General features: G+C 42.5%; 52 protein-coding genes (1 of these 52 running past the window's edge). 46 read left to right on the top strand and 6 right to left on the bottom strand.

Features of this window, described 5'->3' with window-relative positions; genetic code table 11:
* The 9 genes from KFE17_06490 to KFE17_06450 form a co-directional block, all read left to right on the top strand.
* A protein-coding gene (locus tag KFE17_06490) for an NAD(+) synthase (GenBank protein ID QUO33650.1) crosses the window boundary here: on the top strand, positions 1 to 925 show its end. Its footprint begins 992 nt before the window's first position; 925 of the gene's 1917 nt are visible here — the last part of the coding sequence; its start codon lies beyond the left edge, outside the window; the stop codon is at positions 923 to 925.
* Positions 926 to 958: 33 nt separating this feature from the next.
* The gene (locus tag KFE17_06485) at positions 959 to 1522 is read left to right on the top strand and encodes a LemA family protein (protein ID QUO33369.1); all 564 of its coding nucleotides are present in this window, start codon (positions 959 to 961) and stop codon (positions 1520 to 1522) included.
* Between the two features lie 10 nt (positions 1523 to 1532).
* Complete coding sequence (locus KFE17_06480) at positions 1533 to 3407, top strand: DUF2207 domain-containing protein (protein ID QUO33368.1); 1875 nt, start codon at positions 1533 to 1535, stop codon at positions 3405 to 3407.
* Positions 3408 to 3914: 507 nt separating this feature from the next.
* Entirely contained in the window at positions 3915 to 5852 is a 1938-nt protein-coding gene (locus KFE17_06475; GenBank protein QUO33367.1) for a hypothetical protein, read from the top strand.
* Positions 5852 to 6802, top strand: coding sequence for an ABC transporter permease (locus KFE17_06470; GenBank protein ID QUO33366.1), 951 nt, complete (start codon positions 5852 to 5854; stop codon positions 6800 to 6802). The genes KFE17_06475 and KFE17_06470 overlap by 1 nt, the downstream gene beginning before the upstream one ends.
* Positions 6802 to 7728 carry an ABC transporter permease gene (locus KFE17_06465; protein QUO33365.1) on the top strand — a complete coding sequence of 309 codons (927 nt, stop codon included), beginning with the start codon at positions 6802 to 6804 and terminating at the stop codon, positions 7726 to 7728. Before KFE17_06470 ends, KFE17_06465 begins: the two co-directional genes overlap by 1 nt.
* 14 nt (positions 7729 to 7742) lie before the next feature.
* On the top strand, positions 7743 to 8783 hold the full coding sequence (locus KFE17_06460; protein ID QUO33364.1) for an ABC transporter ATP-binding protein: 1041 nt from the start codon (positions 7743 to 7745) through the stop codon (positions 8781 to 8783).
* 5 nt (positions 8784 to 8788) lie between these two features.
* A complete protein-coding gene (locus KFE17_06455) occupies positions 8789 to 9718 on the top strand; it encodes an ATP-binding cassette domain-containing protein (GenBank protein QUO33363.1) in 930 nt (309 codons plus the stop codon).
* A gap of 51 nt (positions 9719 to 9769) precedes the next feature.
* Positions 9770 to 10189, top strand: coding sequence for a hypothetical protein (locus KFE17_06450; protein ID QUO33362.1), 420 nt, complete (start codon positions 9770 to 9772; stop codon positions 10187 to 10189).
* Between the two features lie 79 nt (positions 10190 to 10268).
* Here the strand turns inward: KFE17_06450 and KFE17_06445 are convergent, their stop codons facing one another.
* The gene (locus KFE17_06445; protein ID QUO33361.1) at positions 10269 to 10943 is read right to left on the bottom strand and encodes a S1 RNA-binding domain-containing protein; all 675 of its coding nucleotides are present in this window, start codon (positions 10941 to 10943) and stop codon (positions 10269 to 10271) included.
* Between the two features lie 159 nt (positions 10944 to 11102).
* Between KFE17_06445 and KFE17_06440 the strand changes: the two genes are divergently transcribed.
* Positions 11103 to 12752 carry a putative manganese-dependent inorganic diphosphatase gene (locus KFE17_06440; protein QUO33360.1) on the top strand — a complete coding sequence of 550 codons (1650 nt, stop codon included), beginning with the start codon at positions 11103 to 11105 and terminating at the stop codon, positions 12750 to 12752.
* A gap of 29 nt (positions 12753 to 12781) precedes the next feature.
* Entirely contained in the window at positions 12782 to 13393 is a 612-nt protein-coding gene (locus KFE17_06435) for a flavin reductase family protein (protein QUO33359.1), read from the top strand.
* Positions 13394 to 13485: 92 nt separating this feature from the next.
* Here KFE17_06435 and KFE17_06430 read toward each other — a convergent pair whose 3' ends face one another.
* On the bottom strand, positions 13486 to 14847 hold the full coding sequence (locus KFE17_06430; protein QUO33358.1) for an MATE family efflux transporter: 1362 nt from the start codon (positions 14845 to 14847) through the stop codon (positions 13486 to 13488).
* A gap of 274 nt (positions 14848 to 15121) precedes the next feature.
* On the opposite strand from KFE17_06430, the gene KFE17_06425 reads away from it, so the two are divergent.
* The 8 genes from KFE17_06425 to clpB all read left to right on the top strand — a co-directional run bounded on the left by KFE17_06425 (position 15122) and on the right by clpB (position 24572).
* A complete protein-coding gene (locus tag KFE17_06425) occupies positions 15122 to 15793 on the top strand; it encodes a polysaccharide deacetylase family protein (GenBank protein QUO33649.1) in 672 nt (223 codons plus the stop codon).
* A 28-nt stretch (positions 15794 to 15821) separates the two neighbouring features.
* Positions 15822 to 16547, top strand: coding sequence for a tRNA threonylcarbamoyladenosine dehydratase (locus KFE17_06420; GenBank protein QUO33357.1), 726 nt, complete (start codon positions 15822 to 15824; stop codon positions 16545 to 16547).
* A 2-nt stretch (positions 16548 to 16549) separates the two neighbouring features.
* Positions 16550 to 17896, top strand: coding sequence for a replication-associated recombination protein A (locus KFE17_06415; GenBank protein ID QUO33356.1), 1347 nt, complete (start codon positions 16550 to 16552; stop codon positions 17894 to 17896).
* A gap of 164 nt (positions 17897 to 18060) precedes the next feature.
* Positions 18061 to 18243 carry a hypothetical protein gene (locus tag KFE17_06410; GenBank protein ID QUO33752.1) on the top strand — a complete coding sequence of 61 codons (183 nt, stop codon included), beginning with the start codon at positions 18061 to 18063 and terminating at the stop codon, positions 18241 to 18243.
* Positions 18244 to 18256: 13 nt separating this feature from the next.
* Complete coding sequence (locus KFE17_06405; GenBank protein QUO33355.1) at positions 18257 to 18988, top strand: GntR family transcriptional regulator; 732 nt, start codon at positions 18257 to 18259, stop codon at positions 18986 to 18988.
* Between the two features lie 161 nt (positions 18989 to 19149).
* Positions 19150 to 20505, top strand: coding sequence for an MFS transporter (locus KFE17_06400; GenBank protein ID QUO33354.1), 1356 nt, complete (start codon positions 19150 to 19152; stop codon positions 20503 to 20505).
* A 17-nt stretch (positions 20506 to 20522) separates the two neighbouring features.
* The gene (locus KFE17_06395) at positions 20523 to 21293 is read left to right on the top strand and encodes an alpha/beta fold hydrolase (GenBank protein QUO33353.1); all 771 of its coding nucleotides are present in this window, start codon (positions 20523 to 20525) and stop codon (positions 21291 to 21293) included.
* Between the two features lie 681 nt (positions 21294 to 21974).
* On the top strand, positions 21975 to 24572 hold the full coding sequence (gene clpB, locus KFE17_06390) for an ATP-dependent chaperone ClpB (GenBank protein ID QUO33352.1): 2598 nt from the start codon (positions 21975 to 21977) through the stop codon (positions 24570 to 24572).
* Positions 24573 to 24677: 105 nt separating this feature from the next.
* Here clpB and KFE17_06385 read toward each other — a convergent pair whose 3' ends face one another.
* Complete coding sequence (locus tag KFE17_06385; protein ID QUO33351.1) at positions 24678 to 25550, bottom strand: DegV family protein; 873 nt, start codon at positions 25548 to 25550, stop codon at positions 24678 to 24680.
* A 164-nt stretch (positions 25551 to 25714) separates the two neighbouring features.
* Here KFE17_06385 and KFE17_06380 point away from each other — a divergent pair, with 164 nt between their 5' ends.
* Positions 25715 to 26314, top strand: coding sequence for a TetR/AcrR family transcriptional regulator (locus KFE17_06380; protein QUO33350.1), 600 nt, complete (start codon positions 25715 to 25717; stop codon positions 26312 to 26314).
* Position 26315: 1 nt separating this feature from the next.
* On the top strand, positions 26316 to 27557 hold the full coding sequence (locus KFE17_06375; protein ID QUO33349.1) for a DNA polymerase IV: 1242 nt from the start codon (positions 26316 to 26318) through the stop codon (positions 27555 to 27557).
* Here KFE17_06375 and KFE17_06370 read toward each other — a convergent pair.
* Positions 27554 to 28651 (bottom strand): aminotransferase class I/II-fold pyridoxal phosphate-dependent enzyme, encoded by a 1098-nt coding sequence (locus KFE17_06370; protein QUO33348.1) that lies wholly within the window; start codon positions 28649 to 28651, stop codon positions 27554 to 27556. The two genes, KFE17_06375 and KFE17_06370, sit on opposite strands and share 4 nt — an antisense overlap.
* Positions 28652 to 28852: 201 nt before the next feature.
* Between KFE17_06370 and KFE17_06365 the strand changes: the two genes are divergently transcribed.
* From KFE17_06365 to KFE17_06300, 14 genes are all read left to right on the top strand, one after another.
* Complete coding sequence (locus KFE17_06365; GenBank protein QUO33347.1) at positions 28853 to 30337, top strand: UDP-N-acetylmuramoyl-L-alanyl-D-glutamate--2,6-diaminopimelate ligase; 1485 nt, start codon at positions 28853 to 28855, stop codon at positions 30335 to 30337.
* Entirely contained in the window at positions 30319 to 32568 is a 2250-nt protein-coding gene (priA, locus tag KFE17_06360) for a primosomal protein N' (protein ID QUO33346.1), read from the top strand. Before KFE17_06365 ends, priA begins: the two co-directional genes overlap by 19 nt.
* Positions 32569 to 32636: 68 nt before the next feature.
* Positions 32637 to 33116: a peptide deformylase gene (gene def / locus KFE17_06355; GenBank protein QUO33345.1), complete on the top strand. Its 480-nt coding sequence runs from the start codon at positions 32637 to 32639 to the stop codon at positions 33114 to 33116.
* A 1-nt stretch (position 33117) separates the two neighbouring features.
* Complete coding sequence (gene fmt, locus KFE17_06350; GenBank protein QUO33344.1) at positions 33118 to 34062, top strand: methionyl-tRNA formyltransferase; 945 nt, start codon at positions 33118 to 33120, stop codon at positions 34060 to 34062.
* 11 nt (positions 34063 to 34073) lie between these two features.
* Positions 34074 to 34784 carry a zinc metallopeptidase gene (locus KFE17_06345; protein ID QUO33343.1) on the top strand — a complete coding sequence of 237 codons (711 nt, stop codon included), beginning with the start codon at positions 34074 to 34076 and terminating at the stop codon, positions 34782 to 34784.
* Positions 34777 to 36129 (top strand): 16S rRNA (cytosine(967)-C(5))-methyltransferase RsmB, encoded by a 1353-nt coding sequence (gene rsmB, locus KFE17_06340; protein ID QUO33342.1) that lies wholly within the window; start codon positions 34777 to 34779, stop codon positions 36127 to 36129. The genes KFE17_06345 and rsmB overlap by 8 nt, the downstream gene beginning before the upstream one ends.
* Before the next feature lie 3 nt (positions 36130 to 36132).
* Positions 36133 to 37167, top strand: a complete 1035-nt coding sequence (rlmN, locus tag KFE17_06335; protein QUO33341.1) for a 23S rRNA (adenine(2503)-C(2))-methyltransferase RlmN — start codon at positions 36133 to 36135, stop codon at positions 37165 to 37167.
* Between the two features lie 23 nt (positions 37168 to 37190).
* Entirely contained in the window at positions 37191 to 37937 is a 747-nt protein-coding gene (locus KFE17_06330; protein QUO33340.1) for a Stp1/IreP family PP2C-type Ser/Thr phosphatase, read from the top strand.
* Positions 37934 to 40114: a Stk1 family PASTA domain-containing Ser/Thr kinase gene (gene pknB / locus KFE17_06325; GenBank protein ID QUO33339.1), complete on the top strand. Its 2181-nt coding sequence runs from the start codon at positions 37934 to 37936 to the stop codon at positions 40112 to 40114. The genes KFE17_06330 and pknB overlap by 4 nt, the downstream gene beginning before the upstream one ends.
* A gap of 11 nt (positions 40115 to 40125) precedes the next feature.
* On the top strand, positions 40126 to 41004 hold the full coding sequence (gene rsgA, locus KFE17_06320; protein QUO33338.1) for a ribosome small subunit-dependent GTPase A: 879 nt from the start codon (positions 40126 to 40128) through the stop codon (positions 41002 to 41004).
* A gap of 2 nt (positions 41005 to 41006) precedes the next feature.
* Complete coding sequence (gene rpe / locus KFE17_06315; protein QUO33337.1) at positions 41007 to 41666, top strand: ribulose-phosphate 3-epimerase; 660 nt, start codon at positions 41007 to 41009, stop codon at positions 41664 to 41666.
* Positions 41659 to 42309, top strand: coding sequence for a thiamine diphosphokinase (locus KFE17_06310; GenBank protein ID QUO33336.1), 651 nt, complete (start codon positions 41659 to 41661; stop codon positions 42307 to 42309). The genes rpe and KFE17_06310 overlap by 8 nt, the downstream gene beginning before the upstream one ends.
* Before the next feature lie 1903 nt (positions 42310 to 44212).
* Positions 44213 to 44581, top strand: a complete 369-nt coding sequence (locus KFE17_06305; protein ID QUO33648.1) for a hypothetical protein — start codon at positions 44213 to 44215, stop codon at positions 44579 to 44581.
* 53 nt (positions 44582 to 44634) lie between these two features.
* The gene (locus KFE17_06300) at positions 44635 to 44991 is read left to right on the top strand and encodes a hypothetical protein (GenBank protein ID QUO33335.1); all 357 of its coding nucleotides are present in this window, start codon (positions 44635 to 44637) and stop codon (positions 44989 to 44991) included.
* Positions 44992 to 45104: 113 nt separating this feature from the next.
* Here KFE17_06300 and KFE17_06295 read toward each other — a convergent pair whose 3' ends face one another.
* Positions 45105 to 45911 carry a helix-turn-helix transcriptional regulator gene (locus tag KFE17_06295; protein QUO33334.1) on the bottom strand — a complete coding sequence of 269 codons (807 nt, stop codon included), beginning with the start codon at positions 45909 to 45911 and terminating at the stop codon, positions 45105 to 45107.
* Between the two features lie 482 nt (positions 45912 to 46393).
* Between KFE17_06295 and KFE17_06290 the strand changes: the two genes are divergently transcribed.
* From KFE17_06290 to lgt, 11 genes are all read left to right on the top strand, one after another.
* Complete coding sequence (locus KFE17_06290) at positions 46394 to 46582, top strand: hypothetical protein (protein ID QUO33333.1); 189 nt, start codon at positions 46394 to 46396, stop codon at positions 46580 to 46582.
* Positions 46579 to 46920, top strand: a complete 342-nt coding sequence (locus tag KFE17_06285) for a DeoR family transcriptional regulator (protein ID QUO33332.1) — start codon at positions 46579 to 46581, stop codon at positions 46918 to 46920. Before KFE17_06290 ends, KFE17_06285 begins: the two co-directional genes overlap by 4 nt.
* A complete protein-coding gene (locus KFE17_06280) occupies positions 46913 to 47209 on the top strand; it encodes a DUF3847 domain-containing protein (GenBank protein ID QUO33331.1) in 297 nt (98 codons plus the stop codon). Before KFE17_06285 ends, KFE17_06280 begins: the two co-directional genes overlap by 8 nt.
* Before the next feature lie 352 nt (positions 47210 to 47561).
* Positions 47562 to 47783: a hypothetical protein gene (locus KFE17_06275; GenBank protein QUO33330.1), complete on the top strand. Its 222-nt coding sequence runs from the start codon at positions 47562 to 47564 to the stop codon at positions 47781 to 47783.
* Positions 47784 to 47969: 186 nt separating this feature from the next.
* Positions 47970 to 49550, top strand: a complete 1581-nt coding sequence (locus tag KFE17_06270) for a MobA/MobL family protein (GenBank protein QUO33329.1) — start codon at positions 47970 to 47972, stop codon at positions 49548 to 49550.
* Between the two features lie 65 nt (positions 49551 to 49615).
* The gene (locus KFE17_06265; GenBank protein QUO33328.1) at positions 49616 to 50260 is read left to right on the top strand and encodes a DNA primase; all 645 of its coding nucleotides are present in this window, start codon (positions 49616 to 49618) and stop codon (positions 50258 to 50260) included.
* Positions 50229 to 51566, top strand: coding sequence for a virulence-associated protein E (locus KFE17_06260; protein ID QUO33647.1), 1338 nt, complete (start codon positions 50229 to 50231; stop codon positions 51564 to 51566). The genes KFE17_06265 and KFE17_06260 overlap by 32 nt, the downstream gene beginning before the upstream one ends.
* Before the next feature lie 241 nt (positions 51567 to 51807).
* On the top strand, positions 51808 to 52023 hold the full coding sequence (locus tag KFE17_06255) for a DNA-binding protein (protein QUO33327.1): 216 nt from the start codon (positions 51808 to 51810) through the stop codon (positions 52021 to 52023).
* A gap of 165 nt (positions 52024 to 52188) precedes the next feature.
* On the top strand, positions 52189 to 53376 hold the full coding sequence (locus tag KFE17_06250; protein QUO33326.1) for a site-specific integrase: 1188 nt from the start codon (positions 52189 to 52191) through the stop codon (positions 53374 to 53376).
* 94 nt (positions 53377 to 53470) lie between these two features.
* Positions 53471 to 54568 carry a redox-regulated ATPase YchF gene (gene ychF, locus KFE17_06245; protein QUO33325.1) on the top strand — a complete coding sequence of 366 codons (1098 nt, stop codon included), beginning with the start codon at positions 53471 to 53473 and terminating at the stop codon, positions 54566 to 54568.
* 58 nt (positions 54569 to 54626) lie between these two features.
* A complete protein-coding gene (gene lgt, locus KFE17_06240; protein QUO33324.1) occupies positions 54627 to 55568 on the top strand; it encodes a prolipoprotein diacylglyceryl transferase in 942 nt (313 codons plus the stop codon).
* Positions 55569 to 55762: 194 nt separating this feature from the next.
* Here lgt and KFE17_06235 read toward each other — a convergent pair whose 3' ends face one another.
* Entirely contained in the window at positions 55763 to 57439 is a 1677-nt protein-coding gene (locus tag KFE17_06235; protein QUO33323.1) for an IS1634 family transposase, read from the bottom strand.
* Positions 57440 to 57671: the final 232 nt, after the last annotated feature.

The following is a 57671-nucleotide window of genomic DNA, read 5'->3' as shown; positions in this document are numbered from 1 at the left end:
AATGGGATTAAAGAAACGATTGACGCATACCAATGCGAAGCACGCCGTCGTTGGAATTTCAGGAGGGCTGGATTCTACACTGGCGCTTCTTGTTACTGCAAAAGCATTTGATATGGCAGGATTGGAACGAAAAAATATCCGGGCAGTTACGATGCCATGCTTTGGAACGACAGATCGTACCTATACGAATGCGTGTCTGATGGCAGAAAAGCTTGGAACAACTTTGCAGGAGATTCCGATCAAAGAGGCTGTGAAACAGCATTTTCAGGATATTGGACATGATGAGACTGTTCATGATGTAACTTATGAGAATTCTCAGGCAAGAGAGCGCACGCAGATTCTGATGGATGTGGCAAATGAACTGGGAGGTCTTGTAATCGGAACGGGAGATATGTCAGAACTGGCGCTTGGATGGGCGACGTATAATGGGGATCATATGTCTATGTACGGAGTCAACGCAGGCGTTCCGAAGACACAGGTTCGTTATATTGTTCAATATTATGCTGAGCACTGCGAAGATCAGCAATTGAAGAAGGTATTGCTGGATGTGTTGGAGACACCGGTAAGTCCGGAACTGCTTCCTCCAAAAGAAGGAGAGATTGCACAGAAGACAGAAGATCTTGTCGGACCGTATGAACTTCATGATTTCTTTTTGTTTTATATGATGCGCTATGGATTTACGCCGAGCAAAATTTATCGTCTGGCTGTCCATGCGTTTGCCGGAGTGTATGAGCCGGAAGAAATTTATCGCTGGCTCTGTAAGTTTTACTGGAGATTTTTCTCTCAGCAATTTAAGCGTTCCTGTATGCCGGACGGACCGAAGGTAAATGAAGTAGGGCTTTCTCCGAGAGGAGATCTGAAGATGCCAAGCGATGCATGTGCAGCTCTTTGGGTGGAAGATCTGAAAAGAATTACTGTAGCATAGAAGCGTAAAAATGATCGGATGGGAGGAATGACTATGAAGGCGTTCATCATTGTGCTGCTGTTTATCGTTATGACAATTGTCATTATCGGTGCAGTTTTTGTAGGAATGTATAATCGGCTCGTAAAGGCAAGAATTAGCTGTGAGGAAGCATTTTCCACAATGGATGTTTATATGAAGAAGCGCTCGGACCTGATTCCGAACCTTGTGGAAGCAGTGAAAAGCTATACAGCTTATGAAGCAGGGACACTGGAAAAGGTGATTGCAGCAAGAAATGCAGGTGCATCGGCTCTGACGATGGGAGAGATGCGAAGAGAAGAACAGCAGATTTCCGGCGCACTTCATCAGATTTCTGCTCTGGCAGAAGGGTATCCGGATTTGAAAGCAAATGAAAATTATCGGGAACTGATGAGTCAGCTCAAAGCTTCCGAAGAAGATATTGCGCAGTCACGGAAATATTATAATGCTGTTGTGCGAGAATACAATGCGCTGACAATGACTGTTCCGACGAATCTCATTGCAGGGATGTTCGGTTTTGAAAAGCGGGAAATGTTTGAAGCGCATGAAGAAGAACAGGAAATGTCAGGTGTTGCTTTTTAGGAGAAAGCCTATGAAAAATAAAATCAAACAAGGGTTGCTGTGGCTGACAGCGTTTGTACTTCTTACAGCTTTAGGAGGAACAGAGGCAAACGCATCAGCCGGGTATGAGATTAAGAATTTTCTGATCGATGCCAATGTGAGGGAAGATGCGGTTGTTGAGGTAAAAGAAGAGATTTCTGTTCAATTTCATGAGCCGCGGCATGGAATTTATCGAGATATTCCACTGTCACTGAAAGTAAACCGGGAAGTAGATGGAAAGATGAAGAAGTTCTACTATCGGGTAAAAGTGGAAGAGATAAAGGTAAAGGGTGCGCCATACGAGGTAGAGAATGAAGATGGTGCGAAGAGAATTATTATCGGAGATGAAGATGAAACGATAATCGGTCCGGCTGAATACGAGATTACTTATGTGCTTGATATGGGTGATGACAGAATCAGCGAATATGATGAATTGTTTTATAATCTGATTGGAAATGGATGGGATACCGGAATCAATCATACAGAGTTTCATGTAACATTTGAAAAGGATGCAGATCTCTCCGGTGCAGAAATTTATGCCGGGGCATTTGAGAGCAGAGATACGGAACGCGCCTCCTGGGCGGTAAATGAAAACAGGATTGATGGAACTGTGGAAGAACTACAAGCCCATGAAAGTCTGACCGTATTTACAAGACTGCCGGAAGGCTATTTTGTAGGGGAAAGAAAGGAAAGCGTGATTCCGGCAGTAATAGCCTCCCTGCTCAGTATCGTGCTGATGTGTTTTACCGTATTTCGTTTTATAACAAAACGTGGCAGACAAAAAGTTGTAGAGACAATAGAATTCTATCCGCCGGAAGGAATGAGCAGTGCAGAGGTAGGTTATATTATTGACGGCAGTGCAGATGACAAAGATATTTTGTCGTTGATTTTCTGGTTGGCAGAGAAAGGGTATCTTACGATTGAAGAAATTCAAAATGGTAAGAAAGATCCGAAGATTGTTTTTCATAAAATGAAGGATCTGCCAATGGATACACCGGAGCATATCCGCGTGTTTTACAAAGGTCTGTTTGGAAAAAGTGCAACTGCCACAATGAAAGAGGCAGGAAAGCGTCTGGCGAAGCGCCTTCCGAGTGCGAAAGCAGCGCTGTCTTCTTATTTCTTTGGAGAACGCAAACTGGAAGATAAGAATGTTACCACTGTCAGTACTGTGTGCGGAATTGCGGCAGGAATCCTGCTTGCGTTTGGGGTTGGAGGTGCGGAAGCATTTCTTGGAATTGGGTCCAGTATTCGTATGGCAGCAATCCTGATCCTGGAAATTGTCTTTTTTCTTCTCCTGCTCCTGCGGCAGAGAAACAAAGCGTTTGTAAAACAGGGAGTTACAAAAATATGTGCAGCGATATGGGTTGTTCTTACAGTTATGTATGTGATTTATGAACTGTTTTACGGATTGTTCCCAGTATGTGCAGTGATTGTGCTTCTGGCAAATACGATCACAATGTTTCTGGCTTCCGCAACACTTTGTCCAACCGCTTACAAATTAGAAATGAGTGGGAGACTGCTTGGTCTGAGAACATTTATTGAAAAGGCAGAACTGGATCGTCTGGAACGTCTGGTGGAAGAAAATCCGTCCTATTTTTATCGGGTACTGCCTTTCGCATATGTGTTTGGTCTGACAGATACATGGGCGAAGAAGTTTGAAACATTGGCAGTTCCGGAACCGGAATGGTGGTATGGCGGTTATTATGATACCTATATGCCAATGTATATGGTACATTCCATGACAAGGTGTATGGATGATGCTATGGGCGAAGTTTATAAAAATATGAGTACGACTCAGGGAACGAGTTCTTCCGGAGGCGGATTCTCCGGCGGAGGATTCGGCGGAGGCGGAGGCGGTTCCTGGTAGAGTGAAAAAGAAGAATTTTCCTGATGGAGATTCTTCTTTTTTTTACCGACATCGTGAACATATAAGATAGATGTTTGGAAAAATGCAGGATTTGAATTAAAAAAATTCAAAAACAGATTATTGACAAATGGTTGTACAGAATGGAAAAAATAGACTAAAGTATAGAATGTATGTTCTGAATCTATACATTTTTTTTATATTTTATTCATGTTCGGATAAAAATATCAGAAAAAACAAAGAAAATAAAAGAAAATAGACAGAAAATAGTGCAAAATCAAAATAAGATACAAAAAAATATTGACGAGTTATGTGTAAAATGATAAACTAATAGCACTTACATTACGCGGAAAAATAAAAAAATGCACAATCTTATGAAAAACAGCCTTACAATGATTAAAGATTCATAATTGTTGCATAAAGATGCATTTTTCTTGTACTGTAGTCCAGATAAAAACTGTACTTTTTACAGATTTTATCACATACCTTAATAAAAAGGAGGAAGAGGTTATGAAAAAAAGAGCAAAATGGCTTGCAGTTGTACTTGCAGCTGCACTTGCAGTATCAGCTGTTGGCTGCGGAAGCGGTAAAAAAGGCGGATCTGACAAAGGAAAAGACGGAGCAGCAGAAGAGATCAAGGATCTTGTAACTTTTGAGGTTCCTAGCCGTGAGATGGAGAACGTATTCATTCTGAACACAGAGATGGCAAATGACTTGAACGTCCTTTGTAATACGAATGAAGGTCTTCTTGAAACAGATGAAAAAGGTAAGCTCATTGCCGGTATCGCAACAGAATGGGGCACAGAAGACGCAGGTCTTACATGGAAATTCAAATTAAGAGACGATGTGAAATGGGTAGACCAGCAGGGAAATGAGAAGGCTGACATGATCGCTGATGACTTTGTAACAGCGCTTGAGTGGATTCTGAACTCTCACAAGAACGATGCAGGTAACAACACATCCATGCCTACTGCAACAATCAAAGGTGCGAAAGAATACCGCGAATACACAGCAGGACTTTCAGCAGAAGAAGCATTGGCATTAGACAAAGAGAAATTCAAAGAGATGGTTGGAATTGAGACACCGGATGATTACACAGTTATTTACCACTGTGCAGCTCCGACACCATACTTTGATACACTTGCAGTGTCTGCATGTCTGTATCCGATTTCTCAGGCATTCTTTGATGAAATCGGTGTTGAGAATGTAAAATCAGCTGGAATCGACCAGTTATGGTACAATGGACCATACATCCTGACAGAGTTCATTCAGGGTAATACAAAGACTCTTACAAAGAACGAGAAATACTGGGATAAAGACTGTAAGCTCTTCGATACAGTTACAGTAAAATTAATCGAAGATACAACAGTTGGATTCTCTCTCTATGAGACAGGTGAGATTGATAATATCGACTTATCTGAAGCAAACTTAAGAACAATCTACGAAGATGAGAACAACAAGTACCATGATTATCTGACAGAGAAACTTCCAAAGAAATACTCTTACCAGATGAAGTTCAACTATGCTAAGAAGAACGAAGATGGAACAGACGATACAAACTGGAATACAGCAGTTGCAAACGAAGCATTCCGTAAGTCTATCTACTACGGACTTGACCTGACAAAGATTTATGAAAGATCAAATCTTGTAAATCCGCTTGTTTGTGAGAACACAGCATACACAATGAAAGGTCTTGTATACTTCTCTGACGGAACAGAATATACTAAGAAAGTTGAAGAACTGATCGGCCTTCCGGAATCTGACGGAAAGACAATGAGAAGACTTGACACAGAAAAAGGTCAGGAATTCAAGAAACAGGCAATGGAAGAGCTGAAAGCAAAAGGCGTTACATTCCCGGTTGAAATCGACTACTACATTCCGGCTGGATCTCAGGGATCTCTTGACGGTGCAACTGTACTGAAACAGATCTTCTCTGAATGTCTTGGTGATGACTATGTAAAACTGAATATCGGAACATATGTATCCAGCTCTACACAGGAAGTTACAAACCCACGTCTTCACTCAATCGTTATGAATGGTTGGGGAGCTGACTACGGTGATGTTCAGAACTTCTTAGGTCAGGAAACATATGGTGAAGAGTCAGCTTACTACTCAAACTACTACACATACATCAATGACGCTACAGATCCTGAACTGATCGCTACATGGAAAGAATTTACAAATCTTGTAAATGAAGCCAATGCTATCACAGATGACAATGATAAGAGATATGAAGCTTACGCAAAAGCAGAAGCTTATATGATCGAACATGCAATGACAATTCCATACAACCTGGAAATTTCATGGCAGTTATCTAAGATCAATGAGTACTCAAGATCCAATGCAATCTTTGGTATTCAAAACTACATGTACAAAAACTGGGAGACTTCTGCAGAAGCCTATACTACAGAAGACTACGAGAAATTCGCAGAGGAATTTAATAAATAATGTTTAAGTATACAATCAAGCGACTGTTACAATCTATTGTAACAGTCCTGATTGTTGTAACGATTGTTTTTCTCTTGATGCGTATGCTTCCAACTGATTACTTCTTTACAGAAGATCAGCAGATTAAGCTTACTCGTGAACAGAAAGATGAACAGTTACAGGCAGCAGGACTGTTAGATCCGATACCAGAGCAGCTGGCGCGTTATTATGGGCAGATTCTTCGTTTTGATTTTGGTGAATCAAGAAGAATTCAGAACGGTGTTCCGGTTGTAGATGTTATCGGGGAGAAATTTACAATTTCAATGAGACTTGGATGTATATCCCTTGTGATCTCACTTTTTGTAGGTGTTATCATTGGTATTATCCAGACACTGAATAAAGACAGATTTTTTGATCATGTTGGTACAGCATATACGGTATTTGTAAATGCGGTTCCGAGTCTTGTGTCGTATTCACTTGTGTTGGCATTCGGTTCAAAAGTACTGGGATATCCGTCTATCTATTCTACCCGTAATCCGGGTGAGACAAGCGTATTGCCGATTGTATGTCTTTCTCTGGCATCTATCGCAAGCTATGCACTTTGGACAAGACGTTACATGGTAGATGAATTAAATAAGGACTATATTAAGCTGGCAAGAGTAAAAGGTGTTTCTTCTGCCAATATTATGGTAAAGCATGTCTTTAAGAATGCATTTGTGCCGTTGGCACAGTATATTCCGGCATCTTTCCTTTATACGATCGGCGGATCACTTCTGGTAGAACGTTTCTTCTCTGTACCGGGTATGGGACCGCTTCTGACAGATGCGATTGTTCGTTATGACGTTAATGTTGTGCAGACACTTGTAATCCTCTATGCAGTACTTGGTACGCTTGGCGTATTTCTCGGTGATGTCCTTATGATGTTACTTGATCCGAGAATTAAACTTGTAGGAAAAGGAGGAACGCGATAATGAAAGAGAATGAAAAGAAAGATGATTTATTCCGGTTTGTAGAATACTCAGCAGAAGCAGCAGAGCGTACCGGATATTCTGACTATTCTTATTGGAAATCCGTGTTCCAGAACTTCCTCAAAAAGAAATCAGCGGTATTTATGGCTGTAGTCTTTTTTGCATTAGTTATTTTCTCGTTTGTAGCACTGCACATTGGAAAATATGAATATACTGCGCTGAAGGCAGATTCAGCTTTGGCATTCCAGACGCCGAACAGTGAATTCTGGTTTGGAACAGATAACCTGGGACGTGATTACTGGTGTCAGGTATGGTATGCGGCGCAGACATCTATTAAGCTGGCGCTGATCGTTGCACTTGGCGAATGTGTTGTTGGTGTTATTATTGGATGTCTTTGGGGATATATCCGTAAACTGGATCGTATCTTAACTGAGGTTTATAATATCATTAATAATGTTCCGGTTATCATCTATATGACATTGATCGCGCTGCTTGTAGGACAGTCTTTTACAATCATGTGTGTATCTCTGATTGGTTTTGGATGGCTCACGATGGCGAGAAATGTTCGAAACCTTGTTATTATGTATCGTGACAGAGAATACAATCTGGCATCACGATGTCTTGGAACACCGGTATGGAGAGTACTTACAAAGAACATCTTACCATATTTGATCAGTATCATTATTTTGAGACTGGCATTATCAATTCCGGCAACGATTGCTCTTGAGTCTACACTGTCCTATCTTGGACTTGGACTTGGAATTGACACACCGTCACTTGGTATTCTGCTTCGGAATGCCCGTAACTTCTTCCTGGAACGTCCGTATCTTCTGATTTTCCCGGCGGTAATCGTATCTATTATTACAGTTACGTTCTATCTTGTCGGAAATGCATTCTCTGATGCGGCTGATCCGAGAAACCATGTATAGATTGGAGGACCGCTATGACAAAAGAACCAATATTGTCTGCGAAAGATGTGGAAATCCAGTTTAGCCTGCGTGGCAAAAAGCTGACGGCAATTCGCAGATGTTCATTAGACCTCTATGAAGGGGAAACACTTGCGATCGTAGGAGAGTCAGGTTCAGGAAAATCTGTATTTACAAAATCATTCCTGGGAATGCTTGATTCCAACGGACGCATTACAAACGGATCCATCATGTATGAAGGAAAGGATCTGGCAACATATAAAAAAGAGAAAGACTGGAGAACAATCCGCGGAAAGAAAATTTCTATGGTAATGCAGGATCCGATGACTTCTCTGAATCCACTGAAAAAGGTGGGAAAACAGATTCAGGAAAGTATTGAACTGAATCAGGGAATCAAAGGTGCCGAAGCTAAGAGCAAAGCACTTGAGATGTTAAAAAAGGTAGGAATTCCGGATGCAGAAAGAAGATTTAATCAGTATCCGCATGAATTCTCAGGTGGTATGAGACAGCGTGTTGTAATTGCAATCGCAGTTGCATGTCATCCGGATATTCTGATCTGTGATGAGCCTACAACAGCGTTGGATGTAACGATTCAGGCGCAGATTTTGAACCTGATCCGCGAGCTTCAGGAAGAACTGAAGATGACGGTTATCTATATTACACATGACCTTGGAGTTGTAGCTAATGTAGCTGATCGAGTAGCTGTTATGTATGCAGGACAGATTGTGGAATATGGTACTGTAAATGATATTTTCTATGATGCTTGGCATCCGTATACATGGGCGCTTCTGTCTTCACTTCCGCAGTTAGGCGTGAAGGGAGAGCCGCTCCCGACAATTGAAGGAACACCGCCGAACCTCTTTAATGAGATTCATGGTGATGCTTTTGCACCGCGTAATAAGAAAGCGCTTGCAATCGACTTTGAAGAGGAACCGCCATTCTTTGAGGTTTCTCCTACACACAAAGCGAAGACATGGTATCTTGATCCTCGTGCACCGAAGATTGAGCAGCCGGAAGCAATTAAGCGTCTTCGTGCAACTATGGAAGAGAGAGGGTAAGGCTTATGGCAGAAAAAGAAAAACTAATAGAGTTGAAAGATCTGCAGATTACCTTCGGAAGTGGAAAGAAGAAGTTTGTTGCAGTTGATCATGTAAACTTTGATATTTATAAAGGAGAGACGTTCTCTCTTGTAGGTGAGTCGGGATCTGGTAAGACAACAATCGGACGTGCGATTACAAGAATTAATCCGGTATCAGCCGGAGAGATTCTTTTCAAAGGACAGCGCATCAGCGGAAAGATTTCCAAAGAACTGGACTTAGAAGTAATCAAGAAATGTCAGATGATTTTCCAGGATCCGCAGGCATCTTTGAATGAGCGTGCGAAGGTAGATTATATTATCTCAGAAGGATTAATCAATCATCATCTGTATAAAGATGAGCAGGATAGATATAATAAGGTGCAGGATGCGCTTAGGGAAGTTGGATTGCTTCCGGAATTTGCATCCCGGTTCCCACACGAATTCTCAGGTGGACAGAGACAGCGTATCGGTATTGCCAGAGCGCTGATCATGCAACCGGAATTCATCGTTGCGGATGAGCCGATTTCTGCGCTGGACGTATCCATCCGTGCACAGGTATTGAACTTGCTGAACGAATTAAAGAAAACAAAAGGGCTGACCTATCTGTTTATTGCACACGATTTGTCCGTAGTAAGATTTATTTCAGATCGTATCGCAGTAATTCATAAAGGAAGGATTGTGGAACTGGCAGAGGCAGAGGAACTCTTCCTGCATCCATTCCACCCATATACAAAAGCGCTTTTATCAGCAGTTCCGATTCCGGATCCGATATTGGAGAAGAAGAAAAAACTGCTCGTATATGATCCATCTATGCATGATTATAGTGTGGACGGACCAGTTTGGGAAGAGATTCTTCCGGGACATTTTGTTTACGCAAATCAGAAGGAACTGGAAGAATATCGAAAAGAAATTTAAAAATAAGCCAGCCTGTCAAAGGCTGGCTTATGATATATAGAAGGAAACAAGATGATTAAAAAAATTCGTACCATATTTCAAAAGTATATGATCCGCCCAATGATATATCAGAGTGTTACAAAGATTGCTGTCGCACTTGTACTTTGCCTTTTGTGGGATAGATTCTTGAATCAAGAGCATTATCAATCAATCGTAGAAAGTGCGTTCTTTGTGGCGGGGTGTGTATTTGTATTGCTGGCCTGGATCCAGTATTTGCGTATGGATGGGGTTAGATTCCATCATCTGATGGAAGAGAGACAGGAGCATAAGAAACGAGCGCATGTGACAAAGGATATTGTGGATTTTGTCGATGAGAAGATTATTTCCTTTGGAGAATTGGCAGATGAAGAACAGATCGTGTGCAGATTTCTCGGAGATTTAATTTGTGCAGTAATTTTTTTTGTACCGTCTTTTATTGCGCTTGCCCTGTAAGCAGATCACATATTGCAATAAAAAGAGGTCGTGAGAAAAGCGTTTAGAACAGTAGCTTTCTCGCGACCTTTTTGAATCATTATGACAGTTTTATGTTCTTAAATAAATCTCCAAGTGTTGTTCCAATCTCTTCTGATTTTGGAAGTTCTACATGGATTTCTTCTTCTTCCTGTGCTTCTTCGATCAGCGCTTTCATACTGAGACTGATCTTGCCGTCTTTGATTCCGATGACTTTTACATCAACTTCATCGCCCACGTTAAGAACAGCAGACGGAGTCTTGATACGCTTATCGCTGATCTGGGAAATGTGTACCAATCCGGAGAGATCATCGCCGATGCTGACGAAAGCTCCGTAAGTCTGAAGTGATTCAACAGTTCCTTTTAAAACAGCGCCAACTTTAATGTTGGAAATCTTTTCTTCACGTTCTTTTTTTGCTTTCTCCTTCAAAAGCTCTCTGGCAGAAAGAACAAGACGGTTTTCCGCCTGGTCAACGTCAATTACCTGTACTTCAATATCTTTTAATAAATAAGTTTCCAGATCTTCAATGTAAGATAAAGAAAGCTTAGAAGCAGGAATGAATCCGCGGAGCCCTTCTACCATTGCGATAGCGCCGCCGTTAACAATTCCTTCGATTTTAACAGGAAGTACAGTCTTCTCTTCAAGGTATTTCTGAACACGATTCCATGGATTCGCATCGTCAAAGTGGTCTTCATAGTCTGCCATAGTTTCTGTTGTTAATAACTCTTCATTCATCCAATTCACCCTCATTTCGCTTTTATAAACACTGCTTACGCAATGTCTTCTTTCCTATTATATCATGTTTTGAAAAAGATTCAAAAGATTTTCAAAATAAGGTTGACGAAAGAAGAAAAACGTGGCACGCTAGACATATCACTCAGGGGGTGAAGAACTATGGAGATGAATAAAACAGGAAAAGTATATGTTGTAGGGCATAAGAATCCGGACACAGATTCTATCTGTTCTGCAATTGCATATGCGAATTTGAAGAGAATTCTGACAGGGGAAGAATATATTGCAAAGCGTGCAGGTGAGATTTCGGAAGAGACTTCTTATGTGCTGAAGAAGTTCCAGGTGGAAGCTCCGCCGCTTTTGACAAATGTAAATCTTCAGGTCAAAGATATGGACATTCACAGAGTGCAGGGAGTGCCGGGAAATCTTTCTATCAAAGAAGTGTGGAAGATGATGAAAGAAGACAATATGAAGTCGATGCCGATCACGAGAGATGAGCATCTGGAGGGTATGATTACCATCGGTGATATTGCAACATCTTATATGGATGTGTATGATAACCGAATCCTGGCGAATGCCCGTACGCAGTACCGCAATATTAATCATACATTGGACGGTGAAATGATTACAGGGAATGAGCATGGATATTTTGTAAAGGGGAAAGTTGTCATTGCAGCAGCCAGTCCGGATCTTATGGAAGACTTCATTGAGAAAGATGATCTCGTTATCGTGGGGAATCGTTATGAGACACAGCTTTGTGCCATTGAAATGGACGCAAGCTGTCTTGTTGTGACACAGGGATCAAAAGTATCAAAGACGATTCGTAAGATGGCAGAGGAGCGGGAAATCGTAATTATCAGCACTCCTCACGATACATTTACAGCAGCCCGTCTGATTAATCAGAGTATTCCGGTAAAGTATTTTATGACGAAAGACAATATTGTGGGATTTCGAACAAATGAGATGCTGGATGAAGTAAAAGAAGTGATGACAAAGAAAAAGTACAGAGATTTCCCGGTGACGGATAAGAAGGGACGCTTTGTAGGATTTATTTCCAGACGCAGGTTAATGACAGCCCGCAAGAAACGGGTAATTCTTGTGGATCATAATGAGAAGACACAGGCAGTGGACGGGATTGAAGAAGCAGATATCCTTGAAATCATTGATCATCACAGACTTGGCAATCTGGAAACGATCGGTCCGGTATTTTTCCGAAACCAGCCGGTAGGATGTACAGCTACAATCATTTATCAAATGTATCAGGAGAATGGCGTTGAAATTGATCCTACGACGGCAGCGCTGCTTTGTTCGGCGATTATTTCCGATACACTTATGTTCCGCTCTCCGACATGTACGCCGCTTGATAAGATGACAGCAGAGCTGCTTGCTCGAATTGCGGATATTAATATTGAAGAACACGCGATGAATATGTTTGATGCGGGAAGCAATCTGAAGGGCAAGACGGCAGAAGAAATCTGCTTTATGGACTTTAAGCAATTTGCAGTAAATCAAATGACCTTTGGTGTGGGACAGATTAACTCTATGAATCAGGAAGAACTGGATGCGATTAAAGAGAAAGTATCCGGTTGTCTGGAAGCTTTGCGCGAGAAACATGGATTAGATATGATTTATTTTATGTTGACGAATATTATAGAAGAGTCAACAGAGCTTCTTTGCTGTGGACATGGCGCGAAAGCAATTGTAATCGGTGCATTTGATCTTTCGGAGGACGAAGAGAAAGCCCTTTTGAAAGGAGTTGTTTCACGAAAGAAACAGCTTGTTCCGGCGCTGATGAGCCAGATACAGCAATAGCGTAGAATTTGATAACAGGAGAAATGAGAATGAAGAAACAGACATGGCGTCCCGGCAATATGTTGTATCCGCTTCCGGCGGTAATGGTAAGTGTTGGGGATCAAAATGGAAATACCAATATCATTACAGTGGCATGGACCGGAACAATTTGTTCTGATCCGGCGATGCTGTATATCTCTGTGAGACCGGAACGATATTCTTATCATATGATTCGGGAGAGCGGAGAATTTGTAGTAAATCTTACAACAGAGCAGTTGGCGAAGGCAACAGATTATTGTGGTGTGCGGTCTGGAAGAGATGTGGATAAGTGGAAAGAAACACACCTGACAAAGGGAAAAGCGAATGAGCTTGTATTTGCGCCTATTATAGAGGAGTGTCCGGTAAATATTGAATGTAAGGTAACGGAAGTGAAAGAGCTTGGCACACATCATATGTTTCTTGCTGAAGTAGTATCTGTTCAGGTTAGTGAGGAATATATGAATGAGAAAGGAAAATTCTGTCTGAATGATACCGGATTGATGGCGTATTCTCATGGAGAGTATCTGTCTCTTGGGAAGAAGATTGGAACTTTTGGTTACAGTGTAAAAAAGCCGGTAAAAAAACGTACACAGAAAAAGAAAAAAAATAATAGAGTTTTATAAGAAAAACCAGATAACGTCTGTCATACCGCATTATGACAGCGCTATCTGGTTTTATTTTTCAAAACTATTGAATTTTGCAGAAGCTTAGAGTTTTATTCCATTAGTGGTTTTACTGTATGTATATAAATCTTTCTTAATAAGATTGTACATAGAATCACGGAAATGATTTCTGCCAGAGGGAATGCCCACCAAACCATTTGTAAACCAAAAAGTTTACCGAAAATATATGCAGCGGGAAGGATGATGAAGAGCTGTCTGGCAGCAGACACAATGAGGCTGTAGACACCGTTGCCAAGCGCCTGGTAGACCGAACTGCAGATAATGGAGTAACCGGCAAATAAGAAGCTGAGACTGATGATCCGAAGCGCCGGAACACCGATTTCCATCATATGATCTGAAGCATCGAACATTGCCATGAAGGTTGCCGGGATTGTCTGGAAAAGAACGAATCCAACGAGCATAATGCCGGTTGCGATGTAGATGCTTAGCCGGATGACATGAGTGATTCTTTTAGGTTCCTTTGCGCCGTAGTTGTAAGCGATAATCGGGATCAGACCATTATTTAGCCCGAAGATTGGCATGAATACGAAACTTTGCAATTTAAAGTAAACGCCAAATACGGCTGCTGCGGTAGAAGAAAACATTAAAAGAATGTTGTTCATTCCGAACGTCATAAAAGATCCAATGGATTGCATAATAATAGAAGGCACACCGATTTCATAGATTGCTTTAATTGTCTTTCCACATGGGCGGAAATGCCGCATATTAATATTGATTTCCGTGTTTTTCTTACAATTCAGATAAAGTGACAACGAAACAGCAACGATTTGCCCGATAACAGTAGCAATGGCAGCTCCGGCTACTTCCAGACGTGGAAGTCCGAAAAGTCCGAAGATAAGGATTGGATCTAAAATGATGTTAATGATAGCTCCAAGTCCCTGCGTAACCATATTGTAGAATGTTTTGCCGGTAGACTGCATGAGGCGTTCGCCGGCAATCTGCATGAAAATCGCAATTGCAAAAAATGTTACAATCTGCATATATTGAGTGCCGTAGCGGATGATTTCAGGATCGGATGTCTGGGCACGGAAGAACGTGCCTGCTCCGGAAACACCGATGACTGTGAATACCAGTCCACTGATGATAGAAATAAAAATTCCATTTCTGGCAACGTCATTGGCGTTGTCATAGCGATGCTCACCAAGATATCTGGACAGCAGTGCATTGATTCCGACACCGGTTCCGACAGCGATGGCAATCATCAGGTTCTGGACCGGAAAGGCAAGCGATACTGCTGTAAGAGCAGCTTCGTTTAATTTTGCAACGAAAATACTGTCCACAACATTATACAATGCCTGAACGAGCATAGATAAAATCATTGGAAGAGACATGGTGATCAATAGCTTTGGGATTGGCATCACGCCCATTTTGTTTTGTTGTTTTTGTTCTGACATGATTTTCCTCCTTTCAAAATACCAATTTATTATGATAACATAATTATAAGAAAATAAGCAACTACTTTAAATGGATTTTTGTATTGTATTATGAAGAATTTGCGTTTAGAAGTTTGTGGAACATTTCATAAAGAAGAAAGAGGGTACATAGCATATAGAGATGTAGCATTCGGAGCAGTATATAATGAAAGAAAAGAAAAATGTGTACGTCAAAAGAAAGATATTAATAGTAGGAAAATTAGTTTTCCTTTTGCTTTGTATCCTCCTTCCGCATATGGAGCAGAAGGAAGCAGCGACAGCGGAGAAGGAGGAAGTAAAAATGGTCTCAGCCTGCCTTGAATGGGATCTGATGAAAACAGAAAAGGTGGATGGGAATGAAATTTCGGAAGAAAAGCCGAGAATCGCAATTACGTTTGATGACGGTCCCCATCCAAGATATACAGAACAGCTCCTTGATGGGCTGAAAGAGCGAGATGTGAAAGCTGCATTTTTTCTGATTGGGAAAAATGCAGCAGCTTATCCGGAACTTGTGAAAAGAGAATATGAGGAAGGACATCTGATTGGAAATCATACATTTCATCATGTGGATCTTGAAAAAATCCCGGAAGAGACTGCTATGAAGGAAATTGCTATGACGAATGAAGCGATTTCAAGTGTGACAGGAGAGATTCCACAGTTCATCCGTCCTCCGTTTGGAATTCGAAAAAAAGATCTGGAAGAAAAACTGAATGAGATTCCTGTTTTATGGAATATTGATCCGTTGGACTGGAATACAGAAAATGTAGATGAAATTGTTAATAAAGTAGTGACGAAGGCAAAAGATGGTGCTATCATTTTATTACATGATTGCTATCAGAGTTCTGTGGAAGCTGCGTTTCAGATCATCGATCATTTGCAGGAAGAGGGATTTGAATTTGTGCTTCCGGACCAATTCATTTTTGAATAGCAAAATAGAAAGATAAATGGAGAGACATATGATAAATGAATTTTCCAGAGCAGAATTGTTGCTCGGACAAGAAGGAATGAGACGCCTGAAAGAAGCAGCAGTAATCGTATTTGGTGTTGGAGGGGTAGGAGCTCATTGTATTGAAGCTTTGGCAAGAGGTGGAGTCGGAACGCTGATCCTTGTAGATAATGACAGGGTTTCGTTGACGAATATTAATCGCCAGTCTATTGCGTATCACAGTACCATCGGAAAATATAAGACAGAAGTCATGCGAGAAAGAATTAAAGATATTTCTCCGGAAACGGAAGTGTTTACACATGAACTGTTTGTGCTTCCGGAAAATCTGGAACAGGTATTTGACCGACCGGTCGATTATATCATTGATGCGATTGATACAGTTACGGCAAAGCTGGCGCTGGCAGAATTTGCACAAGCTCGTAACATTAAGATCATCAGCAGTATGGGAACCGGGAATAAACTGCATCCGGAACTTTTTGAAATTGCTGATATCAGTAAGACGAGTGTCTGTCCTCTCTGCAAAGTAATGAGGAGAGAACTAAAAGCCAGAGGAATCCGGCATTTGCAAGTTGTATATTCAAAAGAAGCGCCAATCAACATACAGGGTAAGAGCACCGGCGAACATACCGGAATGAGAAGGGCTTTGCCGGGGAGTGTTTCATTTGTGCCGCCAGTCGCAGGACTCCTTCTGGCAGGAGAGGTGATTCGACGGCTGGCAGGAATAGAAGAGGGATAAAGATGGATTTATTTGATTATGTAAGAGAAAATACAAAGGAAAAGGAATCGCCGCTTGCATCGCGGCTTCGTCCGACAACACTTGAAGAAGTAGTAGGACAACAACATATTATCGGGAAGGGAAAACTGCTTTATCGGGCAATTAAGGCAGATAAACTGAGCTCTATTATTTTCTACGGTCCTCCGGGGACAGGAAAGACAACCCTTGCAAAAGTAATTGCCAATACGACAAGTGCAGAATTTAAACAGATTAATGCAACTGTGGCAGGAAAGAAAGATATGGAGGAGGTCGTAAAAGCAGCGCAGAATATTCGGGGAATGTATCAGCGCAAGACCATTCTGTTTGTAGATGAGATTCATCGTTTTAATAAAGGGCAGCAGGATTATTTACTCCCGTTTGTAGAAGATGGAACGATTATTTTGATTGGTGCAACGACGGAGAATCCTTATTTTGAAGTAAACAGCGCGTTAATCTCCCGGTCAAACATTTTCGAACTTCACGCACTTTCAGCAGAAGATATTAAAAAGCTGATCCATCGTGCTGTATATGACAAAGAAAAAGGCATGGGAAGTTACCGCGCGGAGATTGATGAAGAGGCAGAAGAATTTCTGGCAGATATTGTAGGTGGGGATGCCCGTATGGCTTTAAACGCAGTCGAGCTTGCGGTACTGACAACAGACCGCAGCAGCGATGATAAGATTCATATTACATTAGAAGTCTTATCCGAGTGTGTTCAGAGAAGAGTTGTGCGTTACGACAAAAATGGAGATAACCATTATGATACGGTATCTGCATTTATCAAAAGTATGAGAGGATCTGATCCGGATGCAGCTGTGTTCTATCTGGCGAAGATGCTTTATGCAGGCGAAGATGTGAAGTTTATAGCGAGAAGAATCATGATCTGTGCATCGGAAGATGTGGGAAATGCAGATCCAATGGCGCTGACAGTGGCAGTATCAGCGGCACAGGCGGTAGAGCGGATCGGAATGCCGGAGTCGCAGATTATCTTATCTCAGGCGGCGAGTTATGTGGCATGTGCTCCAAAAAGCAATGCAGCGGTAAATGCCATTGCGGCGGCAATGGATTGTGTAAAACAGCATAAAACAACTGTTCCGGCGCATTTGCAGGATGCACACTATCGGGGACATGAGAATCTGGGGCATGGAATCGGTTACAAATATGCACATGATTATCCGAATCACTATGTCGAACAGCAGTATCTGCCGGATGAAGTGAAGGGCGAACGGTTTTATATTCTGGGCGAACTTGGATATGAGAAAGTGATTCGTGAGAGATTTCGGCAGATTGGTGTCAGAGGGTATCAGGAGGAAGAAAAAGGTAATGAATGACATTCCATTGATTTGATGTGGAAGATGCACTGTTAGAGCTGTTCAATAAGATCTTAGAGTATAATTATCATTGGCAAAAATAAAGGGAAGAGATCGAAACCTCTTCTCAATCATACAGATTTATCTTATTGTTTAATTGACGAGAAAAAACATAAGGAGTCTGTATGATGAATTCAATGATAAAGGAAAACGGTGTAACATTCAAGCAGTTGGAGAAAAATATTTATGCGTGGGTTTGCCAGATCGGCAGGGAGTTCACAAAAGAGTTCCTGGAACGGTATGACTGGATGCTGCAGGGGGACGGCGAGCCGGAGCCGTCAAGAATGTATGTGAAAACAACTAATTAAAAGAGGAATGTATATGGAAAATAATCGTTCAAGTAATAATTTGCCTCGATATATTGAGGTTTATAATAAGATTTTGAAGAACATTAAGGAAGGTTTATATGATGAAGACCATAAACTCCCGAATGAAAATGTTTTGGCGGAACAGATGGGGGTGAGCCGCATGACGCTAAGGCAATCGCTTCTTTTACTTCAGGAGGATGGTGTTATTGAATCAAAAAAAGGAGTTGGGAACTTTATACGTAAGCAAGCTGTAGTTTCGGTAACAGGCTTAGAGCAGATGGGGAATGTCTTAGAAAAGTGTGGTGTGCAGAACGTTGATAAAATTATATGTAACCCACAATTAGGTATGTCGAATTATTATAGTGATAGCGTTTTTGAACGGAAAATAATGGTTGTATGCGGCAGTAACTTATTTTTCTTCTCAAATGAAAAATGTTGCGCACATTGCTTTTCTGTAATACCGATGGATTTGGAGTTTATCTCTGAATATGATTTGATAGATTCAGAGCAAGCGGTAAAATTGATTACGCATGATATATATAATTATGCAAAAGCAATAAAATTCGAAATTAAAATAATGGAAGATGAGGAAAACTTAATTGATAATGGATTCGATATGGAATCAAAATTATTTGTATTAGTTATCGAAAAAATGTTGGATTGCAAAGGACGGGTGATCTGCTTAAACAAATATCATATTCCGATTGAAAATGTGAATATCAAAATCAATGCTTTGAAAAAATAGTTCTTTATAAGAATCTGTTGCAAACACTATGTAAAATAGTGCAAATGCAACAGATTTATTTTTTTTAAACAGATTTTTTTGTTATATTGACATAAATGCTTTGACAGTATACAATAACATGTATAATATATACAACAACATATACAAGAAAGGAAAAGAAAATGAAAAAGTATGAAGAAAATGTTGTAAAAGCAATGCCGATGTATATGATGATTTTCATCACATCTGCATCTATCCTAGGAGCATTCAATATTATTTCGCCGCAATTAATGGTAGACTTTAATCTTGAATATTCTGTTGTTTCAATGTTGGCGATGATTGGTCTGTTAGTTATGGGAATAGCTTCTGTAATTTATTCTACCCTATCAGATAATATCAGTATCAGGAAGCTAACTTTGACAGGAATCTTGTTGTTTAATGTGGGAGCTGTTTTGGCAATCGTAGGATCTTATGTTCATTTTTATGTATTTGTAGCTGCTGTGGCTGTAATGGTATGCGGTGGAACATGTGGTTCAGGCTTAATGATCGTGACAGCAACTAAATATCTGTCAGAAGAAAAACATTCAAAATATTATGGCTACAATACGGCGTGTGTTGGAATTTCAGGGGCTGTAGGTATCCTTGCCGGAGGATTTATCTCGACATATATTGGATGGAGAGTGATATTTGCGCTTCCATTTTTATCGTTATTAACAATTCCGTATATAAAGAAATATGTGCCGGATGAGAATGGAAAGTCAGATGAAAAATTAGACATTGTGGGATTGGCATTATTAGGACTGTTCACATTATTTATTTCACTGTTTTTCTCAATCAGTAGCATTGTGATATTAATCATTGCGGCAGCGTTATTGGTATTATTTTTTGTTTACATATCAAAGAATGAGAAAGCTTTTATCAGTATCAACTTTTTTAAAAATAAAAAATTTGTAGTTCTTAATCTGTTGGCATTAGTAGTATTTGGCCTGCAATCTGCATTTGGCTTTGTTTTTCCATTTATGGCACAGGGAATGTATGAAATGGAATTAGCAAAAGTATCGCTTTTAATGTTTCCGACATTCATTGCATCGGTATTGGTAGGGGCCAATAGCGGTAAAATTGTTGAAAAATTAGGAAGCTTTAAAACCTTATCACTTTCAATAACTTGTGCAATTTGTTCATCTGTTATTGCCGCACTGTTAGTAGACAAAGGAGTATTTATGATTGGACTTTCTGCAGTATTATACACAGCTTCATTTGCCTTTACATATGCTCCGTTTATGAAATTGGTAACCGGCACATTAGAAATGAATCAGTTGGGCGTTGGAATTGGCTTTTTTAACCTGATGACCGGAATCGGACCATCGCTATTTATTGCAATCACAGGAAAAATGATGAGTATGCCTTCTTTTACGAAAAATCTTGGATTGGTTGCAAAAGAAGGTGCACTTTACAGTAATATTTTCTTAGTATATGCTGTCCTGCTGATCATATCGATTCTGATTTTGACTTTAAATAAAAAATCATACAAAAAATAGAAAAGGAGAAAATGAATATGAAAGAAAAAGTATTTACATTTGTCAATGAAGGAAGAGAAATTAATGGAGTTATTACTTTGCCGGAAGAAGAAGGAAACTATCCTTTAGTTGTAATGAATCATGGATTTGCCGGAAGCAAAGAAGAAGGAATTGGATTTGTGTCAATTTCAAGAGCGTTGGCAGAACATGGAATTGCAGCAGTACGTTTTGATTTTTCGGGATGCGGAGCATCGGTTGTACCGTTCTCAGAATTCAGCTTGACTCATAACATTTCTGATTCTAATGCTGTGCTAAACTATGTGCTTTCTACAGAGTCTATTGATAAAGAACGATTAGGAATTTTAGGGTACAGTATGGGTGGAAGACTTGCGATTATGGTTACAGATAAGGAATGTAACCCATATAAAGCTATGGCATTGATTGCTCCGGGGGCACAGGAAGCAATGGATTTTGCAGAAATTATGGGCAGCAGAAAGGAAGGTGATAAGATCATCGTAGAATTCTTTGGACAAAAACTAGAACTTGGACAGGAATTTTTAGAAGATGTACGTTCTTCCAATGAGATTATGAAGAATGCTACAAAAAAAGTGGACTCTATTGTATTCTCAGGCACGAACGATGTACTTGTAACTCCGGAAACATGCAAAAGTATATCTGCAAAATTGGAATCTGAATTATTTACATTAGAAGGTGCAGATCATGGTTATGGATTCTTTGAGAATCAGAATATGGATTATGTTAATAAGATTGTAGATGAAACAATTGCATTTTTTGCTGAAAAACTTTAAGACAAATCATAGTGGTAAAAAGTCTATAAATGCTTAACATTGTTTTAGCTTCTCGATAAACTTTTCTGATGCTTTGGAAAATACCTGATATTTTTTCAAAATGCTATGCATGCCCGCTTCTTGCTTTGGAGAAAGCGGGCATGCATAGACTACTTTTTCTTGATATATTGATGATTTTATCTAATCCAACAGCGTATCCCAGCCCTTCTTCAACCATTAAGGACGCATTAAATAAAAGATTGTATGTTGCGACAATGAGAATTCTTTTTGAATCCATGTAGTCAAAACAGTCTGGCTATCCTTTTGAGTGGATATGATCAAAGGCTGTGTCCATAAATCTTCTGGCTCGATAATGGGTTTTTAAGCTAGAGAACAATCTTGTTTTATTAGAACACTCCAAAGATCTTTGCAGGGAAGCACGATGGAATGATATTTTGCATGATCTATATTTCCGAATACAATTCCAAAATCAATCAATCCCTTATCCAACTGTTCTGTTTTCCTAATTCTTCTTTTAGAATAAATATCTTCTGCTTTAAGTTAATGACATTGCGTAAAATCAAGGCTTCACAAATTCTTTACAAAAAATTAGCACTCAATGCTTGACATTGCTAATAACAAGTGTTATATTTCGAGTAGAACAAGAAAACAAGTAAGTTCTGACAGAAGGAGGGACTGATTATGAATATTAATAAATTTACTCAGAATTCACTTCAAGCTGTACAAGGATGCGAGAAGGTTGCATATGAATACGGCAATCAGGAAGTGGAGCAAGAGCATCTGCTCTATTCGTTAGTAACACAGGAAGATGGACTGATTCCCAAATTAATCGAGAAAATGGGGATTCAGGAGTCACTATTTTGTAATCGAGTTGAGGAAGGTCTGCGAAAGCGCACAAAAGTGCAGGGAGGACAGATTTTTATTGGACAGGATTTGAATAAAGCTCTGATTCATGCAGAAGACGAAGCAAAACAGATGGGGGATGAATATGTATCTGTAGAACATCTGTTTTTATCACTGCTGAAATATCCGAACCGGGAATTAAAAGCAATTTTCCGAGAGTTTGGAATTACGAGGGAGACATTTCTTCAAGCGCTTTCAACTGTGCGGGGAAATCAAAAAGTGACGAGCGACAATCCGGAGGCAACCTATGATTCGCTTGCAAAATATGGTACGGATCTTGTGGAACGTGCCAGAGAACAGAAGCTGGATCCGGTAATCGGACGTGACGCAGAGATCCGCAATGTGATCCGGATTCTTTCCCGGAAGACAAAGAACAATCCGGTGCTTATCGGAGAACCCGGCGTTGGTAAGACGGCAGCAGTAGAGGGACTGGCACAAAGAATTGTGAGAGGTGATGTGCCGGAAGGGCTGAAAGATAAAAAGGTATTTGCGCTTGATATGGGAGCGCTTGTGGCAGGAGCAAAGTATCGCGGAGAATTTGAGGAGCGTCTGAAAGCGGTTCTGGAAGAGGTAAAGAACAGTAACGGCAATATCATACTTTTCATCGATGAGCTTCATACGATTGTAGGAGCAGGTAAGACGGAAGGTGCGATGGATGCGGGAAATATGCTGAAGCCGATGCTTGCCAGAGGAGAATTACATTGTATTGGTGCAACGACACTGGACGAGTATCGAAAGTATATTGAGAAAGATGCCGCGCTGGAGAGAAGATTTCAGCCGGTTATGGTAGATGAGCCAAGTGTGGAAGATGCTATTTCGATTTTGCGTGGGTTGAAGGAACGCTATGAAGTATTCCATGGAGTGAAGATTACAGACGGTGCACTCGTGGCAGCAGCAACTTTGTCGAACCGTTATATTTCCGATCGTTTTCTGCCGGACAAGGCAATCGATCTTGTGGATGAGGCATGTGCTCTTATTAAGACAGAGCTGGATTCTATGCCGACAGAGCTGGATGAGCAGCGAAGGAGAATTATGCAGCTTGAGATTGAAGAGGCAGCATTGAAGAAGGAAGAAGACCGTCTGAGTCGGGAGCGGCTGGAACATCTGCAGCAGGAACTGGCAGAGATGCGGGAGGATTTTGCGAAAAAGAAAGCACAGTGGGATAATGAGAAGACCAGTGTTGAGCGTGTCCAGAAAATCCGTGAAGAAATTGAGCAGGTAAATAATGAGATTCAGAAAGCCCAGAGATCTTATGATCTGGAGAAGGCAGCAGAACTTCAATATGGAAAGCTTCCACAGCTGCAGAAACAGCTTGAGGAAGAAGAGCAGCGAATGAAAGAGAAAGATCTGTCGCTGGTGCATGAAAGCGTAACTGATGAGGAAATTGCAAGAATCATTTCCAGATGGACAGGGATTCCGGTTGCGAAACTAAACGAGAGCGAGCGGAGTAAGACACTTCATCTGGATCAGGAGCTCCATAAACGTGTCATTGGACAGGAGGAAGGAGTGACCAAAGTAACTGAGGCCATCATCCGTTCAAAGGCAGGTATTAAAGATCCGACAAAACCAATTGGTTCGTTCTTATTCTTAGGACCAACGGGCGTAGGAAAGACAGAACTTGCAAAGGCGCTCGCAGAAAGTCTTTTTGATGATGAGAGCAGTATGGTGCGTATTGACATGAGCGAGTATATGGAGAAATACTCTGTTTCCCGTCTGATCGGAGCGCCTCCGGGATATGTAGGATATGATGAAGGCGGACAGCTGACAGAAGCAGTCCGGAGAAAACCGTATTCGGTTGTATTGTTTGATGAGGTGGAGAAAGCGCATCCGGATGTATTTAACGTACTGCTTCAAGTGTTGGATGACGGACGGATTACAGATTCACAGGGACGTACAGTTGACTTTAAAAATACAATCCTGATTATGACATCAAATATTGGTTCTTCTTATCTGCTGGAAGGAATTGAGGAGAATGGAGAGATCAAAGAAGAAAGTCAGGAACTTGTGATGCATGAGCTGCGAGCTCATTTCCGACCGGAATTTCTGAACCGTATGGACGAGATTATCATGTTCAAGCCTCTGAGCAAACATAATATTGAATCAATTATTGATCTTCTTGTAGAGGATTTGAATCATCGTCTGGAAGATAAGGAACTTCGGATTGAATTGACACCGGAGGCGAAAGCTTTTGTGGCAGATGGGGGATATGAACCAATGTACGGTGCAAGACCGTTGAAACGTTTCCTGCAAAAACATGTGGAGACATTGGCAGCAAAACTGATTTTGGAAGGAAATGTGGGACGTCAGGATACAATCCTTCTCGATGTAGTTGACGGCGCTTTGCAGGCAAGAGTGAAAGAAGGACTGCGCCGGTAAAAGCGGAAGCGAATAAAGAAGTAAAGAAACAAAAAAATTAAAGAAATAAAAAAGCAAAAGGGAAGAAACAGGCATGATTTGTCTGCGCTTCCCTTTTGTGATAGTTTATGGTTTTACCGGCTTCATACAGGTAACGCCAACGGTACCCGGACCTGTATGGCAGGCAATGCTCAGAGGGAGAACGAAATTCTCCACATGCTTTTCCGGGAAAGCATCCTGTACGATCTGATTCCAGATAGCGCCTTTTTCCGGTGAACCGGAGTAAGCTGTCTGGATGAGAACATCCTCTTCCTGAAATTCTTCGGTAAGATCGCTTCGAATGGCTTCCAACATGGTGTGATAAGCCTTTTTCTGACCGCGAACTTTCCGGAAAGCATCGAGACGCTCGCCTTTAATCTGAAGTACCGGAAGGATGTTTAATGCGCTTCCAAGTGCAGCGGCTGCAGGAGTAATCCGCCCGCCCTTTTTCAGATAGGAAAGAGTTTCTACCGTGAGATAGATATTAGCGTCAAGAGCTGTTTCTTCCAGGCGATTTTTGATCTGCTCTGCGGTGTAACCGGCATCGCGAAGTGTGAGTGCGTCCAGCACAGATTGCCGCTGCGTGGCGGAAATCCGCTTATTATCTACGACAAAAACTTTTTCTTCATAGTCTTTGGCAAGCATCTGCGCGGTGGCACAGGAACCGCTTAGACCGCTGGACATAGGAATGTAAACGATCGTGTCGTGTGATGATAATGCATGATCCCAGAGTTCTGTAAGATCCGCAGGGGAAGGCTGAGAAGTAGAAACAGCTTTTCCGGCATCCTGTGCTTCATAGAAAGCTTCCTGAGATAATGTTTTCCCTTCTAAAAAAAGTTCGTCCTGAATAAAAAATGGCATCGGAAGCAGGAAAATTCCAAGCTGTGCCGCTTCTGCCTGTGTGATGCCGCTGTTTGTATCGGTAATGATTGCGATTCTGGATAATTCTGTCTGATTCATAAAACACTCCTGGTAATAAAATAAGAAAGCTCTTATTTTGATAAAATGAAATTAGAACAGTGTTACAAATTGAGATTATACTCTACACGGTCATTGATTGTCAACAGAAATCCATGTATAATAACATCAGAAATTATGGGAACGATAGTGGAGGAGATGGTTAAGTGGCAAGAGGAACTTACAAATGCGCAAAAGAAACAAAAAAACGTCTTCTTGAGACTGTGATTGAACTCGTAAAAGAAAAAGGATATGCAAATGTATCAGTAAGAGATATTTGCAGAGCAGCAGAAGTATCCAGCGGCTCATTCTATCATCATTATCCATCAAAGGAGGCGCTTGTTCTGGATGCATATTATCATATTGATCAATATGTAACGAAAGAATTTATAGAAAAGTGTGAGAAACAGCCTCCGAGAGACAGTATCCGCAGTTTGCTTGGATTATATTTGAAGTTGATTGATGAAGAAATCGGGCTTCTTGTGAAAGAGTATTATCGGGTTATGCTGGAAGGAATGAATATTTCTGCATTGGACCCGCATCGTCCTTATTATCAGGCGCTTTGTGCGCAGGCAGAGAGAGGGATTCAGGACGGAAGTTTTCGCGGAGAGTGCGAGGCGAAAGAGATTGCAGAATATTTTATGCGTTTTTTGCGGTCGGAGATTTTTGATTGGGCAATTCACGGAGGGGAATATAATCTGGTGGCACAGTTTGTTAAGGATTATGAATGGGCGCTTCGGGGAATTGCGGCAAGTGAGGAGAGATAGTATGCCCGGAATTATTTTTCATATTGATGTTAATTCAGCATATTTGAGCTGGACAGCGGTAGAGCAGATAAAGCAGGGAGCAGAATGTGATATCCGCACAGTTCCGTCTATCATTGGAGGAGATCAGAAGTCCAGACACGGTGTTGTACTGGCAAAATCCATTCCGGCGAAGCGCTATGGAATCCATACGGGTGAGCCGGTTGTGAATGCACTTCGTAAATGTCCGCAGCTATTAATGTTTCCGCCGGATCATAAGATGTATGCGGTTTACAGTAAAGCGCTTATGGAGTTTTTAAAAAGTTATACACCGGATCTGGAGCAGGTAAGCGTAGATGAATGTTATCTTGATTTTACCGGGATCGCACATCGCTTCCAGTCGCCGGTGGCAGCGGCAATTGAGATTAAGGATCGTATTTATGAACAGTTTGGCTTCACTGTGAATATAGGAATTTCATCGGTAAAGCTTTTGGCAAAAATGGCGTCTGATTTTCAGAAACCGAACCGGGTACACACATTATTTCCGGAAGAAATAAAAGAAAAAATGTGGCCGCTTCCAATCCGGGAATTATACATGGCGGGGAAATCCAGTGTGGATGTGCTTGAAAAACTGGAGATTCGCACGATTGGAGAATTGGCGCAGGCAGATCCGGAGCTGCTTCAGATTCATTTGAAGAGTCATGGAAAACTTTTATGGGAGTTTGCGAATGGCATTGATCTGACTCCGGTGCAGACGAAGCGGGTGGAAGCAAAAGGAATTGGAAATTCGACAACGCTTTCGAAAGATATTATAGAAGGGGAAGAGGCAAGAAAAATATTGCTTTCGTTATCAGAAAGTGTCGGAAATCGTTTGCGCCAGGCAAAACAAAAAGCAGGAATGATAAGTGTTGAAATAAAATACTATGATTTTAGAAGTGTTTCTCATCAAAAACAGCTTTCAAGAGAAACAAATGCAGATACAGTAATTTATCAGGCAGCCTGTGAGCTTTTTGAAGAACTCTGGAGCAAAGAACCGATCCGTCTTCTCGGTGTACGGACTTCAAAGCTGGTAGATGAAGGAGAACCGGAGCAGCTTTCGATTTTCGATATTCAGTATGATAAACCAAAAGATGAGAAACACAAAAAGCTCGACAAAGCGCTGGATGAAATCCGGAAACGCTTTGGCGAGCAGGCGGTCATGCGCGGAACTTTTCTGGATTCAGAACTCAAAAAATCAAACTCCGGACAAAAGCGATCTGAGGATTAGGAGAAGGTTTCCCGGAAAAATTGAATCAACAGATCATTTTGTTCCGGCATCTGCAGACAGAAACGAATATGATTGTGGGAGAGCCCCGGAAAGGAACTGCAGTTTCGGAGCATCATATTACGGTGGATCGCCATTTCAAAGGTATCTTCTGAAGAAATAGAAGGATCCAGAATGCGCAGTAATACAAAATTAGATGACATTGGATATACATGAAGCCTGTGAATCTCTTTCAGAAGATGCAGAACACGTCTGCGTTCATTTGCAATGAATGTCTGTGTCTGTTTGATAAATGTCCGGTCTTCAAATAATGCACTGCCGCATACGGCAGCAATAGAGTGCACATTCCATGGATTGAGAGACTGGCAGATATATGTCAGCAGTTCTTCGTTGGAAGTTACACCATATCCGAGACGAAGACCTGGCGCAGAGAAAAACTTGGAGACACCTCTGATTACAAATAAGTTTACAAACTCGTTAGTCAACTGTATTGCATTGACTTCTTCTTCGTTTTCGGTAAATTCTATATATGTTTCATCAACCAGCACCATGATATTGTGACGCTGGCAATGAGCAAGTATGCTGCGAAGCTGATCCTGTGTCCATAGAGTTCCGGTAGGATTGTTTGGATTACATAAAATGAGGAGATCGTAGTCTTCCGTCAGCGCACGAATCAATGCGGAAGGATTGGGGCGAAAATCATCTTCCTGGGATAAATAGAAAGAATGAATTTCTCCATGATGAAGCCGTATCTCACGTTCGTATTCAGAATATGTCGGTTGAATCAACAGTGCCTTTTTTGGATGGATGCCCTGAATTAAGAGTGAAATTAATTCAGTTGCACCGCTTCCGATCAGAAGGTGTTCAGGAACGGTATGACAGTATGAGGCGATAGCATGTTTGAGTGTGGTATAGTTTCGGTCAGGATAACTGCAGACACAGGTAATATGCTGTGCCACGGCTGCCTGAAATGCCTCAGAAAGACCGAGAGGATTTACATTGGAGCTGTAATTAATGATATCATTCTGGGAAATATGATAATAGGCAGCAATTGTTTCCAGGTCACTTCCGTGAAATTGGGGCTGATTTGACTGCATGGAAATTCCTCCTTTGATAAATAATTAAAATAGTTTTTCTTTATATTATAATATGTTTTTTCAGAAGGGGAAAGGGTGGAATTTATTTGACGCGGCATATAAATCAGTGGTATCTTAATAGAGTGCAGAAAGGTCTTTGCTCCGCTTGCGGATTCGAGAATTTCTGTATATAAAATTTGAGGAAAAAGAGGCTGATCGTATATGAAATTAAGCAGATTATTAGAGCGTATAGAATACTCTGTCGTGCAGGGAAGCGACAGCATTGAAATTACTGAGTTGACAAATGATTCGAGAAAGGTCGTGCCGGGATCTGTCTTTGTCTGTATCAGCGGCGCAGTTGTGGATGGCCATGATTTTATTCCGGAGGTAACAGAAAAAGGGGCGATAGCTCTGATTGTAGAGAAGGATGTGACTGCTCCGCCGGAAGTAACGGTTATTCGGGTAGATGATACGAGATATGCACTGGCGCTGGCATCGGCAGCTTACTTTGGATATCCGGCAGAACAGCTGCGCGTCATTGGAATTACCGGAACAAAGGGAAAGACAACGACAACGTATATGGTGAAATCTATTTTGGAGCAAGTTGGCCATAAAGTGGGGCTGATCGGAACGATTGAGGCGATTATCGGAGATAAAGTGATTCCGGCAAAGAATACAACACCGGAATCTTTTACGATTCATCAGTACTTTCGGGAAATGGTTGAAGCAGGATGCGACAGCGTTGTGATGGAAGTATCTTCACAGGGGCTGATGCTCCACCGTACCGCCGGAATTCTATTTGAGATCGGTATTTTTACAAATCTTGGGGAAGATCACATTGGACCGAATGAACATAAAGATTTTGAGGACTATAAAAGATGTAAAGGGCTTTTATTCAAGCAGTGCAGACTGGGAATTGCTAATGCGGATGATCCGTATTTTAAAGATGTTTTCCGGGATGCCACATGCAAGATTGAAACCTTTGGATTTAGCGAAGAGGCAGATCTTCGGGCAGAACAGACAAAATTGGTTCATAAGCCGGGGTATCTCGGAATTGCCTATCATGCAGCGGGAACGATGGATTTTGATGTGGAGATTGATATTCCGGGGAAATTCAATGTGTACAATTCTTTAACAGCGATCGCTGTCTGCAGACATTTTAATGTACCGACACATGTAATCCAGAAAGCGCTGAAGTATGCCAAAGTAAAAGGACGCACAGAGATGGTCAAAGTATCAGATGAATTTACACTGATGCTTGATTATGCGCACAATGCCATGAGTCTTGAGAGCCTTTTGATGACATTGAAGGAATATAATCCGAAACGTCTTGTCTGCGTATTTGGATGCGGTGGAAACCGTTCTAAGACGCGGCGCTATGAAATGGGAGAGGTATCCGGCCGACTTGCAGATCTGACGATTATCACATCAGATAATCCGAGATTTGAAGAGCCGCAGGCGATTATTGATGATATTAAAATCGGAATTGAAAAAACAGATGGAATTTATGTGGAAATTTGTGACCGGAAAGAAGCGATCCGCTATGCGATCCGCCACGGACAGCCGGGAGATATTATTATTCTGGCAGGAAAAGGACATGAAGATTATCAGGAAATCCGAGGAGTAAAATATCCAATGGATGAAAGAGTTCTGATCGCTGAGATTTTAAAAGAAGAGGAGAGTGATTCATGTACGCCCGAATTATAGTGGACATTACGCATGAAAAGCTGGATAGAGTATTTGAATACAGCATCCCTTCCGATTTGGAAGGGATGCTTAAAGTCGGTACAGAGGTTCTTGTGCCTTTTGGGCGGGGTAACAAGGAGACGAGAGGATATATCGTTGGATTTTCAAAGATTTGTGAATTTGATCCGGAGAAGGTAAAATCAATATCCGGAATTTGTGAAGACGGCATAGATATTACTGCGCGTCTGGTGGCGCTTGCGGCCTGGATGAAAGAGCATTACGGAGGGACGATGATTCAGGCGCTGAAGACGGTGCTTCCGATTAAAAAGAAAGAACGTGTGAAAGAAAAACGCTATGTCAGGAGAACGGTTTCAAAAGAAGAAGGAGAAAGGTATCTGGAGCAGTTTTTGGGGCAGCATCAGCAGGCAAGAGCAAGGCTGATGGCGGCGTTTCTGGATGATGAAGTTATTGCGTATGAATTACTGAAGCGTAAGCTGAATATTACAAAGACGGTAGTTGATGCGCTAAAGGAGAGAGGACTTCTGACGATTGAGACAGAACAGGAATTTCGTAATCCAATCCGGGCAACAGCGCAGGAACAAAATACAGTCCCATTGATTTATACGGAAGAACAACAAAATGCAATTCATTGTTTTTGCAGGGATTATGAAGCGGGAATTAAGGGAACTTATCTGGTACATGGGGTTACCGGAAGCGGAAAGACGGAAGTCTATATTGAGATGATCCGGAAAGTTGTAGAAGACGGAAAACAAGCTATTGTGCTGATTCCGGAGATTGCTTTGACCTATCAGACAGTTATGCGGTTTTATCGGAAGTTTGGAGAGAGAGTATCCATTCTGAATTCCAGGATGTCGGCAGGAGAGCGGTTTGACCAAATGGAACGCGCCAAAAAAGGAGAACTGGATGTGATGATCGGACCGCGGTCAGCGCTGTTTACGCCCTTTCCGGCATTGGGACTGATCGTGATCGATGAGGAGCATGAAGGAACTTATAAGAGTGAACAAACGCCGCGTTACCACGCAAGAGAAACTGCGGAAGCGCGGGCTGCGCTTGAGGGAGCAAGTGTTGTGCTTGGCTCTGCCACCCCATCGCTGGAATCTTATTACCGGGCAGAAAAGGGAGAATATAAGCTCCTGACGTTGCAGAACAGAGCAACCAGGCAGAAGCTTCCGGAGACGGAAATTGTAGATCTCAGAGAGGAACTCAGAAAAGGGAACAGGTCAATTTTAAGTGAGCGCCTGCATGAATTAATGGAGGACAGGCTTCGCAGAAGAGAGCAGAGTATACTTTTCTTAAATCGGAGAGGATATGCGGGCTTCCTGGCTTGCAGGTCCTGTGGATATGTAGTAAAATGTCCTCACTGTGATATTTCGCTTTCTTCACACAGAAATGGAAAGTTGGTCTGCCATTATTGTGGTTATGAAACACAGATGATCCATGCCTGCCCGGAATGTGGCTCAGTGCATATTGGCGCTTTTCGGGCAGGGACGCAGCAGATTGAGGAACTTGTGAAGCGGGAATTTCCCGAAGCGCGCGTGCTGCGGATGGATATGGATACAACAAAAACAAAGGATGGGCATGAAAAGATTTTATCTGCGTTTGCCAATGAGGAGGCAGATATTCTGATCGGTACTCAGATGATCGTAAAAGGGCATGATTTTCCGAAAGTAACGCTTGTGGGAATTCTGGCGGCAGATATGTCGCTTTACACCGATGATTACCGCGCAGGAGAGCGCACCTTTCAGCTTCTTGTGCAGGCAGCAGGCCGGGCAGGCCGGGGAGAACTGGCAGGAAGTGTTGTGATTCAGACATATAGTCCGGAGCATTACAGTATTGTAGATGCAGCAAAGCAGGATTATGAACAATTTTATAAGGAAGAGATGAAATATCGGAGTTTGATGGGGTATCCGCCGGCAGAGCAGTTGATGGCAGTATTGCTGTCATCGGAAGATGAATTGCTTCTGGAACGGGGATGCCGTTATTTGAAAGAGTATATGCAGATGCTTTTGAAAAAGCAAAAGAAAGAAGAGATACGCATGGAGATCATTGGGCCGGCCAGTCCTTATGTCGGTAAGGTAAATGATGTGTATCGGCGGATCATTTATGTGAAAAGTGAGACGGAAGGCGCGCTGATTGAAGTAAAAGATCAGGCAGAAGCATATATTGAGATCAATGAAGGTTACCGAAAAATACGGATTCAGTTTGATCTGAATCCAATGGGAGTTTTTTAACTGCTGACAGCAGAGGTATGTTTGTAATATCAATAGTCATAAAAACAACAGACAGGGAGGAATTGGATATGGCAATTAGAAAAATCCGTGAAATCGGAGATGAAGTATTAACAAAAGTTTGTAAACCGGTAGACAAGATGACGCTGCGCACAAAGATTCTGATCGATGATATGTTAGATACGATGTATGAGGCATATGGTGTAGGTCTTGCAGCGCCTCAGGTTGGTATTTTAAAACGACTTGTTGTTATTGATGTCGGAGAAGGCCCGATTGTCCTTGTGAATCCGGAGATCATTGAAACATCCGGAGAGCAGACAGGAGAGGAAGGCTGTTTAAGTGTTCCGGGGAAATCAGGAACAGTCACTCGTCCAAATGTAGTTAAGATCCGGGCGCTTGACCAGGATATGAAACCATTTGAGATGGAAGGAGAAGGTCTGCTTGCAAGAGCTTTCTGCCATGAGATTGAACATCTGGATGGAATTCTTTATGTAGCACATGTGGAAGGGGAGCTTCACGATGTGGAAGCGCCGGAACCGGAGGAAGAATAAAATGAGAGTAATATTTATGGGAACACCGGAGTTCTCTGTTGGAACACTGGAAGCGCTTGTAGCGGCAGGGCATGAAGTGGTGTTGGCGGTCACACAGCCGGACAAACCAAAGGGACGAGGAAAAGAAATGCAGTTTACTCCGGTAAAGATTGCAGCAGAGAAACATGGGATTCCGGTTTATCAGCCGAAGAGAATCCGCAATGCAGAATGTATTGAAGAACTGAAGAAATACGAAGCAGATATTATGGTTGTAATTGCATTTGGCCAGATTCTTCCGAAAGAGATACTGGAACTGACGCCATATGGCTGCGTGAATGTGCATGCTTCTCTTCTTCCGAAGTATCGCGGTGCGGCTCCGATCCAGTGGGCGGTTATTAATGGCGAGACAGTCAGCGGAGTTACAACGATGCAGATGGATGAAGGGCTGGATACAGGAGATATGCTGCTGAAAACAGAGGTTGCGCTGGAACCGAAAGAAACAGGAGAGAGTCTTCATGACAAGCTGGCGGCAGCGGGAGCAGCACTCTGTGTTGAGACGTTAAAGGGACTTGAGGAGCATACAATTGTTCCGGAGAAACAGGGAGATTCTCCAACGGCATATGCGAAGATGCTGGATAAGAAAATGGGAGAAATTGACTGGACACAGGATGCCAAAGCAATTGAACAGCTGATCCGCGGGCTCAATTCCTGGCCAAGTGCTTATACACAATGGGATGGAAAGGTTATGAAAATCTGGGCGGCAGATGTGACAGACACAGCGTCCGGGAAAGCACCGGGCACTGTAGTAAAAGTTACAAAAGAAGGATTTGAAGTGCAGACAGGAAAGGGAAGCCTTCTGATTCAGGAACTTCAGATCCCGGGAAAGAAACGTATGGACAGCGCTTCGTTTATGCGGGGATACCAAATTGCAGAAGGAATGATGCTTGGGGGAGCACATTGTAATTAGGAGGGAACAGTATGTTTTATTATCCAATGTATTTTGATCCAACGTATATTTTAGTTTTCATCGGTGTAGTGCTCAGTCTTCTTGCATCGGCGAAAGTAAAATCGACTTATGCGAAGTATTCGTATATTCAGAACCGGGCAGGGCTGACCGGGCGTGAGGCAGCAGAGCGTATACTTAGACAGGCAGGTATTTATGATGTTCGGGTAGAACATGTTTCGGGACAGCTGACAGACCATTATGATCCAAGAAGAAAAGTGCTTCGACTTTCGGATGCGACTTATGGATCAACCTCTGTGGCAGCAGTAGGAGTTGCCGCACATGAGTGTGGTCATGCACTTCAACATGCCGGCAGCTATGCACCGCTTACGATTCGCGGGGCGCTTGTTCCGGTGGCAAACTTTGGTTCTGCAATTGCGTGGCCGTTAATCGTAATGGGCCTATTTATTAGAGGAGAAAGTGCTTCCTGGCTGATCAATATCGGGATTCTTGCGTTTTCTATGGCAGTGCTTTTTCAGATTATAACACTTCCGGTAGAGTTCAATGCATCCGGTCGCGCAATCCGGATTTTAGGTTCTACGGGAATGCTTGCGGAAGATGAACTAGGAGCTGCAAAGAAAGTACTTGGAGCGGCAGCCCTTACTTATGTGGCTGGAGCGGCAGGAGCTATTTTGCAGCTTCTCAGAATTCTGCTCCTGACAGGAGGAAGAAGGGACAATGACTAAAGAAATCAATGAGAGAGAACTTGTGCTGGAAATTCTTCTTGAAATTATGCGGGACCATGTAAAAAGTCATGTGGCGCTTCAGAATACGCTTGGGAAATACCAGTACCTGGAGAAACGGGAGCGTGCATTTATTACAAGAGTGACAGAGGGAACGCTCGAACATATGATAGAGATTGATTATATTCTGAATCAGTTTTCCAGTGTAAAAGTAAACAAAATGAAACCGGTCATCCGGATGATTTTAAGAAGCGCTGTATATCAGATGTGTTATATGGACAGCGTTCCGGATTCTGCAGTCTGCAATGAGGCGGTAAAACTTGCTGTAAAGAAAGGCTTCCGGAATCTGAAAGGTTTCGTCAATGGTGTATTAAGAACTGTGGGACGGAATAAAGATCAGGTAAAATGGCCGGATGAGAAAGATGCAGTGACTTATCTTTCTGTCCGCTATTCCATTCCGGAGTGGATGACAGAACAATTCCTGAAACAGTATGGACGTGAAATCACAGAAAAGATATTTGGAGATTTTCAGAAAGAAAAACCGCTGACAATCCGGTGTAATCTTCAGAAGCAGACACCTGAGAAACTTGCAGAGCTGCTTCAGGAAGAAGGCGTGAATGTGAAACCACATCCATATCTGCCTTATGCATATTGGATTAGCGGATTTGACTATCTCGGAAGCCTTAAGAGCTTTCAGGATGGTGCATTTCAAGTTCAGGATCTGAGTTCCATGCTTGTGACAGAGATTGCAGCACCGAAAAAGGGAGACCATGTAATCGATGTGTGTGCGGCGCCGGGAGGAAAAGCGCTTCACATGGCAGAAAAACTGGAAGGGACAGGACTTGTGGAAGCAAGAGATCTGACCGCTTATAAAACAGAACTGATTGAAGAAAATGTAATGCGTCTTGGCTTTGAAAACGTAACTGTTTCCTGCCAGGATGCAACTGTGCCGGTTTTGGAATCGGAAGGAAGAGCAGATATTGTAATTGCAGATCTTCCATGTTCCGGACTTGGCGTGCTTGGAAAAAAGACAGATTTAAAATACAATATTACACAGGAAATGCAAAAAGAGCTTGTAAAGCTGCAAAGAGAGATTTTGACAGTAGTCCGGACATATGTAAAACCGGGAGGGAAATTAATCTACAGCACTTGTACGCTGAACAGAGAAGAAAATGAAGAGAATGTAAGCTGGTTTCTGGAAGCTGCGCCGGAATTTCTTCCGGTTTCACTTTCAGAGGCAGTTTGTGACAGCTTAAAATCAGCAGTTGAAGGAAATATGCTGAAGCTTCTGCCGGGCATACATAAAAGTGATGGATTTTTTATTTCAGCATTTCAAAAAAAGGAGTAGAACATGGAACAAAAGGATATCAGGTCATTCACACTTGCAGAATTAAAAAAAGAAATGGAATTCATTGGAGAAAAAGCATTTCGGAGTAAGCAGATCTATGAGTGGCTGCATGTGAAACTGGCAGATTCCTTTGAGGAGATGACGAACCTGTCAAAGCCGTTAAGAGAAAAACTTTCTCATTCCTATGTAATTCCAAAGGTTGAGTTAGAGGAACGGCAGATTTCAAAATTGGATGGAACGAATAAATTTTTGTTTTGTCTTTCTGATGGAAATATGGTTGAAAGTGTTCTGATGCGCTATAAGCATGGCAATTCTGTATGCATTTCTTCCCAGGTAGGCTGCCGGATGGGATGTCGGTTCTGTGCGTCTACAATCGGAGGACTTGTGAGAAATCTTGCGCCTTCTGAAATGCTCGGACAGATTTATGCGATTCAGCGTCTGACAGGAGAGCGAGTATCGAATGTGGTTGTTATGGGAACCGGAGAACCACTTGATAATTACGAAAATATGGTTAAATTTATACATATGTTAAGTGATGAGAATGGTCTTCACATCAGCCAGAGAAATATTACGCTGTCTACATGCGGGATCGTACCGAATATGAAACGGCTTGCAAAAGAAAATCTGCAGATTACGCTGGCGCTGTCCTTGCACGGGGCTACGCAGGAGAAACGCAGGAAATTGATGCCGGTGGCGAATAAATATGAGCTTTCAGAAGTGATGGAGGCCTGTGATGAATATTTCGAGAACACAGGCCGGAGGATGACGTTTGAATACAGTCTTGTGCACGGAGTAAACGATACAGAAGAAGATGCCAAAGAATTAATCGCGCTTCTTGGACATCGAAACTGTCATTTGAATCTGATTCCGGTCAATCCGATCAAGGAACGGGATTATGTTCGGCCGACAAGGGAAAGTGCGCTGAATTTTAAAAATAGGCTTGAAAAAGAAAAATTAAATGTTACTATAAGAAGAGAAATGGGTTCTGATATTGATGGAGCCTGTGGACAGTTAAGAAGACGTTACACGAAGGATTAGCATAGATTCGGGAGGATTCATTAATGAAAGCATTTTCAATGACAGATGTCGGAAAAAAGCGGGAAGTGAATCAGGATTATGTATATGTGTCTACCACGCCGGTTGGAAATATTCCGAACCTGTTCGTTGTGGCAGACGGAATGGGCGGTCATAAGGCCGGAGATTTTGCATCCAGATATACAGTAGAGACACTGAAGCAGGAGATTGAAAACAGCAAAGAGGATGGACCGGAGGCAGTTATGCGAAAGGCAATCCAGACAGTGAACCATAAGCTGATGGAAGCAGCGGCAAAAGACGTGAAGCTGGAGGGAATGGGTACAACGCTTGTGGCAGCTACTGTAATCGAGCATACACTGTATTTTGCCAATATTGGTGACAGTCGGCTGTATTTGATCAATCAGGAAATTAAGCAGCTGTCAAGAGATCATTCTCTTGTGGAAGAAATGGTGCGTCTTGGCGGGATTAAGCCGGAAGAAGCAAGATTTCACAGGGATAAGAACATTATTACGAGAGCAATTGGGGGAAAGGAAGAAGTTGAAATCGACTTCTTTGAATATCATTTGAAAAAGGATGACGTTATATTGATGTGTACAGACGGGCTCAGCAATATGGTGGAAAATGATGAATTGTTCCGCATCGTACAGTCTCGCAGAGATGTTGTAGATGCGGTAGAGAAATTAATAGCACGTGCGAACGATAATGGGGGAAAGGACAACATCGGGGTCGTTGTTGTTGAACCGTTTGCAGGTGGGGCAGAGGTGAGTTTATGATTAAAGAAGGTGTTGTATTAGCGAAACGCTACGTTGTACTCGACAGGATCGGCGCGGGCGGTATGGCTGATGTCTACAGAGGAAAAGATGAAAAGCTGAACCGTTATGTGGCGATTAAAGTGCTGAAGAGACAGTTCCGCGAGGACGATACATTTGTAAAGAAATTTCAAACAGAAGCACAGTCCGCAGCTGGATTGATGCACCCGAATGTTGTGAATGTATATGATGTTGGCGTTGACAGAGGTTTATACTTCATTGTCATGGAATTGGTAGAAGGAATTACGCTGAAGGATTACATTGAGAAGAAAGGGCGGCTTTCTGCAAAAGAAGTTATCAGCATTGCGATTCAGATCTGTGCAGGAATTGACGCGGCACATCAGAATCAGATTATCCACAGAGATATTAAGCCGCAGAATGTCATTATTTCCAAAGAAGGAAAAGTAAAAGTAACTGATTTTGGTATTGCTAAGGCAGCTACTTCTCAGACGGTGAGTACGAATATTTTAGGTTCCGTTCACTATACGTCTCCGGAACAGGCCAGAGGCGGTATCAGTGACGCTAAAAGCGACATTTATTCCCTTGGAATCACACTTTATGAGATGGTAACAGGACAGGTGCCGTTTGATGGAGATTCGGCAGTTGCAGTTGCAGTAAAGCACTTAAATGAAGAAATCATCCCACCGTCCAGCATTGCAATCGGAATGCCGAGAAGTCTGGAACAGATTATTATGAAATGTACTCAGAAGAATCCGAACTGCCGTTACCCGAATATGACAGCATTGATTGCAGATCTGAAACGTTCGCTTGTGGACCCAAACGGGAATTTCGTTGTAATTCCGACAGCAGATAATCTTGGAGATACGATGATGGCATCCTCTATTGATATTGAGCGTGCCAGAAGAGAAGCTGCGGCAAATTACGATACAGGCTCATATTCTTCTGATACCGGATATTATGATACGGGTTCTTATGAAGATGAGTACGATCATCAAGACGACGGAGATTATGATCAGGATTACGATGATGACTATGATGAAGATGATTATGATCACGGGTATGATGAGGATGATACATACTCCTATGGGAAAAAAGGACGTTCCGGGAAGGGCGGACGCAAAGACGACGAAGATGTGAATCCGGGAATGACAAAAGTTCTGAAGATTCTTACCGGAGTTGTGGCGGCAATTATTGTATTCGTTCTTGTATTTATTGGCGCACGCGCTATGGGACTTCTGAAATTTGACTCAGGAAAGACGGTTGTTGAAAAAGAAGAAGATATGGTAAAGATGCCAAATATCATCGGAAAGAAGCAGGAAGAAGCAATCAAGATGCTTAATGCAGAGGGACTCGGCTACCAGACACCGGTTAAGACAGAAGAGTCAGAAAAATATGAAAAAGGCTATGTCATTAAGACGGATGTAAAAGCGGGAAAAAAGGTAAAGAAAAACACAAGGATTGTTTTGACAGTTAGTTCTGGATTAAAAAAAGAAAAAGCAATTGTACCGGAAGTTTCCGGCTATACAACAGAAGATGCAATCAGTATGCTTGTCAGTGTAGGATTTGCAGAAAGTAATATTACGCCGAAGCTTGTTTTTGACAACAGTGTAGAGAATGGAAAGGTCATCAAAACGGATCCAGCAGGAAATGAAGAGGTGGCAAAGGACAGCAAGATTACACTGTATGTCAGCAAAGGAAAAGATCAGGTTGCAGTTCCGGCGCTGAAAGGAAAAGATCAGGAAACTGCTGCAAAACTTTTAAGCGAAAAGGAACTGAGTATCGGAGAAGTATCACAGGAATACAGCAGTGAGCCGGCGGGAACAGTCATTGCACAGTCTATATCAGAGGGAACAAAAGTAGATAAAGGAACAGCAGTGAATATTACTGTCAGTCAGGGTGAGGAACCAAAACCGAAGCCAACAGTTCCGAACATCGTTGGTAACTCTGTTGGAAATGCCAAGAATGCACTTTTAAATATGGGACTGAAGTATAAAGAAGTATGGCAGGACAGTAATGAGGAGGCTGGAATCGTTATTTCCTGTGATCCGGGTGTTGGGCAGGAAGTAGAAGAAGGAGCAACCATTACCATCTATATAAGCAATGGTCCCAAAACACCTGAGATACCGGATCCGGGTCCGATTGATCCTGATCAGGGAACTGGAGATGGAATGACAGAGTAACAGGAGCATATATGCAGGGAAAGATTATAAAAGGAATTGCAGGATTCTACTACGTCAATGTAGTAGAATCCATTGTTTATGAGTGCAAGGCAAAGGGAGCCTTCCGAAAAGAAAAAAGAAAACCGCTTGTTGGAGATAATGTAGAAATCGATATCTTAGATGAGGCAGAGAGAAAAGGGAATATTACAGAAATACTGGAACGGAAAAATGAATTGATACGTCCGGCAGTAGCTAATATTGATCAGGCGTTGGTCGTGTTCGCAGTGACAAAGCCGAAGCCGCATCTAAATCTTCTTGATCGGTTTCTTGTGATGATGGAGCGCAGCCAGATTCCGGTTGTACTTTGTTTTAATAAAAAAGATCTGGCAGGAGAAAAGGAAATACAAGAGCTGTATGAGATTTATAAAGGAACAGGATATCCGATTGTATTTGTCAGTGCATTTACACAGGAGAATGTAAAAGAAATTCAGGAGCTTCTTAGAGGGAAGACAACTGCCATTGCAGGACCGTCAGGAGTAGGGAAATCTTCGCTGATCAACACACTGCAGAGCAATGTCAGCATGGAAACCGGCAGTATCAGTGAGAAGATTGAGCGTGGAAAACATACAACAAGACATTCGGAGTTAATTGAGATTGATCGGGAAACATACATCATGGATACTCCTGGATTTAGTTCCCTCTATACAAATGATTTTGAGAAGGAAGAACTCAAAGAATTTTTTCCGGAATTTCAAAATTGCGAAGAGGTGTGCAGATTTCAAGGATGCGACCACATTCATGAACCGGATTGTGCAGTAAAGGCGGCTGTCGAAAAGGGTATCATTCATCCGAAGCGGTATGAGAGTTATCAGGAACTTTATCAGGAATTAAAAGAGAGGAAGAGGTATTAGCTATGAAAAATATATTAGCACCATCTATTTTATCAGCAGATTTTACACGTCTTGGAGAAGAAATGCGTATTACAGAGGAGTGCGGAGCGCAATACATTCATTTTGATGTGATGGATGGAATATTTGTGCCGAACATTTCGTTTGGAATTCCGGTGTTGAAATCAATTCACAAAGCAACGACACAGGTAATGGATGTTCATTTGATGATTACAGAGCCGATCCGTTATATTGACGCATTTGCAGAGGCGGGAGCAGACTTGATTACGATCCATTACGAAGCTTGTGAAAATGTAAGAGAAACTATCGCAAAGATACGGGAAGCAGGGGTAAAAGTTGGCGTTTCTGTGAAACCGGCTACACCGGTCAGCGTTCTGGAACCGCTGCTTGACCAGATAGATATGGTTCTGGTTATGAGTGTGGAGCCTGGATTTGGCGGACAAAAATTTATGCCGGAAGCGTTAGACAAAGTAAGAGCTGTAAGAAAGATGGCAGAAGAAAAAGAGCTGGAACTTGATATTCAGGTAGACGGCGGAATCGGAACAGATAATGTGGAAACAGTTCTGGAAGCAGGGGCGAATGTAATCGTAGCAGGCTCTGCGGTATTTAAAGCAACGGAAGAAAATACAAAGAAATTTATGGAGATCTTGAGAAGTCATGAGTAAGCGCGCGGTCATTATCAGTGGTGGAAGTATGTATGATAATCTGGCAAAAGCAGTGTTGGAAGAACCTTATGCAGAGCTGATCGGAGTAGACAGAGGGCTTTGCTGGCTGTATGAGAATGGTGTCATTCCAACGCAGATTGTCGGAGATTTTGATAGTATCGCTCCGGAAGTGCTTACATATTACCGATCAGAAACAGAGATTCCTATCCGGGAATTCAAACCGGAAAAAGATGCCTCAGATACGGAAATCGGACTAAGGCTCGCGCTGGAACTTGGGTGTGATGATATCATACTGCTTGGAGCGACCGGAACAAGGGTAGACCATCTGTGGGGGAATGTTCAGACGCTTGTAGCGGCGAAACAGGCGGGCGCTGAAGCAGTCATCTTAGATGAACATAATAAAATCAGGATTATCGGACAGGAGATGCATTTGAAGAAAAGCGAGTCTTACGGACCATATTTTTCTTTATTTTCTTTGAGTGGAGTGATTCATGGGCTGACGATCAGAGGGGCAAAATATCCTTTGACAAATCATACACTTTATCCGCAGGACAGCCTCTGTATCAGTAATCAGATTGCAGAAAAAGAAGCGGTGATTACGTATGACGAAGGCGTCATGGTACTGATTGAGACAAGAGATTAGCAGAAACGATATTACTTGATTGTTACACAGTTTTACACATTGTTACAGGTTCTTATATTTATTGGATAAGATTGAAAAAGCAGGGTATTTGTGCTATACTTTGTAATTGCGTTAAACTCATTAAAGAAAGGCAGAAATGTTTCCAAAAGACATTTCTGAAATAGGTAAAGATAGATGAAATTAGGTATCGTTAGTTAAATGCCTATTTCATATCTCAATATTCCTCTATAAACCTTGATAAATCCCATATTTTCGTACTCTGCCGTTATATAAATTCATGTATTTACATATAGTTTCATGACAAATTGGTGCGGAATTGGTGCGGCAAATGGGAAAACAATATTTTGGGAAACGAGTTCATCACGACAGATTATTTTCAATGGCGAATTAAAAACTATATCTACGGCATTCACAAACATCGTTTGATTGATTTAAAGCTATATAGATCCCCACTGGAACATCCAGCGGGGATTTGTTTTTGAAAGAAGCGTCTTTATTGGTTGTCTAAGTTCTATGTTTTCAAAATTAAGGTTAGATTCCGGATATATTAATCACCCTGGCTTACACTGTTAGAATATGATTGCTAACATGAGCAAATTGAAACCATGATGAGATTATTTATTCATAACGGTATGGTAGAATGATTATGGCAAATAAGATTTGTAAGAAAATATAAGAAAATCTTCATGGTATTCAGATAATAATTCCTTTATAATAATAACAGGAATGTTGTTTTAGAACAAAAAAGCAGAAAGGCGGTACTATGATAAGCAAAAAATTATTTATGATTTTAGGTCTTTCCTGCTTGCTTCTGGTCGGCTGTCAGACTGCCCAAAAGACGGCGCCAGAATCAAGCGTTCTTACTCCTACAGGTTATGCTTCCGAAGAGGTACAACGGCTCTCTCTTTTTTATGACGGCGTTCTGTATCTGTATAATGCCACAGGCTTTGACCTTCCAAAAGAGGAAAACTGGGAACTTTTAGGTCAGGTGGTTTTTGTGAATAATTTGGAATTTCCCACGGAAGATTTCTGTGGAACCCACTTAAACATAGGTCAGGAAATCTACTGGAAACCGTCAGAACCTCAAAAACTATATGTAAAATACGATTCCGGTTTCGCACTCTTTGAAGCAGAGGAAACGAAAAAGGAAGAAAGTACAGAATATCTTGATTATGTAACAGCAGGAATAAAATTATGGACTTCTGACAGTCTTGAGCTTAAGCTTACGAATGTCAGCAATGAAACGATACATTATGGTGAAGCATTTACGATGGAGGTTCTTCATGACGGCATTTGGGAAAAGCTTCCGGTATTATCGGAGGACTATGGTTTTAATTATATTTCCTATGAATTAGAGCCAGGAGAATACCGATTTATAGATATAGATTTTGCATGGCTATACGGAGAACTCCACGAAGGCTGGTTTAGAATTATAAAAGAAATTTATTTGCAGGACGGAACGGTATATTCCGTACCAGCAGAGTTTGGAGATTTAGATTTCAGACAGACTGAGATAGTAAATGCAAAAGAATTTGGAAATCCAAAAGAAGTGTTGGATGAGATGTCAATTACATCAAATGTTATAGTAACGAAATCCAATGAAGATGAATTAGAAATTAAGTTTGAATTAGAAAATGTCGGAGTATGTACTTTTGTTGCCAGTGAAAGGAAAAATCTATCTCTTCCTAATGAAACCTTTATAGATTCTACTAAAATTAAATGGACAGCACAAACCGCAGACGATGAATATATTTTCCCTTATATGAAAGTTAATGAAACCGGAGATATATTCATGATAGATTGGACATATAAAGAGTTTCATTTTGCTATTTACGGAAAATCCCCTAAGAACACATCTGACAGAGATATGGCTGGAAAGATTGCGTTAGAAATCATACGAAATTTGGGTGCTGATACCACAAATATAAAGATTGATTATGGAACTTCGTCCATTTATACAAAAGCAGAAATGGATGCAGCGATAGAATTGATTAAAAAGGAATTCAGCACTTGGGATGGATGTGAGTTACACAGTATTTCATATTCAACCGATGAGGAATGCAGCGAATCCAATATTGCATGGATGAACGAAATGGGAAAAGCGACTGATGTAGAAGAAACTTTTACACAATGTATTATGTTTAAAAGTAACTTCCATTCTCCGTTGAATGGTGGCAGCGGATTCAACCCAGATGAAGAATATACCGATTGGCAATGGTGGTTAGCTCGTTCTGAAGGTGGGCAATGGAAACTGATGACCTATGGATATTAAAGAACCTACAAGTTTAAGTACATGAATCGGAAGTTAGAAAGTGTGTGATTTTTATGAAGAGAATCTTATTAGCGTTAGGGATAATTATGTTATTCACTTTATCTGGTTGTGAAACTAAGCCAGAAATAGATTTGCCGCCAATGATTGACATGGCAGGTCAAAAGTATGTGGCTCCCGATATGCCAGTAGATGAACTTCCAGAGGGCTATACTTATATGGGTAAATTAACTGAGACACAAGCAAATGGTACAGGACTTGAAGGCTGTAAGATGTATGCTTACACTGAGTTGGATAGTATTCCCGATTTTTATCTATATCAAGAATGTGGAACACCTATTGACGATCACACTATTGACAGTGAAAAAATCCAGTGGGCATATGTTCAATGGATACAAGTAAAAGAGGAATAACGATTTTTCTATCAGATAACTTTCAGCTTGTCGTTCTGAAAGTTCAACTGAATAGCCACAACACAAACCGCTGCTACATGGAAGCCAACAAACCATGCAACAGCGGTTTTTTGTTACCGTTTTTTCCTCTGGCTGATAGGCGTCCCCATTTTCTTTGATTTTTGCAGAATCCGAATGAGCCAGCGAAATTCTTCTTCCGATAAATTTTTATAGTTGATACCGAGCTGCTTGCAGTAAAGAAGTGCCAGTTTTTCCAAACGGCTGCCCTTGAAATTTTCGACCGCTTCCAGATTTTCTTTCAGTTCATCGGCAACAGTGGTCTGGGGCGCACTCTCACTGTCCTTTTTGTGGGCTTCCCGAATATCCCGGATAATGAGGTTGAGGTCATCCAGAACCATGTGACTGAAATACTCATCATCGCTGATATGGGCGGCTTGCAGCACTTTCAAATGCGGGTCATCTTCGCCTGGACGATACCGTTCAATGATTTCATGCCGGACGGTATCGACAAGGGCATTGAGGTTTTGAATCTGCATGGTAGCAATCCCGTCCACATAAATCTCAATGTCTGCAAGAAACTTGATAAAATCTTTATGTGTGGCAAGCTCACAGAGCAGACGGTTGTTAATCCGACCGCTTTTTAGAAGTGCAACCATCTCATCATTCAAATGCAGCTCCGTCAATGGCGTGTTGATCTGCTCCCGGTTCTCTGTCCGGCACAGCAAATAATCAATGGAAACTCCATAGAAGTCTGCCAGCGTGATGAGGTTTCCATGATTGATTTCCTTAAAATCTTCTTTTTCATAACTGCCAAGGGCTGATTTAGAAATACCCGTCAGCTTTGATAGTTCTTCCAGATTTAAGCCTTTGTCCTTGCGGAGTTCCCAAAGGCGTTCCTGTATACTTGTTGCTCCTTTCATGGGCGCACACTCCTTTCCAACGGTTTCATTGCTGCCGCTTATCTGGATTATATCACACTTTCCGCAATCGTGGAAATTTCTGATTTTTACCCTTAATTCCTACTTTGTGGACATACGGCACAGGGCACAAAAATGTTCTATGATACAAGTAGTTCATCGATGGATTATTCCAATCGAATGACCAGCCTGTGTGGGATATGCTTCCCCGGCGATGTAGTGCCATGACTTTTGGCAGGGATGTGGAGGAACCCTGACCAAAACGAGCGTACCAAAGGGAGCGATACGCCGCTGTGAGATTCAGGGGAGGAACGACACCGGGAGAACTGGCAAACTGAAACCGAAATGATACCGAAACACGACAATCTGATAGGGGGATAGTCTACCCTATCGCTGATACTTCGGGAGATTTTAAGCGGCTCTATGGCTGTAATTTTGCCGAAAATCGCCCCGAAACCATACACTAAAACGGGAGGAAACGCAATATGCCGAGAATGAGCAAAAAGAGGAAGCATGAGCTTTCCTTTTACCTCAATGACCGGGGGCATGTCACTTACAACGAATTATGCCGGAAATGCCAGCATGGGTGCAAGCAGAGCTTCCGGGCGGTTGTGGTTGACTGCCCCCGTTATTTATCCAAACGAGCCAAAAAAAAGGAGGAACACACCGAATGAATTTTGAATTTATGACGATAGACACACCCTTGCCGCCCTGTATGCCATTTCCCAGAGCGTTGACAGGATTTCCAGTCAGCAGCACAGCAAAGGTCATGTACTGCCGGATGCTGGACGCTATGCTATCCAAAGGGCAGGAGGACGAGAACGGAATCCTGTTTGTCTGCTTCCCTGTCACAGCCATTGCCGCAGTCCTGTCCCGCAGCCCCATGACGGTCAAGCGTTCTTTGAATGAACTGGAAACCGCCGGACTTATCATGCGGGTGCGTCAGGGCGTGGGAGAACCGAATAGGATTTATGTGCTGATACCGGGAAAGGAGGACGCTGCCCTTGCCTGATACCTCAAAGCTGGAAAAGCTCAACCGGGAGCTGGAGAAAAGCGAAAAGAAACTGCGGAAAGCCATCAATGATGAAAAGGCATTGCAGCACCAGCTAAAGCAGCTTACCCGAAAGGAACGGACACACCGGCTCTGTACCCGTGGCGGTATGCTGGAAAGTTTTCTGCAAGAGCCGGAACGCCTGACAGATGATGATGTCATGCTGTTGTTGAAACTCATTTTTCACAGGCAGGACACGCAGGAACTATTGAAAAAACTGTTGAAACGGGAGAAGCCGGAAACCCCTTAGTTTACTAAGGGCGCAATTATACACCACCCAGAGGTTGGTGCATTGCGTTCTCCGAAGGCTCCTCGCCGGAGGGCTGTGATTTTCCGCAGTCATGGTCTGCTCCAAATCAAACAGGGGACGCTACACCGTCTCCGCTCCGCTTCGGTCGGTGCAGGGCAAACGTCCACCGGACGTTTTGCACCCCTGCGCTGGCTGTCGCCAGCTACCCTTTTGTGGACTTGCCATCTGGGGACACCTTGCGTTGCAAGCCGTTCCCAGCCGACAAGTTTCATAAAATATGCTATCTTTTCGATGGGCAGTGAAGTATAATGAAGTCAGCAATAAATTTGAAATTATACGGGAGATAAAGTAAATGAAAAATAGACCAAAAATTATTATTGCAGTTATTGTTTTACTTGTGCTTTTGATACCTGTTCCTATAAGATATAAGGATGGAGGTAGTGTTCATTATAGGGCAATTTTGTATGACATTACGAAATATCATCAGTTAGATTTAGAATCAGAAACAGGTTACAATGATGGGTTGAAGATAAGGATTTTAGGAATACCAGTTTATAATAGTTTTGATGAATAACTTTCCGTTTGCTATTCCACACACATCGGGTCAACTTGCCCCGAACCTTTACAACTAAATACCCGCCACCCATACAGCGGCACACCGAGCAGGAAATCTGAAAAAAGGTCTCCTGCTTTTTTTCTGCCCAAAATGAGGTGGTAAAACGCCACCCCATCCACCAATTACCGAAAGGAGGGACACGAAATGCCCTGTCCACACAATGAAATCACGATTGTTCAGCGCAGCCAACGGCAGTCTGCGGTTGCCGCCGCTGCTTACCAAAGCGGCGAAAAGCTGTTTTGTGAATACGACCAGCAAGTGAAGCACTACCCGGAAAAGCGTGGGATCGTCCACAATGAAATCCTGCTCCCACCTAATGCCCCACGGTCGTATGCAGACCGCAATACTTTATGGAACGCCGCCGAAGCGGTGGAAAAACAATGGAACTCCCAGCTTGCAAGGCGGTGGGTGCTTACCATTCCCAGAGAGATACCGCCTGACCAGTACGCTGTCCTTGTGCGGGAGTTTTGTGAGCAGCAGTTTGTGTCCAAAGGCATGATTGCTGACTTTGCCATCCATGACCCCCATCCGCCGGGACACAATCCCCACGCCCATATCCTGCTGACGATGCGAGCAATGGACGAACATGGGAAATGGCTTCCCAAGAGCCGCAAGGTTTATGACCTTGATGAAAACGGGGAACGGATAAAGCTGCCATCCGGCAGGTGGAAAAGCCACAAGGAGGATACGGTTGACTGGAACGACCAGAAGTATTGTGAAATCTGGCGGCATGAATGGGAGGTCATCCAGAACCGCTATCTGGAAGCTAATGACCGCCCGGAGCGTGTGGACTTGCGTTCCTATGCCAGACAGGGGCTTGATATTATCCCTACTGTCCATGAGGGGGCTGCTGTCCGGCAGATGGAAAAGCGTGGTATCCAGACGAATATCGGCAACCTGAACCGAGAAATCAGAGCCGCCAACCGCCTGATGAAGTCCATCCGGCAACTTATCCAAAACCTCAAAGGCTGGATTACCGAGCTGGGAGAAAAACGGAAGGAGCTGCTTGCACAAAAAGCGGCGGAGGAAGCGACACTTCTTCCCAATCTGCTGATGAAGTATATGGAGATACGAAAGGAAGAACGGAAGGACTGGACGAGGGCTGGACAGAACCGGGGGACTTCACAGGACTTAAAGGCAGTCAGCGAAGCCCTGTCCTATCTCCGGCAAAAGGGGCTTTCCACTGTGGAGGACTTAGAAGCGTTTTTGGAAGCGTCCGGGAAATCAGCCGCCGCTTACCGCAATCAGATGAAGCCAAAGGAAACCCGAAGCAAAGTGATTGACGGGATTCTTGCCAGCCGGACAGACTGCAAGGAATATAAGCCTGTCTATGAGAAGTACCAGAAGATATTTTTTAAGAAAACAAAGGAGAAATTCAAACAGGAACACCCGGAGGTTGCCCGGTATGCGAAAGCCGCCGCTTACCTTGCCAAGCACCCGGACGATAAGGACAGTACCCAAGAGGAGCTGCAAGAGGAGCAGGAAACGCTTCTCAGCGAAATCGCAGAGCTGAAAGTATCGCTGACCGAGGTGCAGGCTGATTTGAAGAAGCTTCGGGACATCCGCTACTGGGTACGGAAAGCCACACCCGGCACAGAGGAAAGCAAAGAGCCGCCCAAGAAGCAGCCCATCAAAGAAGTCTTGCAGGATAAGGCTGACGAGAAAAAAGCACAAAGAACTGTCCCGGCACAGAAGAAACACAAACAACAGGATATGGAACTTTAACAGGCACTTGCCATTTTCAATCAGAGAATGTCAGGTGCTTTTCTTATTTTCAAGGAGGGATAGATTTGAATGTATTTGAAGCTGTAAAGCAGTCCGTCGCAACAAGACAGGCTGCGGAGCATTATGGAATCCATGTAAACAGGAACGGGATGGCTTGCTGCCCGTTCCATAACGATAAAACCCCAAGCATGAAGCTGGATCAGCGTTACCACTGCTTCGGCTGCGGTGCGGATGGGGATGTGATTGATTTTGTCGCCGCCCTGTATGGGCTGGGAAAGAAAGAAGCCGCCGTACAACTAGCACAGGACTTCGGGCTTTCCTATGAGGACTGGAAGCCGCCGGGAAAGGCAAAAAAGCCCAAGCCCCGGCAGAAATCCCCGGAGGAACAGTTTCAGGAAGCAAAGAGCCGCTGCTTTCGTATTCTTGCCGACTATCTCCACCTGCTCCGGGCATGGAGAACGGACTACGCCCCGCACTCCCCTGAGGAAGCCTTTCATCCCCGGTTTGTGGAAGCCTTACAGAAGCAAGACCAAGTGGAATATCTGCTGGATATGCTGCTGTTCGGGGAGACAGAGGAAAAAGCGGCTTTGATTACGGACTACGGAAAGGATGTGATACAGCTTGAACAGCGAATGGCAGAGCTTGCAGCCGCAGACGCAGCAAGAACTAAAAAACACCATGAACGCCATGCAGCCGCCACAGAGCGTTGAGGAAATCAAGGCGGGGCTGGAAACTACCGAGAAAGGCGGTGTCCGTCAGAGCATACGGAACTGCCTGACCGTATTCCAGCGTGACCCGCTGCTTTCCGGGGCTATTGCATACAACATCCTGACCGACCGCAAGGACATCATAAAGCCCATCGGTTTTCAAAGGGAAAGCACCGCCCTGAACGATACGGACATGAAGTATCTGCTTCTCTATCTGGAAGAAACCTACGGGCTTACCAATGAGAAAAAGATTGATAATGCCATCGGGATTGTGGCGAATGAAAACAAGTACCATCCCATCCGGGACTATCTCAATACCCTTGTGTGGGACGGGACAGAACGAATCCGTTTCTGCCTGCGGCACTTTCTGGGGGCTGACGCAGACGATTACACCTATGAAGCGTTGAAGCTGTTCCTGCTGGGTGCAATCTCACGAGCCTTTCAGCCGGGGTGCAAATTTGAAATCATGCTCTGTCTGGTAGGCGGTCAGGGGGCTGGCAAGTCCACCTTCTTCCGTCTGCTGGCAATCCGGGACGAGTGGTTCTCCGATGATTTGTGGAAGCTGGACGATGACAATGTGTACCGCAAGCTGCAAGGTCACTGGATTATTGAAATGTCAGAAATGATGGCAACCGCCAACGCCAAGAGCATTGAGGAAATCAAGTCGTTTTTAAGCCGGCAGAAAGAGGTCTACAAGATACCTTATGAAACCCACCCGGCAGACCGCCCCCGTCAGTGCGTGTTTGGCGGCACTTCCAATGCCCTTGACTTCCTGCCCCTTGACCGTTCCGGCAACCGCCGCTTTATCCCCGTCATGGTGTACCCGGAGCAAGCCGAGGTTCACATTTTGGAGGACGAAGCTGCTTCCAGAGCCTATATCGAGCAGATGTGGGCGGAAGCGATGGAGATTTACCGAAGCGGCAGGTTCAAGCTGGCTTTCAGCCCCGCCATGCAGCAGTATCTCAAAGAACACCAGCGGGACTTTATGCCGGAGGACACCAAAGCCGGAATGATACAGGCGTATCTTGATAAGTACACCGGGAGCATGGTCTGCTCCAAGCAGCTCTACAAGGAAGCCTTGAACCATGCCTTTGACGAACCGAAGCAATGGGAAATCCGGGAAATCAACGAGATAATGAACCAGTGCATTTCCGGCTGGCGGTACTTCCCGAATCCAAGAATGTTTTCCGAATACGGCAGACAAAAGGGCTGGGAGCGTGAAAACCCGGCAACGGACTCCGGCAACCCGTCTGAAAAAACGATGGACGGTTTTGTGGAGGTCACAGAACAGATGGAGCTTCCATTCTGAAAATGACAGCCCGTTGCACCCCCTGTTGCTATCCCGTTGCCGAGCCGGTTGCCGGGGAAAATCCCATAACTGCGGGCTTTTCTCCCTTATAACAACCAAAACAACAGAAAAATAAAAGAAAAGTATAAATAGTAACCATCGCCAGATTGAGATTGTTTGCAAGGTCTTTTGAAGCCCGTTGCCGGACTTCGTTGCCGACACCCTCTGTCTGGCTATTTTCATGTATGGAGGATAACTGCCTATGATAAATCAGAACCAGCAGGCAATGACCCTGCCTATTGATCGTAAAATGCTGCTTTCCATTCGTGAAGCGGCAGAATACAGCAATATCGGAATTAACAAAATTGACGAGATGCTGAAACAACCTAATTGTCCTTTTGTTCTGTATGTCGGAACGAAGAAACTGGTAAAACGCAAGGCTTTTGAGGAATTTATCGAAGGACGAGTTGCAATTTAACAATAAAAGTAGCTGGCACTGGTGCGTACCATTTGAAAATATCAAGTTTATGTTTTTGGTGCGCACCAAAAACGCCGGAATCTATTGAAAAAATAACGTTTTTATGTTAGAGTAGAGTGTCGTGATGAGCTCACGTTTCCTACTCTAAGGAAAGGAGTTCATTATATGGGCAAAAACTTAAAAGGCAAAGAATGTGGCAAGGGTATCTGCCAGAGAAAAGATGGTAAGTACGCCGCAAGATATACTGCAAAGGATGGTTCACGCAAGGAAAAGCACTTTGACACGCTTCCGGAAGCCCGCAACTGGCTTGCCGATGCGCAGTACGAAGATAAGCACAATGTTCATAACCCTTCCTCCGAAATGACGGTAGATAACTGGTTTGAGTTTTGGATCACAAATCTGATTGCTGATCTGGCTCCCAATACCAAAAGGAATTACAGGGAACGGTATCAAATGAACATACAGCCGGTCATCGGAAATATGCGTATGTGCGATGTCAAACCCATGCATTGTAAAATCGTTCTAAATCGGATGGAAGCAACCTATGCGGGTTCTACCATCAGACAGGCATATATTGCAATGGGAACGATGTTTCGGGCAGCAGTCATGAATGATATGCTTACCAAACATCCTATGGATGGTGTTCGTTATACGAAGCCTGTCCGGGCTGTGGATGACATCAAGTTCTTAACTGTGGAGGAACAGAAAATTTTTCTGGAAACTGCAAAACGTTCTCACAATTACAGGCAATATGTGCTGTTATTGGAGACCGGTCTGCGTACCTCTGAAATGATTGGCTTGACTTGGGATTCCATCGACTGGAAAAAGCGGACATTGACCGTCAGCAAGACACTGGAATATCGGCATAATACCAAAGTATGGCGTGCCGGTCCTCCAAAGTCGAAAAGCAGCTACCGCACTATTCCGCTGACGAACCGGGCATACGATATACTCAAATCGTGCTACGAAGAACGTCACACCCGCAAGGAATCAGAATTGCTGTCTCAGATTCTGGAATATGTGGATCGCCGTACTGGCGAAACCAAGTATCTCTGTATGAAAGATTTGGTGTTCATCAATTTCCGTACTGGAGAGCCGGCAAAAAATAGTTCCTATGACACTCATCTATACAAGCTGTGCGATGAAGGGAATATCAAACGTTTTTGTATGCACGCTCTGAGACACACCTATGCAACTCGTGCGATTGAAAGCGGAGTTATGCCGAAAGTCTTGCAAAAGCTGCTCGGTCATTCGAGCATTAAAACTACCATGGATCGGTATGTTCATGTCACTGACGCATCCCTGACGAATGCCATCAAACAGTTTGAACAGAACACTTCTCTGGCAAGCTAAAAATGGTGCGCTTCAGAAAAATTGGTGCGGAATTGGTGCGGAACACACCTCCCTAACCCAAAAAACTATTGAAAATAAAGGAGATTTAATATATATGAAATTAGGTATCGTAGGGTTACCGAATGTAGGTAAAAGTACACTGTTTAACTCATTGACGAAAGCAGGAGCAGAATCGGCGAACTATCCGTTCTGTACGATCGATCCGAACGTCGGAGTAGTAACAGTTCCGGACAAGCGTTTAGATGTGCTGGCAGAGATGTATCATACAAAGAAAGTCATCCCGGCAGCAATTGAATTTGTTGATATTGCAGGTCTTGTAAAGGGAGCTTCAAAAGGAGAGGGACTTGGGAACCAGTTTCTTGCCAATATCCGTGAAGTAGATGCTATCGTGCATGTAGTGCGCTGCTTTGAGGACGAAAATATTATCCATGTGGACGGAAATATTGATCCGCTTCGTGATATTGAAACAATTAATCTGGAATTAATTTTCTCTGACATCGAGATTTTAGAACGTCGGATCGCAAAGACAACGAAGACCGCACGAATGGATAAGACAGCTGCAAAGGAACTGGCGCTTCTGGAACGGATCAAAGCACATCTGGAAGATGGAAGGCTTGCTAAGAGCTTTGAGACGGATGATGAAGATGAGCAGGAATGGCTGAACGGATATAATCTTCTGACTTATAAACCGGTAATCTTTGCTGCGAATGTAAAGGAAGATGACCTTGCAGATGACGGAGCTTCTAATTCTGGCGTTGCAAAAGTCAGAGAGTATGCAGCGGGAGAAGGATTTGAGGTTTTTGTAGTTTGTGCAGAGATTGAACAGGAAATCGCAGAGCTGGAAGATGATGAGAAAATGATGTTCCTTGAGGAGCTTGGACTTTCCGAATCCGGTCTTGAGAAACTGATCCGTGCAAGCTATCACTTACTTGGATTAATCAGTTACCTCACAGCAGGAGAACCGGAAGTGCGGGCATGGACGATCAAAAATGGAACGAAGGCGCCGCAGGCAGCCGGAAAGATCCATACAGATTTTGAACGTGGATTTATCCGTGCCGAAGTAGTGGCATACCAGGATCTGATCGACTGCGGTACTTATGCGGCTGCAAGAGAAAAGGGACTTGTAAGATTGGAAGGAAAAGAATATGTCGTGAAAGACGGCGATATTATGCTGTTCAGATTTAATGTATAAGAGCTGCAAAGGGGAGATATCACATGGGAGCAGACGGCAGTGTTAAAGGAGGGGTACTATGAATTATGCGATTCATTTTCCGAAGCTCGGAATCCATTTGCAGCATGTGGGAAAGTCTGTTTCTGTATTTGGATTTGAGATCGCATATTACGGAATCATCATTGGAATCGGTATGCTGCTTGGAATTATTCTGGCAGTTGCCGAGGCAAAGAAGACGAAGCAGAATACAGAACATTATTTTGATCTGGCAATCTATGGGATCATCTTTGGAATTATCGGTGCGAGAATTTATTATGTAATTTTCTCGTGGGATTATTACAAAGATCATTTACTTAGTATTTTCAATCTGCGCCAGGGAGGACTTGCCATTTATGGCGGGATTATTGCAGCGGTAATTGTTATCATTGTCTATGCAGGCCGGCAGAAGATTTCAGCGCCTTTGATTCTTGATACAATCAGCATTGGTCTTGTAACCGGACAGATGATCGGACGCTGGGGAAACTTTTTTAACCGTGAGGCCTTTGGAGAATATACGAAAGGGCTGTTTGCGATGCAGCTTCCGATTGATGCAGTCAGAGCGTCTGATATTACGGAGAAGATGCGTACACATATTGTCATGCTTGATGACATGTCTTACATTCAGGTGCATCCGACCTTTCTGTATGAATCCATCTGGTGTCTGATCATTTTGATCGTACTTGTGTGGTATCATAAAAAAAGAGTATTTAAAGGGGAAATCTTTTTATTATATCTGTCTTTATACGGAGTGGGACGGTTTTTTATTGAAGGACTTAGAACAGATCAATTGGAGTTTCTTTTTACCGGCTGGCCGGTATCGCAGGTGCTTGCAGGTGTAACTGCAATCATATGTCCGTTCCTGATCGTGAGAGGACGAAAGATACAGGAGCGAAGGAAAAAACGAAAGAAAAGAAGACAGGAAGAAGAAAGAGAGCTTCAGGAAACAGAAAAGATCTTAGAAGAAATCGAAGAATGGAAATAAACAGAGAGAAGAAGATGTGCAGAAAAGATGTACATCTTCTTTTGTTTGTAAAAAGGAACAAGATTTTTATGGACTTTTAAAAACGTAGGATATATAATATGATATATATCCTGACTTTGGTATCAGAGATTAAAAAATAGTGCAAACTTTAAGGTTTGGAAGGACTGCCAGCGGCAGTCCTTCTGTGTTTGTTATTATAGTTTATAATTAAAAATAGTGTTTATTTGAGTCTCAGATAGAAAGTAATTCGTTAAAGGAAGATGAAATTTATCAGCTAGGTCATTTATAAAAGTACAATCCCTTGTGGTGTTTATATATTTATGTTCGCCTTTTGTTACCCTGAAATCTTTAATGAACCTAAATATATCTGAAGTTGAATATTTTTCATCCAGTATCTTAAATTGAAAAATCCTCTCTAAGAGAACTGTTAAATAGCAGATCAAAAAGTGGCCTTTAATCGTATTTTCTTTTTGGAGAAATACCGGCCGTGCATCCAGGTCTGATTTCATAATCTTAAAGGATTCTTCAATCCTCCACAGATTATGGTAAGTACAGTAAATATCCTGATCTGTCATCTGGGTTTCGGATGTGACCAGAAGATTGTATCCGGCAAGTGCGAGGTCCTTATCGATGGCAGCCTGATTCATCCTTGTTTTTGCTTTATTTCCTGTTTTGTCTGTGAAATCCACATATTTTCCTGCTTCTCCAAAGTCATTCCTTTTGGCTTGTGACAGGGTAAGTACTTTTGCTTTTTCTACAAGACGGTTTATTTCATATCTTTTTTTTGCAGCAAGGGAAGGATTATAGGTGACCAGGCGTTTCTCTGTAAGCATAATGGTCTGTTTTTTTCCGTTATACTCTATGGAATAAGGAAAAGTATCAATACAGCTTTTATAGCGGTATAAAAGTTTTCCACTTTTATCTTTGACATCTTTGTAATCCTGTTCTAATAATACCCAGGTTTTTTCTGTCGAAGGCAGGGTTTTTACAGATTTTGAAAACAGATAACCATCCCCGTTCTGTTTTGAAAACGCAATGTTTTGTGCACAATTCAGTCCTTTGTCTGCGACATGGATGGTTTTTCCCGTGATATTGTTCCTGTTTTTAAGTCCATCGATTACATCACGCAGAATGGGTTTTTCTGACTCATTTCCCGGATACATCTTCATACCGACCGGAATCTGGTTCCGGTCCAGGAGGAGGCCAAGACCGATGATGGGTTCCTTTTTGTTTTCTTTGCTCGGTCCTTTTTTCCTGAAATCATCTTCCCTGTCTATCTCAAAATAGAAATTCGTACAATCAAAGTAAGAGTTTGAAGTATCCAGTCCATAAACAGCCGCAGTTTGTACAGTAAAGATCTCAACAAACTTTTCATAGTTTTCTCCCAAAAAGGCAAGGCCATCAAGAAGCTGGTCATAGGAATAATGCGTCGGATGGTACAGGTTGGGAAGCACATCGTGGAATGTCCTGTTTTTACTGCATGGGCATACACCTCTTGCGTAGACTAATGTAGAAATCAATTCATAAAGGTCGAACTGAAAATCATATGTAAGATGAAAATAATTCACATACTTTTGGATTTTTAATTTCTCAAGGATTGCTTTCAGTGGAAAGTATCCAAGATAAAGAGTTGGGGAAATGTCAGAAATTTTGCGGACACCTTCTTCTTTTCGTTGCTGGTTTAAGAGATCTACTTCTTGTTGGTAAAAAGAGATTGGATCTTCCATGCCGTTCTTTTTCAGTGTTTCTACAGAACCAAGGGATTTGTAGCATTTGTGGGCTGCCCCATTTTTTTCAGGATTATAAAAACTGTCATAAATCGCAAGATAAGTTCTGCCTTTTAAAGTTGTCTTTTTTAAAAAATATGCCATAGAATCCCTCCTCAAAAAAAGATAGCACTACTAACACTATTATTATATCACAAAAAAAGAATTTTGAAAAGTTTTTTTGCAATAAAAAAAGCCTTATTTTAAGGCATTTGTGAGGCTTCAGAGCAGAAAATACTCCTAAAGATTTCTAGTGCTAACTTCTAAAGACGGGAGCGAAGGAAAAAACGAAAGAAAAGAAGACAGGAAGAAGAAAGAGAGTTTCAGGAAACAGAAA

The organism is Faecalicatena sp. Marseille-Q4148 (assembly GCA_018228665.1).
Taxonomy (GTDB): domain Bacteria; phylum Bacillota; class Clostridia; order Lachnospirales; family Lachnospiraceae; genus UBA9414.
Note: the sequence above shows the minus strand (reverse complement) of the source record. Positions and strands in the feature narration are given on the sequence as shown.

Coding starts and splice junctions, on each gene's coding strand:
- KFE17_06485 (QUO33369.1), top strand. CDS start 959: ATGAAGGCGTTCATCATTGTGCTGCTGTTTATCGTTATGACAATTGTC.
- KFE17_06480 (QUO33368.1), top strand. CDS start 1,533: ATGAAAAATAAAATCAAACAAGGGTTGCTGTGGCTGACAGCGTTTGTA.
- KFE17_06475 (QUO33367.1), top strand. CDS start 3,915: ATGAAAAAAAGAGCAAAATGGCTTGCAGTTGTACTTGCAGCTGCACTT.
- KFE17_06470 (QUO33366.1), top strand. CDS start 5,852: ATGTTTAAGTATACAATCAAGCGACTGTTACAATCTATTGTAACAGTC.
- KFE17_06465 (QUO33365.1), top strand. CDS start 6,802: ATGAAAGAGAATGAAAAGAAAGATGATTTATTCCGGTTTGTAGAATAC.
- KFE17_06460 (QUO33364.1), top strand. CDS start 7,743: ATGACAAAAGAACCAATATTGTCTGCGAAAGATGTGGAAATCCAGTTT.
- KFE17_06455 (QUO33363.1), top strand. CDS start 8,789: ATGGCAGAAAAAGAAAAACTAATAGAGTTGAAAGATCTGCAGATTACC.
- KFE17_06450 (QUO33362.1), top strand. CDS start 9,770: ATGATTAAAAAAATTCGTACCATATTTCAAAAGTATATGATCCGCCCA.
- KFE17_06445 (QUO33361.1), bottom strand. CDS start 10,943: ATGAATGAAGAGTTATTAACAACAGAAACTATGGCAGACTATGAAGAC.
- KFE17_06440 (QUO33360.1), top strand. CDS start 11,103: ATGGAGATGAATAAAACAGGAAAAGTATATGTTGTAGGGCATAAGAAT.
- KFE17_06435 (QUO33359.1), top strand. CDS start 12,782: ATGAAGAAACAGACATGGCGTCCCGGCAATATGTTGTATCCGCTTCCG.
- KFE17_06430 (QUO33358.1), bottom strand. CDS start 14,847: ATGTCAGAACAAAAACAACAAAACAAAATGGGCGTGATGCCAATCCCA.
- KFE17_06425 (QUO33649.1), top strand. CDS start 15,122: ATGGAGCAGAAGGAAGCAGCGACAGCGGAGAAGGAGGAAGTAAAAATG.
- KFE17_06420 (QUO33357.1), top strand. CDS start 15,822: ATGATAAATGAATTTTCCAGAGCAGAATTGTTGCTCGGACAAGAAGGA.
- KFE17_06415 (QUO33356.1), top strand. CDS start 16,550: ATGGATTTATTTGATTATGTAAGAGAAAATACAAAGGAAAAGGAATCG.
- KFE17_06410 (QUO33752.1), top strand. CDS start 18,061: ATGATGAATTCAATGATAAAGGAAAACGGTGTAACATTCAAGCAGTTG.
- KFE17_06405 (QUO33355.1), top strand. CDS start 18,257: ATGGAAAATAATCGTTCAAGTAATAATTTGCCTCGATATATTGAGGTT.
- KFE17_06400 (QUO33354.1), top strand. CDS start 19,150: ATGAAAAAGTATGAAGAAAATGTTGTAAAAGCAATGCCGATGTATATG.
- KFE17_06395 (QUO33353.1), top strand. CDS start 20,523: ATGAAAGAAAAAGTATTTACATTTGTCAATGAAGGAAGAGAAATTAAT.
- clpB (QUO33352.1), top strand. CDS start 21,975: ATGAATATTAATAAATTTACTCAGAATTCACTTCAAGCTGTACAAGGA.
- KFE17_06385 (QUO33351.1), bottom strand. CDS start 25,550: ATGAATCAGACAGAATTATCCAGAATCGCAATCATTACCGATACAAAC.
- KFE17_06375 (QUO33349.1), top strand. CDS start 26,316: ATGCCCGGAATTATTTTTCATATTGATGTTAATTCAGCATATTTGAGC.
- KFE17_06370 (QUO33348.1), bottom strand. CDS start 28,651: ATGCAGTCAAATCAGCCCCAATTTCACGGAAGTGACCTGGAAACAATT.
- KFE17_06365 (QUO33347.1), top strand. CDS start 28,853: ATGAAATTAAGCAGATTATTAGAGCGTATAGAATACTCTGTCGTGCAG.
- priA (QUO33346.1), top strand. CDS start 30,319: ATGTACGCCCGAATTATAGTGGACATTACGCATGAAAAGCTGGATAGA.
- def (QUO33345.1), top strand. CDS start 32,637: ATGGCAATTAGAAAAATCCGTGAAATCGGAGATGAAGTATTAACAAAA.
- fmt (QUO33344.1), top strand. CDS start 33,118: ATGAGAGTAATATTTATGGGAACACCGGAGTTCTCTGTTGGAACACTG.
- KFE17_06345 (QUO33343.1), top strand. CDS start 34,074: ATGTTTTATTATCCAATGTATTTTGATCCAACGTATATTTTAGTTTTC.
- rsmB (QUO33342.1), top strand. CDS start 34,777: ATGACTAAAGAAATCAATGAGAGAGAACTTGTGCTGGAAATTCTTCTT.
- rlmN (QUO33341.1), top strand. CDS start 36,133: ATGGAACAAAAGGATATCAGGTCATTCACACTTGCAGAATTAAAAAAA.
- KFE17_06330 (QUO33340.1), top strand. CDS start 37,191: ATGAAAGCATTTTCAATGACAGATGTCGGAAAAAAGCGGGAAGTGAAT.
- pknB (QUO33339.1), top strand. CDS start 37,934: ATGATTAAAGAAGGTGTTGTATTAGCGAAACGCTACGTTGTACTCGAC.
- rsgA (QUO33338.1), top strand. CDS start 40,126: ATGCAGGGAAAGATTATAAAAGGAATTGCAGGATTCTACTACGTCAAT.
- rpe (QUO33337.1), top strand. CDS start 41,007: ATGAAAAATATATTAGCACCATCTATTTTATCAGCAGATTTTACACGT.
- KFE17_06310 (QUO33336.1), top strand. CDS start 41,659: ATGAGTAAGCGCGCGGTCATTATCAGTGGTGGAAGTATGTATGATAAT.
- KFE17_06300 (QUO33335.1), top strand. CDS start 44,635: ATGAAGAGAATCTTATTAGCGTTAGGGATAATTATGTTATTCACTTTA.
- KFE17_06295 (QUO33334.1), bottom strand. CDS start 45,911: ATGAAAGGAGCAACAAGTATACAGGAACGCCTTTGGGAACTCCGCAAG.
- KFE17_06290 (QUO33333.1), top strand. CDS start 46,394: ATGCCGAGAATGAGCAAAAAGAGGAAGCATGAGCTTTCCTTTTACCTC.
- KFE17_06285 (QUO33332.1), top strand. CDS start 46,579: ATGAATTTTGAATTTATGACGATAGACACACCCTTGCCGCCCTGTATG.
- KFE17_06275 (QUO33330.1), top strand. CDS start 47,562: ATGAAAAATAGACCAAAAATTATTATTGCAGTTATTGTTTTACTTGTG.
- KFE17_06270 (QUO33329.1), top strand. CDS start 47,970: ATGCCCTGTCCACACAATGAAATCACGATTGTTCAGCGCAGCCAACGG.
- KFE17_06260 (QUO33647.1), top strand. CDS start 50,229: ATGAACGCCATGCAGCCGCCACAGAGCGTTGAGGAAATCAAGGCGGGG.
- KFE17_06255 (QUO33327.1), top strand. CDS start 51,808: ATGATAAATCAGAACCAGCAGGCAATGACCCTGCCTATTGATCGTAAA.
- KFE17_06250 (QUO33326.1), top strand. CDS start 52,189: ATGGGCAAAAACTTAAAAGGCAAAGAATGTGGCAAGGGTATCTGCCAG.
- ychF (QUO33325.1), top strand. CDS start 53,471: ATGAAATTAGGTATCGTAGGGTTACCGAATGTAGGTAAAAGTACACTG.
- lgt (QUO33324.1), top strand. CDS start 54,627: ATGAATTATGCGATTCATTTTCCGAAGCTCGGAATCCATTTGCAGCAT.
- KFE17_06235 (QUO33323.1), bottom strand. CDS start 57,439: ATGGCATATTTTTTAAAAAAGACAACTTTAAAAGGCAGAACTTATCTT.